General features: G+C 72.8%; 53 protein-coding genes and 1 pseudogene (2 of these 54 cut by a window edge). 33 read left to right on the forward strand and 21 right to left on the reverse strand.

Going from position 1 to position 55,606, the window contains the following annotated elements; all coding sequences use genetic code 11:
* Positions 1-699: the beginning of an ABC transporter substrate-binding protein gene (locus tag ACIBKY_RS30705; RefSeq protein ID WP_397101921.1), read on the reverse strand. It extends 861 nt beyond the left edge of the window; 699 of the gene's 1,560 nt are visible here — the first part of the coding sequence; its start codon is at positions 697-699; the stop codon falls past the left edge of the window.
* Between the two features lie 158 nt (positions 700-857).
* Between ACIBKY_RS30705 and ACIBKY_RS30710 the strand changes: the two genes are divergently transcribed.
* The 3 genes from ACIBKY_RS30710 to ACIBKY_RS30720 are packed head-to-tail and all read left to right on the forward strand — an operon-like array spanning position 858 to position 3,956.
* A complete protein-coding gene (locus tag ACIBKY_RS30710) occupies positions 858-1,382 on the forward strand; it encodes a hypothetical protein (RefSeq protein ID WP_397101923.1) in 525 nt (174 codons plus the stop codon).
* Positions 1,383-1,428: 46 nt separating this feature from the next.
* Positions 1,429-2,223: a cyclase family protein gene (locus ACIBKY_RS30715; protein WP_397101925.1), complete on the forward strand. Its 795-nt coding sequence runs from the start codon at positions 1,429-1,431 to the stop codon at positions 2,221-2,223.
* A complete protein-coding gene (locus tag ACIBKY_RS30720; protein WP_397101927.1) occupies positions 2,220-3,956 on the forward strand; it encodes a thiamine pyrophosphate-binding protein in 1,737 nt (578 codons plus the stop codon). Before ACIBKY_RS30715 ends, ACIBKY_RS30720 begins: the two co-directional genes overlap by 4 nt.
* Here ACIBKY_RS30720 and ACIBKY_RS30725 read toward each other — a convergent pair.
* Genes ACIBKY_RS30725 through dhaK form a run of 3 tightly spaced genes read right to left on the reverse strand, consistent with a single transcriptional unit; the run spans position 3,953 to position 5,921 of the window.
* Positions 3,953-4,315: a PTS-dependent dihydroxyacetone kinase phosphotransferase subunit DhaM gene (locus tag ACIBKY_RS30725; RefSeq protein WP_397101929.1), complete on the reverse strand. Its 363-nt coding sequence runs from the start codon at positions 4,313-4,315 to the stop codon at positions 3,953-3,955. The genes ACIBKY_RS30720 and ACIBKY_RS30725 overlap by 4 nt on opposite strands.
* A gap of 11 nt (positions 4,316-4,326) precedes the next feature.
* The gene (gene dhaL, locus ACIBKY_RS30730) at positions 4,327-4,941 is read right to left on the reverse strand and encodes a dihydroxyacetone kinase subunit DhaL (RefSeq protein ID WP_397101931.1); all 615 of its coding nucleotides are present in this window, start codon (positions 4,939-4,941) and stop codon (positions 4,327-4,329) included.
* Entirely contained in the window at positions 4,941-5,921 is a 981-nt protein-coding gene (gene dhaK / locus ACIBKY_RS30735; RefSeq protein WP_397101933.1) for a dihydroxyacetone kinase subunit DhaK, read from the reverse strand. Before dhaK ends, dhaL begins: the two co-directional genes overlap by 1 nt.
* Before the next feature lie 55 nt (positions 5,922-5,976).
* Here dhaK and ACIBKY_RS30740 point away from each other — a divergent pair, with 55 nt between their 5' ends.
* Together ACIBKY_RS30740 and ACIBKY_RS30745 are read left to right on the forward strand one after the other, a co-directional pair.
* Positions 5,977-7,161, forward strand: a complete 1,185-nt coding sequence (locus ACIBKY_RS30740) for a cytochrome P450 (protein WP_397101935.1) — start codon at positions 5,977-5,979, stop codon at positions 7,159-7,161.
* Positions 7,154-7,900, forward strand: coding sequence for a lysophospholipid acyltransferase family protein (locus ACIBKY_RS30745; protein ID WP_379612867.1), 747 nt, complete (start codon positions 7,154-7,156; stop codon positions 7,898-7,900). Before ACIBKY_RS30740 ends, ACIBKY_RS30745 begins: the two co-directional genes overlap by 8 nt.
* On the opposite strand, the gene ACIBKY_RS30750 is transcribed toward ACIBKY_RS30745, so the two are convergent.
* Positions 7,901-8,245, reverse strand: a complete 345-nt coding sequence (locus ACIBKY_RS30750) for a VOC family protein (RefSeq protein WP_397101938.1) — start codon at positions 8,243-8,245, stop codon at positions 7,901-7,903.
* A 52-nt stretch (positions 8,246-8,297) separates the two neighbouring features.
* A complete protein-coding gene (locus tag ACIBKY_RS30755) occupies positions 8,298-8,996 on the reverse strand; it encodes an RraA family protein (protein ID WP_397101940.1) in 699 nt (232 codons plus the stop codon).
* A 78-nt stretch (positions 8,997-9,074) separates the two neighbouring features.
* Between ACIBKY_RS30755 and ACIBKY_RS30760 the strand changes: the two genes are divergently transcribed.
* Positions 9,075-10,313, forward strand: a complete 1,239-nt coding sequence (locus ACIBKY_RS30760) for a bifunctional transcriptional activator/DNA repair enzyme AdaA (RefSeq protein ID WP_397101942.1) — start codon at positions 9,075-9,077, stop codon at positions 10,311-10,313.
* Between the two features lie 9 nt (positions 10,314-10,322).
* Here ACIBKY_RS30760 and ACIBKY_RS30765 read toward each other — a convergent pair whose 3' ends face one another.
* Together ACIBKY_RS30765 and ACIBKY_RS30770 are read right to left on the reverse strand one after the other, a co-directional pair.
* Positions 10,323-11,129, reverse strand: coding sequence for a serine/threonine-protein kinase (locus tag ACIBKY_RS30765; protein WP_379612862.1), 807 nt, complete (start codon positions 11,127-11,129; stop codon positions 10,323-10,325).
* A 318-nt stretch (positions 11,130-11,447) separates the two neighbouring features.
* On the reverse strand, positions 11,448-13,046 hold the full coding sequence (locus tag ACIBKY_RS30770) for an MFS transporter (protein WP_397101944.1): 1,599 nt from the start codon (positions 13,044-13,046) through the stop codon (positions 11,448-11,450).
* Between the two features lie 112 nt (positions 13,047-13,158).
* Here ACIBKY_RS30770 and ACIBKY_RS30775 point away from each other — a divergent pair, with 112 nt between their 5' ends.
* Together ACIBKY_RS30775 and ACIBKY_RS30780 are read left to right on the forward strand one after the other, a co-directional pair.
* Positions 13,159-13,698, forward strand: a complete 540-nt coding sequence (locus ACIBKY_RS30775; RefSeq protein ID WP_397101946.1) for a winged helix-turn-helix domain-containing protein — start codon at positions 13,159-13,161, stop codon at positions 13,696-13,698.
* Between the two features lie 37 nt (positions 13,699-13,735).
* Positions 13,736-14,338, forward strand: a complete 603-nt coding sequence (locus ACIBKY_RS30780; protein ID WP_397101948.1) for an AAA family ATPase — start codon at positions 13,736-13,738, stop codon at positions 14,336-14,338.
* Positions 14,339-14,415: 77 nt separating this feature from the next.
* Here ACIBKY_RS30780 and ACIBKY_RS30785 read toward each other — a convergent pair whose 3' ends face one another.
* Positions 14,416-14,982, reverse strand: a complete 567-nt coding sequence (locus ACIBKY_RS30785; RefSeq protein WP_397101950.1) for a hypothetical protein — start codon at positions 14,980-14,982, stop codon at positions 14,416-14,418.
* A gap of 155 nt (positions 14,983-15,137) precedes the next feature.
* Between ACIBKY_RS30785 and ACIBKY_RS30790 the strand changes: the two genes are divergently transcribed.
* From ACIBKY_RS30790 to ACIBKY_RS30800, 3 genes are read left to right on the forward strand one after another with little or no spacing between them, the layout of a single operon-like run.
* The gene (locus ACIBKY_RS30790; RefSeq protein ID WP_397101952.1) at positions 15,138-17,159 is read left to right on the forward strand and encodes a sensor histidine kinase; all 2,022 of its coding nucleotides are present in this window, start codon (positions 15,138-15,140) and stop codon (positions 17,157-17,159) included.
* Complete coding sequence (locus tag ACIBKY_RS30795) at positions 17,156-17,815, forward strand: response regulator (protein WP_397101954.1); 660 nt, start codon at positions 17,156-17,158, stop codon at positions 17,813-17,815. Before ACIBKY_RS30790 ends, ACIBKY_RS30795 begins: the two co-directional genes overlap by 4 nt.
* A gap of 17 nt (positions 17,816-17,832) precedes the next feature.
* On the forward strand, positions 17,833-18,879 hold the full coding sequence (locus ACIBKY_RS30800; protein ID WP_397101956.1) for a LysR family transcriptional regulator: 1,047 nt from the start codon (positions 17,833-17,835) through the stop codon (positions 18,877-18,879).
* Here ACIBKY_RS30800 and ACIBKY_RS30805 read toward each other — a convergent pair.
* Positions 18,868-20,490 (reverse strand): tetratricopeptide repeat protein, encoded by a 1,623-nt coding sequence (locus ACIBKY_RS30805; protein WP_397101958.1) that lies wholly within the window; start codon positions 20,488-20,490, stop codon positions 18,868-18,870. The two genes, ACIBKY_RS30800 and ACIBKY_RS30805, sit on opposite strands and share 12 nt — an antisense overlap.
* 146 nt (positions 20,491-20,636) lie before the next feature.
* Between ACIBKY_RS30805 and ACIBKY_RS30810 the strand changes: the two genes are divergently transcribed.
* Genes ACIBKY_RS30810 through ACIBKY_RS30825 form a run of 4 tightly spaced genes read left to right on the forward strand, consistent with a single transcriptional unit; the run spans position 20,637 to position 24,315 of the window.
* Positions 20,637-21,581: an ABC transporter substrate-binding protein gene (locus tag ACIBKY_RS30810; RefSeq protein ID WP_397101960.1), complete on the forward strand. Its 945-nt coding sequence runs from the start codon at positions 20,637-20,639 to the stop codon at positions 21,579-21,581.
* The gene (locus tag ACIBKY_RS30815) at positions 21,578-22,321 is read left to right on the forward strand and encodes an ABC transporter permease (RefSeq protein ID WP_397101962.1); all 744 of its coding nucleotides are present in this window, start codon (positions 21,578-21,580) and stop codon (positions 22,319-22,321) included. The genes ACIBKY_RS30810 and ACIBKY_RS30815 overlap by 4 nt, the downstream gene beginning before the upstream one ends.
* A 20-nt stretch (positions 22,322-22,341) precedes the next feature.
* A complete protein-coding gene (locus tag ACIBKY_RS30820) occupies positions 22,342-23,082 on the forward strand; it encodes an ABC transporter permease (protein ID WP_397101964.1) in 741 nt (246 codons plus the stop codon).
* Positions 23,083-23,085: 3 nt separating this feature from the next.
* A complete protein-coding gene (locus ACIBKY_RS30825; RefSeq protein WP_397101966.1) occupies positions 23,086-24,315 on the forward strand; it encodes a flavin-dependent oxidoreductase in 1,230 nt (409 codons plus the stop codon).
* Positions 24,316-24,355: 40 nt separating this feature from the next.
* Here the strand turns inward: ACIBKY_RS30825 and ACIBKY_RS30830 are convergent, their stop codons facing one another.
* The 3 genes from ACIBKY_RS30830 to ACIBKY_RS30840 all read right to left on the reverse strand — a co-directional run bounded on the left by ACIBKY_RS30830 (position 24,356) and on the right by ACIBKY_RS30840 (position 27,963).
* Positions 24,356-24,958 carry a class I SAM-dependent methyltransferase gene (locus tag ACIBKY_RS30830; RefSeq protein ID WP_397101968.1) on the reverse strand — a complete coding sequence of 201 codons (603 nt, stop codon included), beginning with the start codon at positions 24,956-24,958 and terminating at the stop codon, positions 24,356-24,358.
* Between the two features lie 313 nt (positions 24,959-25,271).
* A complete protein-coding gene (locus ACIBKY_RS30835; protein WP_397101970.1) occupies positions 25,272-26,756 on the reverse strand; it encodes a M81 family metallopeptidase in 1,485 nt (494 codons plus the stop codon).
* Complete coding sequence (locus ACIBKY_RS30840; protein WP_397101972.1) at positions 26,737-27,963, reverse strand: alpha-L-fucosidase; 1,227 nt, start codon at positions 27,961-27,963, stop codon at positions 26,737-26,739. The genes ACIBKY_RS30835 and ACIBKY_RS30840 overlap by 20 nt, the downstream gene beginning before the upstream one ends.
* A gap of 131 nt (positions 27,964-28,094) precedes the next feature.
* Between ACIBKY_RS30840 and ACIBKY_RS30845 the strand changes: the two genes are divergently transcribed.
* Entirely contained in the window at positions 28,095-29,375 is a 1,281-nt protein-coding gene (locus tag ACIBKY_RS30845) for a UDP-glucose dehydrogenase family protein (RefSeq protein WP_397101974.1), read from the forward strand.
* Here ACIBKY_RS30845 and ACIBKY_RS30850 read toward each other — a convergent pair.
* Entirely contained in the window at positions 29,351-30,682 is a 1,332-nt protein-coding gene (locus ACIBKY_RS30850; protein ID WP_397101976.1) for an FAD-dependent oxidoreductase, read from the reverse strand. The two genes, ACIBKY_RS30845 and ACIBKY_RS30850, sit on opposite strands and share 25 nt — an antisense overlap.
* Before the next feature lie 11 nt (positions 30,683-30,693).
* Positions 30,694-31,518 (reverse strand): tryptophan 2,3-dioxygenase, encoded by an 825-nt coding sequence (locus ACIBKY_RS30855; protein ID WP_397101978.1) that lies wholly within the window; start codon positions 31,516-31,518, stop codon positions 30,694-30,696.
* Between the two features lie 123 nt (positions 31,519-31,641).
* Between ACIBKY_RS30855 and ACIBKY_RS30860 the strand changes: the two genes are divergently transcribed.
* From ACIBKY_RS30860 to ACIBKY_RS30880, 5 genes are all read left to right on the forward strand, one after another.
* On the forward strand, positions 31,642-32,070 hold the full coding sequence (locus ACIBKY_RS30860; protein ID WP_397102168.1) for an Lrp/AsnC family transcriptional regulator: 429 nt from the start codon (positions 31,642-31,644) through the stop codon (positions 32,068-32,070).
* A 61-nt stretch (positions 32,071-32,131) separates the two neighbouring features.
* Complete coding sequence (locus tag ACIBKY_RS30865; RefSeq protein WP_397101980.1) at positions 32,132-33,097, forward strand: siderophore-interacting protein; 966 nt, start codon at positions 32,132-32,134, stop codon at positions 33,095-33,097.
* On the forward strand, positions 33,094-34,119 hold the full coding sequence (locus tag ACIBKY_RS30870) for an iron-siderophore ABC transporter substrate-binding protein (RefSeq protein ID WP_397101982.1): 1,026 nt from the start codon (positions 33,094-33,096) through the stop codon (positions 34,117-34,119). Before ACIBKY_RS30865 ends, ACIBKY_RS30870 begins: the two co-directional genes overlap by 4 nt.
* On the forward strand, positions 34,116-35,189 hold the full coding sequence (locus ACIBKY_RS30875) for a FecCD family ABC transporter permease (protein ID WP_397101984.1): 1,074 nt from the start codon (positions 34,116-34,118) through the stop codon (positions 35,187-35,189). The genes ACIBKY_RS30870 and ACIBKY_RS30875 overlap by 4 nt, the downstream gene beginning before the upstream one ends.
* Positions 35,189-36,217 carry a FecCD family ABC transporter permease gene (locus ACIBKY_RS30880; protein WP_397101986.1) on the forward strand — a complete coding sequence of 343 codons (1,029 nt, stop codon included), beginning with the start codon at positions 35,189-35,191 and terminating at the stop codon, positions 36,215-36,217. The genes ACIBKY_RS30875 and ACIBKY_RS30880 overlap by 1 nt, the downstream gene beginning before the upstream one ends.
* A gap of 36 nt (positions 36,218-36,253) precedes the next feature.
* On the opposite strand, the gene ACIBKY_RS30885 is transcribed toward ACIBKY_RS30880, so the two are convergent.
* Both ACIBKY_RS30885 and ACIBKY_RS30890 read right to left on the reverse strand, forming a co-directional pair.
* Positions 36,254-36,703, reverse strand: coding sequence for a hypothetical protein (locus ACIBKY_RS30885; protein WP_397101988.1), 450 nt, complete (start codon positions 36,701-36,703; stop codon positions 36,254-36,256).
* Positions 36,704-36,714: 11 nt separating this feature from the next.
* Complete coding sequence (locus ACIBKY_RS30890; RefSeq protein WP_397101990.1) at positions 36,715-37,800, reverse strand: DUF6745 domain-containing protein; 1,086 nt, start codon at positions 37,798-37,800, stop codon at positions 36,715-36,717.
* A gap of 231 nt (positions 37,801-38,031) precedes the next feature.
* On the opposite strand from ACIBKY_RS30890, the gene ACIBKY_RS30895 reads away from it, so the two are divergent.
* Complete coding sequence (locus ACIBKY_RS30895; RefSeq protein WP_397101992.1) at positions 38,032-39,231, forward strand: acyltransferase family protein; 1,200 nt, start codon at positions 38,032-38,034, stop codon at positions 39,229-39,231.
* Between the two features lie 303 nt (positions 39,232-39,534).
* Here the strand turns inward: ACIBKY_RS30895 and ACIBKY_RS30900 are convergent, their stop codons facing one another.
* The 4 genes from ACIBKY_RS30900 to ACIBKY_RS30915 all read right to left on the reverse strand — a co-directional run bounded on the left by ACIBKY_RS30900 (position 39,535) and on the right by ACIBKY_RS30915 (position 42,881).
* Positions 39,535-40,230 carry a TetR/AcrR family transcriptional regulator gene (locus tag ACIBKY_RS30900; protein ID WP_397101994.1) on the reverse strand — a complete coding sequence of 232 codons (696 nt, stop codon included), beginning with the start codon at positions 40,228-40,230 and terminating at the stop codon, positions 39,535-39,537.
* A 63-nt stretch (positions 40,231-40,293) separates the two neighbouring features.
* On the reverse strand, positions 40,294-40,677 hold the full coding sequence (locus ACIBKY_RS30905) for a VOC family protein (RefSeq protein ID WP_397101996.1): 384 nt from the start codon (positions 40,675-40,677) through the stop codon (positions 40,294-40,296).
* A 102-nt stretch (positions 40,678-40,779) separates the two neighbouring features.
* Positions 40,780-42,126, reverse strand: coding sequence for a 6-phospho-beta-glucosidase (locus ACIBKY_RS30910; RefSeq protein ID WP_397101998.1), 1,347 nt, complete (start codon positions 42,124-42,126; stop codon positions 40,780-40,782).
* Positions 42,123-42,881, reverse strand: a complete 759-nt coding sequence (locus ACIBKY_RS30915) for a DeoR/GlpR family DNA-binding transcription regulator (protein WP_397102000.1) — start codon at positions 42,879-42,881, stop codon at positions 42,123-42,125. Before ACIBKY_RS30915 ends, ACIBKY_RS30910 begins: the two co-directional genes overlap by 4 nt.
* 122 nt (positions 42,882-43,003) lie before the next feature.
* Here ACIBKY_RS30915 and ACIBKY_RS30920 point away from each other — a divergent pair, with 122 nt between their 5' ends.
* The 11 genes and pseudogenes from ACIBKY_RS30920 to ACIBKY_RS30970 all read left to right on the forward strand — a co-directional run.
* Positions 43,004-44,140, forward strand: a complete 1,137-nt coding sequence (locus ACIBKY_RS30920) for a PfkB family carbohydrate kinase (RefSeq protein ID WP_397102002.1) — start codon at positions 43,004-43,006, stop codon at positions 44,138-44,140.
* A 3-nt stretch (positions 44,141-44,143) separates the two neighbouring features.
* Positions 44,144-45,496: an extracellular solute-binding protein gene (locus ACIBKY_RS30925; RefSeq protein WP_397102004.1), complete on the forward strand. Its 1,353-nt coding sequence runs from the start codon at positions 44,144-44,146 to the stop codon at positions 45,494-45,496.
* Entirely contained in the window at positions 45,493-46,371 is an 879-nt protein-coding gene (locus tag ACIBKY_RS30930) for a carbohydrate ABC transporter permease (protein WP_397102006.1), read from the forward strand. Before ACIBKY_RS30925 ends, ACIBKY_RS30930 begins: the two co-directional genes overlap by 4 nt.
* Entirely contained in the window at positions 46,368-47,147 is a 780-nt protein-coding gene (locus ACIBKY_RS30935) for a carbohydrate ABC transporter permease (protein WP_397102008.1), read from the forward strand. Before ACIBKY_RS30930 ends, ACIBKY_RS30935 begins: the two co-directional genes overlap by 4 nt.
* A gap of 16 nt (positions 47,148-47,163) precedes the next feature.
* Positions 47,164-49,806 (forward strand): sugar-binding protein, encoded by a 2,643-nt coding sequence (locus ACIBKY_RS30940; RefSeq protein WP_397102010.1) that lies wholly within the window; start codon positions 47,164-47,166, stop codon positions 49,804-49,806.
* 541 nt (positions 49,807-50,347) lie between these two features.
* Complete coding sequence (locus tag ACIBKY_RS30945; RefSeq protein WP_397102012.1) at positions 50,348-51,922, forward strand: PQQ-dependent sugar dehydrogenase; 1,575 nt, start codon at positions 50,348-50,350, stop codon at positions 51,920-51,922.
* 123 nt (positions 51,923-52,045) lie between these two features.
* Complete coding sequence (locus ACIBKY_RS30950; RefSeq protein ID WP_397102014.1) at positions 52,046-53,245, forward strand: S8 family serine peptidase; 1,200 nt, start codon at positions 52,046-52,048, stop codon at positions 53,243-53,245.
* 4 nt (positions 53,246-53,249) lie between these two features.
* Positions 53,250-53,816, forward strand: coding sequence for an RNA polymerase sigma factor (locus ACIBKY_RS30955; RefSeq protein ID WP_397102015.1), 567 nt, complete (start codon positions 53,250-53,252; stop codon positions 53,814-53,816).
* On the forward strand, positions 53,800-54,207 hold the full coding sequence (locus tag ACIBKY_RS30960) for a hypothetical protein (RefSeq protein WP_397102017.1): 408 nt from the start codon (positions 53,800-53,802) through the stop codon (positions 54,205-54,207). The genes ACIBKY_RS30955 and ACIBKY_RS30960 overlap by 17 nt, the downstream gene beginning before the upstream one ends.
* Before the next feature lie 75 nt (positions 54,208-54,282).
* Positions 54,283-54,519, forward strand: a pseudogene (locus tag ACIBKY_RS30965) (peptidoglycan-binding domain-containing protein); the annotation flags it as partial.
* 9 nt (positions 54,520-54,528) lie between these two features.
* Positions 54,529-55,606, forward strand: the 5' portion of a protein-coding gene (locus tag ACIBKY_RS30970) for a matrixin family metalloprotease (protein WP_397102170.1). The gene runs 449 nt beyond the window's last position; only the first 1,078 of its 1,527 coding nucleotides appear in the window; it begins with the start codon at positions 54,529-54,531; its stop codon lies beyond the right edge, outside the window.

The raw sequence follows: 55,606 nt of genomic DNA on the forward strand, positions 1-55,606 counted from the left end.
GAACTCACCGGCCGCCAGGCGCGTGGAGCGCACGTTGTCGTCGGGGGCGAAGGCGACCACGACCTTCTTGATGGCCGGCGCGCCGCCCCAGTACTTCTCGTTGGCGGCCAGCGAGATCTTGTCGCCGGGGGTCCACTGGGTGAAGGTGTACGGGCCGGTGCCCACGGGCTTGGCCGGGTCGATGCCGCCGTCGGGCACGATGCCGAGCGTGGTGCGCTGGGTGAGCGGCGCGTAGGGGTACTTGAGCGTGAACTCGACCGTCGTGGCGTCCGGCGCGGCGACCTTGTCGATGGCCGCGTAGTCGCCGGAGATCGGGGAGCTCGCCTTGGGGTCCAGGACGGTGGTGTAGGTGTAGACGACGTCCTTGCTGGTGAGCGGGCGGCCGTCGTGGAAGGTGACGCCGTCGCGCAGCTTGAAGGTGACCTTCTTGCCGTCGGGCGAGGTGACCGGGGGCTGGGCGGCCAGCGCCGGCTTCAGCGAGAGGTCGGGGGACCTGGACATGAGGCCGTCGAACATCAGCGAGCCGCCGTCGGCCGCGTAGCCGAGGATCGGGCTGAGGTTTTCGAACTCGGAGCTGATGCCGATGACGAAGGTGTCGTCGCCCTTGTTCTGGGCGCCTGGCTGTGCCGGGCCGGACGGCGCGGAACAGGCGGTGAGCGCGGCGATGGACAGCACGGCGGCGGGCCGGGCCAGCCTCATGGGGAACCTCCGGGGAAGGGTAGGACTCCGGCGAGCATAATCTGCACCTGCGAACTTGTCGCAATAAGGGGGGTTGTTACGGGATAGGTGAGGCGTGGGAGTCTTGTCCGGTGACGTACGGGCCTCCCGAACCACCCCGCGCGACGAGCAGTCCGTCGGTGATCCTGCTCGTCGCGGGACTGACGGCCGCGCTGGGGTTCCTGATCGGGTACTTCGCCGGATTGGGCGAAGGGGAGCCGATCACCTCGCCGGGGCCGACGGTGACGGTCACGATGGACGAGCCGTTACCGGACGAGAGCGCCCAGCCCTCTTCTCAGCCTTCTGCTCAGTTCTCCGCCCAGCCTTCTGCTCAGCCGTCGGGTCTGCCCTCGTCCCTGCCGTCCGGCCTGCCGTCCGGTCTGCCGTCGGGTCTGCCCTCGGGGCTGCCTTCCGGGTTGACGTCCGGGCTCGCGGGCGCGACCAAGACGCTGGCCGTCCCGCAGGAGATCCAGCCCGGCACCTACCGCACCACCGGCCCCGCGCCCGGCCAGGGCACCTGCTACTGGGCCCGCCTCAAGGGCGTCAGCGGGATCGGCGACGTGATCGCCGCCGACATGGTCACCGGCCCCGCCACCGTCACCATCCAGCCGGCCGACAAGGCGTTCCAGACCGGCGGCTGCGCCGACTGGATCAGGGCATCCTGAACCCCCGGCGGGGGAATCTACAACCAAACGTCCCGAGGAGGATGCCATGTCCGTACTGCGCAGCCTGGTGGAGTCCGTCCGCAGCGGCGCGATCGAGGTCGTCGACCTGACCGCGCCGCTGTCGTCCGAGACCCCGATCCTGCGGCTGCCCGAGCCGTTCGGGAACACCATCCCCTTCCGGCTGGAGGAGATCAGCCGCTACGACGACCGCGGCCCCGCCTGGTACTGGAACGACATCCACACCGGAGAGCACACCGGAACCCATTTCGACGCCCCCGTCCACTGGGTGAGCGGGCGCGACGGGCACGACGTCGCCCAGGTGCCGACCGGTCACCTGCTCGCGCCCGCCGTCGTACTCGACGTGGCCGCCGAGGCGGAGAAGGACCCCGACTTCCTGCTGCGGGTCGAGCACGTCCAGGAGTGGGAGCGGGCCAACGGCGCGCTGCCCGAGGGCGGCTGGCTGCTGTACCGCACCGGCTGGGACGCCCGCTCCCACGACCAGGCCGCCTTCCTCAACGCCGACGAGACCGGCCCGCACAGCCCCGGCATCTCCGTCGAGTGCGCCCGCTGGCTGGCCGAGCAGACGCCCATCCTCGGCGTCGGCGTCGAGACCGTCGGCACCGACGCCGGCGCCGCCCACTCCTTCGACCCCCCGTTCCCCTGCCACTCCTTCCTGCTCGGCGCCGGCAAGTACGGCCTCACCCAGCTCCGCAACCTCGACCGCCTGCCCGTCACCGGCGCCGTCGTCCTGGCCCCGCCGCTGCCGATCGTGGGCGGCTCCGGCAGTCCCGTGCGCGTCCTGGCGCTGGTCGAGCACGGCGTTCCCGAGGCCGCGCGGTGATCGTCGCGGAGGCCGTCGGGCGGCTGCTGGCCGCCGCGGGGGTGGACACCGCGTTCGGGGTGGTCGGCAGCGGCAACTTCCACCTCACCAATGCCCTGGTACGGCACGGCGCCCGCTTCGTCGCCGCCCGGCACGAGGGCGGCGCCGCCACCATGGCCGACGCCTACTCCCGCATGAGCGGCCGGGTCGCCGTGCTCTCGGTCCACCAGGGCCCCGGCCTCACGAACGCGATGACCGGCATCGCCGAGGCCGCCAAGAGCCGCACACCCCTCCTCGTCCTGGCCGCCGACGTCACCGAGCCGCACTCCAACTTCCACCTCGACCAGGCGGCGCTGGCCAGGGCGGTCGGTGCGGTGCCGATGCGGCTGACCTGCGCGCGGGACGCGCTGGAGGCCTTGCGGGTGGCCCGCGAGGACCGGCGCACGGTCGTCCTGAGCCTCCCCCTGGACGTCCAGTCCGCCCCGGCCCCGGACTGGCCCTCACCCCAGCCGGACACGCTCTCGCTGGAGGCGGAGACCGGAGCGGCGGAGACCGGAGCGGCGGAGACCGGAGCGGCGGGGACGGGCGCGGCGGGGGCCGGAGGGGCGGAGGCCGGAGGGGCGGGGGCTGGCGCGGCCGGGCCCGGGGTGACGGAGCTGGCGCGGTTGCTGGGGGAGGCCCGGCGGCCGGTGTTCGTGGCCGGGCGGGGTGCCCGGCACGCGCGACGGGAACTGGAGGATCTGGCCGACCTGACCGGCGCGCTGCTCGCCACCTCCGCCGTGGCCAAGGGCCTGTTCCGCGGCAGCCCGTGGGACCTGGACGTCAGCGGCGGCTTCAGCACCCCGCTGACCGCCGAGCTCATCGGCGGCGCCGACCTCGTGGTCGCCTGGGGCTGCGCGCTCAACATGTGGACCACCCGGCACGGCTCCCTGATCTCCCCGGGCACCCGCGTCGCCCAGGTCGACCTCGAACACCCGGTCGCCGCCCGCCACGTCCCGGTGGATCTGCCGGTGACCGGCGAGGTCGCCCAGGTGGCCACCGCCGTGCGGGAGCTCCTGCCGCCGCCCGAACCTCTGGCCACGCCGCCGGACGGCCCGCCCGCCGGGTACCGCTCGCCCGAGCTGGCCAGGCGGATCGTGGCCGAAGGGCGGTGGCGGGCGGTGCCGTACGAGGACGAGACGGGGGAAGGGCGCATCGATCCGCGGACCCTCACCGCCGCCCTGGACGACATCCTCCCGGCCGAGCGCGTCATCGCCCCCGATTCCGGAAATTTCATGGGATATCCGTCCATGTGGATGGATGTCCCGGATGAGCGGGGCTTCTGCTTCACCCAGGCGTTCCAGTCGATCGGGCTCGGGCTGGCCACGGCGATCGGCGCCGCGCTGGCCCTGCCCGACCGGCTGCCCGTCGCCGCCCTCGGGGACGGCGGCGCGCTCATGGGCATCTCCGAGCTCGAAACCGTCGCCCGCCTCGGCCTGCCCATGGTGATCGTGGTCTACGACGACGAGGCGTACGGCGCCGAGGTCCACCACTTCACGGGCCAGCCGCACGACACCGTGACCTTCCCGCCCACCGACCTCGCGGCCGTCGCGCGGGCCCTCGGCATGGCCGCCGTCACGGTCACCGGGCCCGCCGACCTGCGAGCCGTCTCCGACTGGCTGGACGGTCCCAGGGATCACGCGATCCTCGTCCACGCCAAGATCACGAGAGAGCGCCCGTCCTGGTGGCTGGAGGAGGCGTTCAAAGGCCACTAACCCTTGCGGAACGTGCGCGCCTCCTCGGCCGCGGCCACCACCTGGGCCAGCGGCGCCCCCGCGCCCGAGGTGACGGCGGCGGCCACCGCGCCCTCCACGAACGGCACGTCGGCCAGCACCACCCGCCCCGGATCGACGAGCAGCCGGGCGGTCAGCACCGAGCTGCCGAGATCCGGGATGAGCACGACCCCGTCGCCCTGCTCGACCGCGCCGACGGCGGCCTCGATCAGGTCGAAGCTGGTACCGAGCCCGCCGCCGTCCGTCCCGCCCGCCGCGGCCATCGGCACCTGCTCGCCCGCGATGCCGCGCGCCAGCGCCACCGCCTCGGCCGCCAGCCCGGCGCTGTGCGAGACCAGCACGATCCCCACCATCACGCCCGCCCGTCCGCCGTGACCAGCGCGCCCACGATCAGCGCGGACGAGGCCGCTCCCGGGTCCTCGTGTCCCGCGCTGCGCTCGCCCAGATAGCTCGCCCGTCCCTTGCGCGCGACCAGCGGCACCGTCGCCCGCGCGCCCTCTCGCGCCGCCTCCGCCGCCCGCTCGAACGCCGCGTGAGGCTCCGCCCCATCCCGTACGGCTCCCGCCAGCGCCCCGGCCGCGGGCCCGAGCGCGTCCAGCATCGTCTTGTCCCCTTCCACGGCCTTGCCGAGCCGAGCCACCTCGTCCACCCCCGCCTGGAAGGCCGCCGCGAACTCGGCCAGGGTGAACGACTCGCCGAGCGCCTTGCCCATGGCCCGCAGCAGCGAGCCGTAGAGCGGCCCCGAGGCCCCGCCGACCTTCCTGATCAGCGTCATCCCGGCCACGGCCAGCGGTTGGCCGGGCCCGCCCGCCGCCAGGGCCTGCCGTACCTCGGAGAAGCCGCGGTCGAGGTTGGCTCCGTGGTCGGCGTCGCCGATCGCGGCGTCCAGGTCGGTCAGCCGTTCGCGCCCGGCCGCGACCGCCGCCGCGGCGGCCTCCAGCCACGCGGCGCAGAAGGCGGCGTCCATCAGCGGCCCCATCGCAGACCCGGCGTCTCCACCGGCGCGTCCCACAGCCGGGCCAGCTCCTCGTCCAGCCGGCACACGGTGACCGAGAAGCCCTGCATGTCCAGGCTCGTCACGTAGTTGCCGACCAGCGAGCGCGCCACCCGCGCGCCCTTCGCCCGGACGTACGCCTCCACCTCGGCGAAGACCACGTACAGCTCGATCAGCGGAGTCCCGCCCATGCCGTTGACCATGACGAGCAGGTCGCCGTAGAGGGGCAGGTCGCCGTGGACGGCGTCCATGGCGACCTCGGCCAGTTCCCGCGCGGCGGCGTGCGGCGCCCGGCGGCGTCCCGGCTCGCCGTGGATGCCGATGCCCAGCTCCACCTGGTCGTCGGGCAGGTCGAACGTCGGCTTGCCGGCCGCGGGCGTCGTGCACGAGGTCAGCGCGATGCCGAACGAGCGGCTGCGCCCGTCCACCTCGGCCGCCACCCTGGCCACCTGCGCCAGCGGCGCGCCCTGCTCGGCCAGCGCTCCGGCCATCTTCTCCACGAACAACGTGGCGCCGGTGCCGCGCCGGCCGGCGGTGTACAGCGAGTCCTGGACCGCGACGTCGTCGTCGACCAGCACGCCGGCCACCTCGACGCCCTCGGTCAGGTCGGCGGCCAGCTCGAAGTTGAGCGTGTCGCCGGTGTAGTTCTTGACGATGTGGAGCACGCCCGCGCCGCCGTCGACGGCCCGCGTGGCGGCGATGATCTGGTCGGGCACCGGTGAGGTGAAGACCTCTCCGGGACAGGCGGCGTCGAGCATGCCGTACCCGACGAAACCGGCGTGCAGGGGCTCGTGCCCCGAGCCGCCGCCGGAGACCAGCCCGACCTTGCCCGCGCGCGGCCCCGCCGCGCGGTAGACGACCCGGTCGGCCACCCGCAGCGACGGATGCGCCGCCGCCATGCCCTTCAGCGCGTCGCCGACCACGTCGCCAGGCGAATTGATGAGCTTCTTCATGGTCACTAACCAATGCCCGTTCTCACCGGAGAGCAAGCGGAATAGCGTGGTCCGGGTGGAGCTTGTCTACAGTCCTTTCGATCCCGCGGTCATCGAGGACCCGTTCCCCGTCTACGCCAGGATGCGCAGCGAAGCGCCCCTCTACCGCAACGAGGCACTCGGCTTCTGGGCGCTGTCCCGGCACGCCGACGTCGCCGCCGCGCTGCCCGACAGCGACCTGTACTCCAGCGACCACGGGCCCATGATCGACCCCGGCGCGTGGGGGCCGAAGGCGCGTTCCTACCTGTCGTTCGTCGCCATGGACCCGCCCGACCACACCCGGATGCGGGCGATCGTCGCCCGCGGCTTCACCCAGCGCCGCGTCGCCGCCCTCGAACCCATGGTCAGGCGGATGGCCCGTGCCTACGTGGCCGCCGCGGTGGAGAAGGGGAGCTTCGACTTCGCCACGGAGTTGTCGGCCCGCCTCCCGCTCGACGTCATCTCCGAGCTCATCGGCGTGCCGAGCTCCGACCGGGCCGAGATCCGCGGACGCTCCGACGCCCTGCTCCGCTACGACCCGAACGGCGAGATGGGCGAGGACGGGCTCACAAGCATCATCGGGCTCGGCGACTACTACGCCTCCGTCGTCGCCGAGCGCCGGGAGTCGCCACGCGACGACCTCGTCTCCGTCCTCGTCGCCGACGACGGGCTGGACGACGGGGAGATCGTCGCCTTCCTCATGCTCCTGGTCGGCGCGGGCGCGGAGACCACCACCCACCTGCTCAACGCCGCCTGGTACCACGCCTGGCGCCACCCCGCCCAGCGCGCCGCCGCGTTCGCGGGCGCGATCGGGGAATGGGCCGCGGAGACGCTGCGCTACGACACTCCCGCGCATGGCATCGCCCGCCGCCTCACCAGGGAGATCGAGCTGTACGGCGAGCGTCTCCCGCCCGGCGCCAAGATCTGGCTCCTCATCGGCTCCGCCAACCGCGACGAGAGCGCCTTCCCCGAGGCCGGCGCCTACGACCTGACCCGCGACACCTCCCGGGCGATCAGCTTCGGCGCCGGCCGCCACCACTGTCTCGGCGCCGCCCTGGCCAGGCTCGAAGCCCGCGTCACGCTGGAAGAACTCGTCCGGGCCGTGGAGCCGGACTACGACGTGGACCCGTCCGGAATCCGGCGCGCCAGCCACGGCAACGTCCGGGGAATGGTCACCCTCCCGACCACCGTCCAACCTAGGCTACGGTTCGGGCATGGCTGAGATCGTGTACCCGCCGGTGATCGCGCTGGCGCGGACCCTCTTCAAGGTGATGGACTACCGCTTCCACATGGAGGGGACCGAGCACGTGCCGAGGACCGGCGGCGCGGTGCTGGTCAGCAACCACATCAGCTATCTCGACTTCATCTTCGCCGGCTTCGGGGCGCTGCCGTCCAAGCGGCTGGTGCGGTTCATGGCCAAGCAGGACGTCTTCGACCACAAGATCTCCGGACCGTTGATGCGCGGCATGAAGCACATTCCCGTCGATCGGGGCGCCGGCGCGGGCAGCTACGCCACCGCGTTGCGCATGCTGAAGGCGGGCGAGGTCGTCGGTGTCTTCGCCGAGGCCACGATCAGCCGGTCGTTCACCGTCAAGGAGATCAAGAGCGGCGCCATCCGGATGGCCCAGGCCACCAACGTGCCCCTGATCCCGGTCGCCCTCTGGGGCAGCCAGCGGCTGTGGACCAAGGGCCGCTCCAAGCAGCTGACCCAGCGGCACGTGCCCATCAGCATCCTGGTGGGGGAGCCGATGCACCCCAAGCGCGGCGAGAACGTCAACGAGCACACCGCCACCCTGCAGACCCGCCTGACCGAGCTGGTCGACCGGGCGCAGCGCACGTACCCGGAGATCCCGCAGGGCGTCTGGTGGCAGCCCGCGCACCTCGGCGGCACCGCGCCGACGCCCGAGGAGGCGGCGGCCATGGACGCCGAGGAGGCCGAGCTGCGCGCCAAGAAGGACTGATCACGGGCTGACGAGGCAGAACTCGTTGCCTTCCGGGTCGGCCATCGTCTGGAAGGCGCCCACCGCGTCCACCTGGAGTTCGCCGACGGCGCGTCCGCCGAGCGCGAGCACCGCCCGCGCGGCCTCCGCGGGGGAGGCGACGGCCAGGTCCAGGTGGAGGCGGTTCTTGACCGTCTTTCCCTCGGGCACACGCTGGAAGGCCAGGCGCAGCCCGTCCGGCGGCCGGACCGACGACCAGCCGGCGTCGCGGTGCACGGGCTCCGCGCCGAGGACGGCGGCCCAGAACGCGGCCAGGCGGGCCGGGTCGGCGCAGTCGAGGACGAGCTGGCTCTGACGGGCGATCACGGCGCACACCCTACCTTCCCCCCCGAAGGGGGAGCTGCCCGGCGGGTGAGGGTCATTCCTCGATGGCGCCGCCCACCGCGCGCAGGTACTCGCGGAAGGTGAGGTCGGGGGCGGCCTGCCGTTCGGCCAGATAGTCGCCGAACCGCAGTTGCTCGCGCAGGGAGCGGCCGCCGCGGATGCGGTCCGCCTGCGCGCGCTCGGCGTCTCTGATCCCCTCCGCCAGACCGAGCACCTCCGCGGCCCGCCCGGCCGGCACGAACAGCACACCGTCCTCGTCGCCGGCCACGAGGTCGCCGCGCCCCACCGTCCATTCGCCCACGCGGGCGCTGCCGAGCGCGTCGGCGGGCCGCGCGTCCAGCCGCAGCGGGCCGGTCGGCAGCGCGCCCATGCTGAACACCGGCAGCCCGATCGCCCTGATGTCCGCGGTGTCCCGGTGCAGGCCCCAGATGACGACCCCGGCCACTCCGGCCGCCCGCGCCTCCAGCACGGCCAGGTCGCCGACGCAGGCCTCGTCGGTGCGGCCGTCGTTGTCGACCACGAGGACGTCGCCCGGTTCGGCCGACTCGTACGCTTCCAGGAACACGTCGACGCTTCCGGCGTGCCGGGCGGGCAGGACGCGCCCGATCACGCGGGAGCCGGGGACCACGGCTCGCACCGCCGAGGGCGCGCAGCGGACCTGGACTCCGGCGCGGATGCACCCGTCGGCCAGGTGCGCGGTGGTCAGGGTCGCGAACCGCTCAAGATCCCGCATGCTCTGACCTTACTTGGCCTTCTTCCGTGCGTCCGGATATGTCCGGTCTTGGGGCTCGGCGTGGCGTAGACATGGGGTATGACGGTGTATTCGGCGGTGGTGACGACGGGTATCTACTGTCGTCCTGGGTGTGGTTCGCGGCCGTTGGCGGAGAATATCCGGCTTTATGGTCATGCGGGGGCGGCGGAGGCGGACGGGTTCCGCGCGTGCCTGCGGTGCCGGCCGTACCGGGTGGCGGGGCCGGTGTCGGCGGATGTGCCCCGGCTGGTGTGCGCCGCCTGGCAGCTGATCATCTCCGGTGTCCTGGACGGCGGCACCGAGGCGGCGCTGGCCGAGCGGGTGGGCGTGTCGTCGCGGCATCTGCGGCGGCTGTTCCTGAAGCACCTGGGGGCCAGCCCTGACCAGCTCGCGCGGTCGCGGCGGGCCCACTTCGCCCGCCGCCTGCTGGATGACACCGATCTGACCGTGCTGGACATCGCCTTCGCGTCGGGGTTCGGGAGCCTGCGGCAGTTCAACCGGACCATGCGGGAGATCTTCCACGCCGCGCCCGGCGAACTGCGTGAGCGCCGGCACCGGGCCGATCGGCTGGTCGCGGATGGCGGGCTGGCGCTGCGGCTGCCCGTTCTGCCGGGGTATGACTGGCCGGCCGTCCGGTCCTACCTGGGGGCTCGCGCGATCCCGGGGGTGGAGGAGGTGCGCGACGGGGCGTACCGGCGGACCGTGAGCCTGGACGGCGCGCCCGGCGTGCTCGAAGTGCGGGGCGGGAGCGATCCCGGCCACCTTGTGCTGACCGCGCACCTGCCCTACTGGGAGGGGCTCATCCACGTGGTGGACCAGGTCGGCCGGCTGCTGGGCCTCGACACCGATCCGGCGTCCGGGGCCGCCGCGCTGGGGGCGGATCCCGTACTGGGGCCTCTGGTGGCGTCGCGTCCGGGGCTGACGGTTCCCGGCGCGTGGAGTCCGCTGGAGATCGTGGTGGCGGGCGCGGCGGGCGACGGGCTCGCGACCCTCGTGCGCGGTCTCGGTACGGCCGTGCCCGGGTTGCCCGGCGGGCTGACCCATGTCTTCCCCGATGCCGCGGCGTTCACGGAGGCCGATCTGGAGGCGCTGGGGCTGCCGGCCGAACTCGCCAAGACAGCCGCCCTCACCGCTCAGACCGATTCCGGCCTGGCCTTCCGGACCGGTGATTCCGAGGCGTGGCCCGCGTCCGACCCCTCACTACGAGCCGCCGTGGCCGAGTTGTTCCCCGCAGGCGTTGACCCGGAGCGGTGGCGGCCCTGGCAGGCGCTGGCCGCCATGCACTTGATCACCCGCTGAACCGGGCCGTCAGATGGCGGCCTGGAAGCTGCTCGCCCGCACGCCCGCCAGCAGACCGGCCGTGTGCTCGTTGGTGAAGCGGCGGGCCGGGTCGTGGTGCAGCAAGCCCTCCAGCAGCGGGCGGAGGATTCCGGCGCGGCGGGGGGTCGGGAAGCTGCCGGTACGGGCCATGGCGAGGACGGTCGCGGCGTCCTGGCCCGGGTAGGGCGGCTGGCCCTCCAGGGCGCTGTACAGGGTCGCGCCGAAGGACCACATGTCGGCCTCTTTGGTGGCGGCGCCGCCGTACAGGCGCTCGGGAGCCATGAACGCGGGGGTGCCACGCAGGCGGCGGGACGTCGTCGTGCGGATGTCGCCTTCGGCGGTCGCGATGCCGAAGTCCGTGAGCACCACGCGGTCGCCCGTGAGCATCACGTTCGCGGGTTTGATGTCGCGATGCAGAACGCCCGCCTGGTGCGCGGTACGCAGGGCGGCGAGCAGGTGCTGCCCGATCGCGGCGACGCTCTGGGCGGGCAGAGTGCCCACCTGGGAGAGAAGCTGGTGCAGGGAGAGGCCGTCAAGGTACTCCATGACGATCCAGAGCTTGCCGCTCTTCTCGATCAGGTCGTGGACCGTGACGATGTTGGGGTGCGTCAGTCCGGCGGCCATGCGGGCTTCCCGCAGCACTCGCCTGCGCACCACCTCGGCCTCACCGGCCAGCGTCAGCTCCTTGAGGGCAACCTCTCGGTGGAGGAGCTGATCGAAGGCCCGCCAGACGACTCCCATACCCCCACGACCGGCCTCCTCGCTGAGGAGGTACCGTCCGCCGATCTCCCGCATGCCATCCCCTCGTTGCTCCGGGGCAATCATGTCATCTCAGCGCAAGCCATAGGGTACCTAACGTGATCTGGTTATGTCGGGAATAGTCAAGGTCCAGCTCAACGCCCCGGAAATTAGATCCCCGCCCTCCGCGCGCCCGGCCCACGGAGCCTCGCAACTCGACATCCCACCCCCCAAACCCCTATCCCCACGCACTTAACGCCCACCGCGGATTCCTCACGAGCCCGCCACACCCGGGCCCACCTGTGCGTTGTGGCGTTACTTCCAGGGTTGCCGGCCGCTGGGCTCGATGGTGTGCTGCCGCGCTGGAGGAGTGAGTCAGAGGCGGGGGGTTGAGGGGGTGAAGGCGGGGATCGCGCGGGCGATCAGGGCCACGGCGGCCAGGCAGATGACCACCGAGGCGATGAAGACCGACAGCAGGCCCCACGTCTCGCCCATCAGTCCGGCCACCCCGGCGCCGATCGGCATGCCGCCCATACCTATCAGCCGGTAGGCGGAGTTGACGCGGCCGAGCAGGCCCTCGGGGATGATCCGCTGGCGGGTCGAGATGACGATCACGTTGGACCAGGTGTTGGTGGCGCCCCACAGGACCGCCACGGGGAACAGTACGGCCGGGTGCGGCGCCAGGATGGGGGCCGCCAGGAGCAGGCTGCTGACCAGCCACGAACCCACCAGCATCCGTCCCTCGCCGCCCCACCGGATCACGTGGTCGCTCACGAACGAACCTGCCACCGCGCCGACGGCGAAGGCGGTCATCATCAGGCCGTACGCGGCGGGTGAGAGCTCCATGCGCGATCCGGGGCCGACCACCCACAGCACGAACACGGCGAAGAAGGCGGCGTTGCCGAGGTTCAGCATCCCGCTGCTGACCGCCAGCAGCCTCAGGAACCGGTGCGCCCACAGGTACCGCAGGCCCTCGCCGATGTCACCCACCAGACTCCGCCCGTACGGCCCCGCCCCACCGCCCGCCCCGGACGCCACCCCCGATCCGGCCACCCCCGATCCGGCCACCCCCGATCCGGCCGCCCCGGAAGCCACCTCGGATCCGGCCGCCTCGGATCCGGTCGCCCCGGAACCTTCGGCTGCCCTGGACCCTTCGGCCGCGCCGGATTCTCCGGTCGCCCTGGATCCTCCGGCTGTCCTGGAATCCGAGGAAGTGGCGCTCTCCGGGTCGGGCGCGGTGTGGGTGGGCGGTCCGGAGACGGCCGGGTCCGGAGTGGTGCGTGCGGGCACGTCGGACAGGGCGGCGGCGCGTGCGCGCGAGCCAGGCCCGGAGGCGGACACCGCGTCGTGAGTGGCGGGGGCGGGCGAGGCGGAGGCCGGTGCGGTGGTCTCCGTGGACGTGGTGGCGAGGGTAGGGCGGTAGGTGCCTCGCATGCCCAGCAGCAAGAGGCCGGCGGCGCCGTACAGGATGCCGGGGGTGCCGAGGATGGCCGGTGGGAGGACGGCGACCAGGACGCCGGCCAGCGGAGAGCCGATGAAGTCGTTGCCGACCGTCTGGGCGCCTACGATGCGGCCGTTCGCCCAGGCCAGGCGGTCGGATGGGACGGTCATCGGCAGGACCGACTGGGCGGAGGTGTCGGCGAAGACCTCGGCCATCCCGGACAGGAGCACGGCGGCCAGCAGGATCCAGAGCGACAACGTGCCGGACCAGGCGAAGGCGGCGACGGCCACCAGCAGGGCGGCCCGGAAGGCGTTGGCGAAGACCATGATGCGGCGCCGGTCCTGGCGGTCGGCCACGGCGCCGGCCGGCAGGGCGAGCAGGAGCCAGGGCAGCGTGGTGGCGACGCCGGCGAGCGCGACCTCGGCCGGGGAGCGGGTCAGGGTGACGGCCAGCAAGGGGGTGCCCACCTTGAGTACGCCGTCGGCGAGGTTCGACAGCGCCGACGACGACCACAGAAATCCGAACGAACGCATACCGGCTCCGCTAGTGTGTAAAGAAAACTGTGCATGTGTTTCTTTGCAAAGATAGGTTTGCACACTGATGGCTGGCAAGCGCTTTTCGAAGAGGACCCTCGACGTGAACGCCATGAAGTCGTTCGCTCACCCCCTGCGACTGCGGCTGTTCGAACTCCTGGAGGAGCTCGGCCCCTCCACCGCCACCCAGCTGTCCGGCCGCGTCGGCGAGAACACCGGTTCCACCAGCTACCACCTGCGTGAACTGGCCAGACACGGGATGATCGAGGTGGCGGAGGGGTTGGGCAAGGGCAAGGAGAAGTACTGGCGCGTGACTCCCGGCGGCTTCGGCTACGGCTCGCCGGAGGACGCCGCCGACAGCGAGACGCTCGGCGTCATCCGCGTCCTCCTCCAGGACCTGGTACGGCAGCGCGGCGCCGAACTGGAGCGCTGGCTCGCCGAGGAACCCGCCACCCCCAGGGAGTGGGTGGAGGCCAGCGGCCTGTCGCGCCGTTCACTGAGGCTGACGGCCGAGGAGAGCATCGCCATGCGCGACGCCGTCATGGAGGTGCTCGAGCCCTACCGCGTGGTGTCGGACGAACGCGGGCCCGGCCATCCGGACACCGCCCGGGTCATCGTCCACTTCGACGTCTTTCCCACGGGGGCCGGGTAGAGTGTGCGCCGACATTCATGCCATAACGGGAGGCCGCGTGGTATCCGAGGAGGCTCTCCGTTATCCGCCCGGCTCGCTCGTGATTTTCACCGGGCTGCCGGGCGCCGGCAAGAGCACCCTGCTGACCCGCCTGTACGGCCTGACCGGCGACGAGCACGAGCCGGTGGCCGTCGGCCCGGTCCGGGTGATCGACTCGCGCCAGTCGCGTAACCGGTGGGGGCGCAGGCTCTCGTGGGCGCCCAAGCCGGTGCGTACGTTCGTGGTCTACGTCGGGCACGTGTCGCGGATCGGGCGCGAACTGGCCGCCGGGCACTCCGTGGTCGCGCACAACCGGGGCGCCTGGCCGCATGTCCTGTACGGGTTCGCGTGGCTGGCCAGGCGGCGCGGCCGGCCGTTCCATCTGATCCTTCTGGACGTGGACCCGCGCACGGCGCTGGAGGGGCAGCACGCGCGCGGCCGGGTGGTGCCCGCCGCGACGTTCGACCGGCACAGCCGCCGCTGGCGGCGGCTGCTCGCCCAGGTGCGCGCCGGTTCGCCGCGGCCGGCGGCGAGCGCGACGGTGCTGGACCGCGCGGCGGCGGACGCCCTGCGCGCCCTGGTGTTCGAGGACGTTCCGACGGTGGTGGACACCGGCTCGTAGGGTGTTCAGCCGTGCCGGGGTACGTCGACGGCCCCGGCCCGTGGGCCCGGCCTCTGGCGAACCCGCGCGCCGTGCGCTCAGCGCCTGGCCATCAGCAGGCCGATGACGCCGTAGGTGCCGATCAGCCAGGCGGCGCTGACGTACGTGGACACCGCGGGGCCGCCGAGGATCTGGGCCGCCATCGTCACCGGGAACCACAGCCCTGCCAGCAGGGGCAGCCACCGCAGCGGCCCCTCGACCCGCCCGGCGGCGGCGATCGTGATCCCCAGCGCCAGCATCCCCAGCATGCTGAGCGGCCACGCGGCGTCCAGGATCTGCAACCAGAGCGGGAACTCGTCGTGGGTGGCGTAGCCGAAGGACAGGACGTTGAGCAGGAACGCGGCGGGCAACAGCACGAGCAGGCCGAAGGGGACGACCCGGCCGAGACGCTCCCCGGTGGCCCGCGCCGTCCAGACCCGCCACACGAACGCCCAGACGCCCGCCACGAACATCATCCCCGTGACGGTGTCGAGCGTCTGGACGCCCTCCTGGATCTTCTCGCCCACCACGAGCGTGCCGGCGGCCCACGCGGCCGCGCCGATGGAGAGCAGCGCCCCCGCGAGCCGGCCGCCCTCCGTCCCGGCCGAAGTGCTGTGGGTGATCATTGGTGCCTCCTGAAGGTCGATGAGGCACCCACGCTCTCCCGCCGCCGTCCCGGGCCGCCAGGGCACGCGGTCCCGGTCTGACCGGGGCAGATGTCCCGGTCCTGCAGGGACGCCGGCCCCCTGTGGCGGGCGGCCGGCTGTGCCACGCTGGAACGGTGTTCTGGTATCCCCCGCCCAGGGCCGCCGCCACCGCCGTGGCCGGGCTCTCCGCCGCCGGCGTCCTCGCCGCCCTCTGGCTGGACCTTCTCTCCGGTACGGCCCCGCGCCCCGAGCCCCTCGACTGGTCGATCTGGTCGTCCACGATCCCGGCTCTGGCCCTGGCCGGCGCCGGACTGGTGCTGTCCAGCCGCCTGCCCCGGCACACGATGACCTGGCTGCTGCTCGGCAGCGCGCTCGTGGCGAGCCTGAACGGGCTCGGCGCCGCGTACGCCGTGTTGTCCCTCCACGTGTACGGCGGGCGGCTCCCGCTGACCGCCGCCGCCCTGTTCACCGGCGCCCGCCTGGGCCCGCTGCTGAACCTGGTGGCCCCGCTGGTCCTGCTGTACTTCCCTGACGGGCGCCTGCCCACCCGCCGCTGGCGGCCCGCGGCCTGGGTGACGCTGACCTCGGCGGGGCTGGCGGTGGCGGTCTTCGTCACGGTCCCCTGGCGCCTGGTCGCGGACCCCGCGCGGGCGGGCGCCCCGTGGCCGGGGGTGGATCTGCCGGTTCCGTCCCTGCCGGACCAGGTGTGGCTGGGGGTGCTGCCGGCGGTACCGGCGCTGCTGGCGCTGAGCACGGCGGTGCCCGTGGTGGCGTTCGTGCGCCGCTTCCGCGGCTCGGAAGGCGTGCTGCGGGCCCAGCTACGCTGGATGGCGCTGGCCGCGGTGCTGAACGGCGTGCTGATCGTGCTGCCCCTCGCGGTGGACGGCATCCCGCAGGACCTGACGTTCGTCGCGTCGCTGCTGGCCGTCGCGGGCGCCGTGCTGGTGGCCGTCGGCCGCTACCGGCTCTACGACATCGACCCGCTGCTCGGCTGGACCATCCTGTACGGCGGGCTGGCCGTGGCGGTGGTGGCCGTCGACGTCCCCATCTTCGTGGGCCTGGGCGCGCTGATCGACGAGCCGGTGGCCGCCGTGCTGGCCGCCACGGTGGTCGCCGTCGCCTACGCCCCGGTCCGCGACCGGGCACGCCGCTGGGTGAACCGGATGCTCACCGGCAGGGCGGAGCCGTACGAGGTGGTGTCGGCGCTGGCCGAGCGGCTGGAGGAGGCGAGCGGGCCGGGCGGGCCGCTGCCGGAGGCCGCGCGGGCGGTGTCGCGGGCGTTCGGCTCACCGTACGTCAGGGTGGAGCTCGACGGGCAGGACGGTGGCACGCTCACGGCCGAGTACGGCGAGCCGCGCGCGGACGCGCTCGTGCTGCCGATCACCTACCGCGGCGAGCGGATCGGCCGCCTGGCGCTGGTGCCGCGCGGGCGGCTGGCCGAGGCGGACCAGCGGCTGCTGGCCGACGTGGTACGCCAGACGGCCGCGGCGGTGCGGGCGGTGGCGCTCACCGAGGAGCTGCGGCTCAGCCGCGGGCAGTTGGTCACCGGAGTGGCGGAGGAACGCCGCAGGCTGCGCCGGGACCTGCACGACGGCCTCGGCCCGGCCATGGCCGCCGCGGCGCTGAAGGTGGAGGCCGCGCGCAACCTGCTGGCCCGCGATCCGCGGGCGGCGGGGGAGGTGCTCGGTCAGGTGCGGGGCGATCTGGGCACGGTCATCGAGGACGTCAGGCGGCTCGTGCACAACCTGCTGCCGCCCGCCCTGGACCGCTGGGGCCTGGCCGAGGCGCTGAAGCGGGAGGCCGAGCGCTTCCGCGGCGGCGGCCTGGACGTGCGCGTACGGGTGGACGCGGACCTGGGCGAACTGCCCGCCGCGACGGAGGTCGCCGCCTACCGCATCGTGTGCGAGGCTCTGGTGAACGTCGCCAGGCACGCGGCGGCCCGTACCTGCGAGATCCGCCTGAGCACGGCGGAGGGCGAGCTGGAGGTCGAGGTGGTCGACGACGGCCGGGGCGTGGGCCCCGAGATCGCGCCGGGCGTGGGGCTGGCCGCCATGCGGGAGCGGGCGCGCGAGCTGGGCGGCCGGTGCGTGGTCACGCCCGGCGCGGGCGGCGGCACGCGGGTCCACGCGGTCCTGCCGTCGGGCTGGGCCGGATGAGCGTGCCGAGGGTCGTGCTGGCCGACGACCATCCCGTCTACCGGGACGGGCTGCGCATGATGCTCGACTCGACCGGGCAGGCCGAGGTGGTCGGCACCGCGGCCGACGGGCAGGGGGCCGTCGAGCTGGCCCTGCGGCTGCGGCCGGACGTGGTCGTGCTCGACCTGCAGATGCCCGGCATGGACGGCATCCGCGCCACCGAGCGGATCGTGGCCGGGGCGCCGGAGGCCGGCGTGCTGGTGCTGAGCATGCACGAGGACGACGACACCGTGCTGGCGGCGATGGTCGCCGGTGCCCGCGGCTACCTGCTCAAGGGCGCCGACCAGGGCGAGATCCTGCGGGCCATCACGGCGGTCGCGGGCGGCGAGGTGATCTTCGGGCAGGCGCTGGCGGCCCGGGTGAGCGGGTTCTTCGCCCGGCTGGCGCGGGGAGAGGTACCGGGGGCGACGCCGTTCCCGCACCTGACCGCGCGTGAGCGTGAGGTGCTGGAGCTGATCGCGGCCGGCCGCTCGAACGGCGAGATCGCCGGGCGCCTCCACCTGGCGCCGAAGACCGTGCGCAACAACGTCTCCAACGTCTTCGCCAAGCTCCAGGTGGCCGATCGGGCGCAGGCGATCGTCCGGGCGCGCGAGGCGGGGCTGGGGCGCGGCGGCTGAGGCAGTAGGTTCGTGGCATGCCCGCGCCCTTACCCGAGCTGGTGCCGCCCGACGAGCCGCTGGCCCTGCTGCTGAGCTGCCCGCCCGCGCTGCTCGACACCAGCCTCGACCAGCTCAGGACGCTGGCCGTGGTCCGGCGGACGGGCTCGGCGCTGCAGGCGGCACGGCTGCTCGGCAGGGAGCAGTCCAGCGTGCAGAAGCAGCTCGACAGCCTCAACCGCACCTACCAGGCGCTCTGCGGCGAGGTACTGGTCAGCAAGCGCGGCAGGGGCAAGGACTTCGCCTTCACCCCGACCGGCGAGAGCCTGGTCGAGCGGGCGCACGAGGTGCTGGCCGGGCTGATGGACGACGTGCACGCCGGCCGGCGGCGCATCGGCACGACGCTGACCGTCGGCACGACCGAGTTCACGCTGTGGATCCTGTCGCGGGCGTGGGAGCGGGTGGCGGCGGAGTTCACGCGGCGTGGCGTGGAGTTCCGGCTCGTGCACGTGCGCACCAAGGACTTCTGGCCACGCCTGGACGAGGGCCGGGTGGACCTGCTGTGCGGCAGCATCGTCACCCCCGCCGGCGCGCCCGCCGCCCACGACGCCTACGACGTGCTCGAATGGCGCCGCGGCAGCCCCGTCCTGCTGACCAACCTGCCGCACGAGGACCTGCCCGGCCCCTCGGCGCCGGTCAGCACGCTCGCGAAGCTGCCGCTGGTCGTGCCGGGGAGCGGGCTGATCGCCGACTTCCTGACCCGCTGGTTCGGGCCGGCCTTCCGCGAGCGCCTCACGATCGCGGCGGAGATCGAGGACGTCCAGTACGGCCTGGCCCTGCTGCGCTCCCGCCTGGCCAGAGGCTGCATGATCGTCACCCGCACCCTGGCCAGACGCGTCGCGGAAGGCGGATCGCTGCGCGTCGTGGACCTGGTGCACGACGTCGAGCCCAAGGTCGAGATGGTCTCCGCGGTGTTCACCAGGAAGGGCGAACGCGAACGTTACGCCCCGGACCACCCGCTGAACCTCCTGTGGGAGGCCCTGCGCGAGGAGAGCGCCGAGACCGGGCATCCGTCAGTTCGCTAGCGCGGCCAGCCTGCGGCTCGTCTCGTACGCCTGCCGGCCCCCGGCCTCGTCGCCGTGGCGGGCGCGCACGTGCCCGATCTGCCCGGCCGCCTCCACCACGTCGCGCGCGAGGTCGCCCGCCACCTCCAGCACCCATCCGAACGCCCCCTCCGCCTGCGCCGGGTCCCGGTGCAGCACCCACAGCAGGCAGGCGGCGGCGGGGAAGGCGTCGCGGGCCGTACGGGGGACGGTGCGCCAGGCCGCCTCGGCCGCGTCGAGGTCGCCGTGCCGTACGGCCAGCACGCCGAACAGCACCCACGCCCTCGGCTCCAGCTCGGCCTGACCCACCTCGCGCAGCCGGCCGATGCCCGCCTCGGCGCCCTGCCTGCCCGACTCGATCGAGAGCAGGAACCCGGCATGGGCGGCGCCCCACGGCGCGTGCAGCGGATGGCCGCTGTCCATGGCCAGCTCGAACTCGCGCAGCGCCGCCTCGGGCTCGCCCTCCGCCAGCAGGTTCGCGCCCCTGGACAGGCTGCCGGCCGGGTCGAGGAGGCTGAGCCGTTCCAGCATGTCGTGGGCCTTGGCCTGGTCCTCGGGTCCGCCGACCCCTATGGCCAGGCGCCAGGCGGTCTCGGCACTCCGGAGGTCGCCCTCCCTGGTCTCCAGGATGCCGAGGTTGACCGCGGCCTTCCCGCTGAACATCGGCTGCCGCAGGGCCACGGCGTCCTGGTAGGCGCGTCGCGCGCCGGCGGCGTCGCCGTTCTCCTCCAGAAGGGTGGCGAGGTTGAACAGGCCGCCCGCGGCCGCCATCGGGTCGGGACCGGCGGCGACGCGGCGCAGCTCGGCGAGACCGGCGTCGAGGTCGCCCAGTTCGCGCGCGAGGATCACCCCGATGTTGACCGCCGCCATGGAGGCCGCCCAGCCCTCGCCCCGCTGTGCCTGCCTGAGCACCGCGATCGCCCGGTCGTGCTGCCCCCGGCCGCTGAGGATGGACGACAGGTCGACCGCCGCCATGGGCCCGTAACGAGGGTGCCCGGTGGCGATCGCGCGCTCCAGCACCGGCACTGCCCGGTCCGGCTCGTCGGCCAGGGTGAGCGCCGAGCCCAGGTAGGCGAAGCCCTCCGCGGCCAGGTCGGGGATCGGCGACTCCGTGGCCTGGCCGAACGCGTGGGCCGCCGCCCGCAGGTCGCCCTCCGCGACCCACATCCGGCCGCGCGCCAGCGCCGCGCGGCCGATCACCTCCTCGGCCGTGGCGGGGCTGGTGCGCGGCTCGACGTCGTGGCGGGCGAGCACCTCGAAGTTCTCGCGCGCGGTCTTCGCGACCTGCTCGGCGCCGTGGTCGGCGGCGTGGCGCCAGGCGGCCTGGGCGGTGTCCATGTCCGCGTCGATGAGCACGTCGCCGATGCGCAGCGCGGCGTGCGGGGACAGTTCGGGCTCGCCGCCCTCCACGATGAGCGAGAACCAGTCGAGCGCGTCGGCGTCGTCGCCCTCGGCGAACAGCGTCTCCGCGCACTCGGCCAGCATCTCGGCGCTCTGCCGGTCGCCGGACATGGAGGCCGCCATGGTCAGAATCACGATGTTGAGACCGCTGTCCGGCGGCAGCTGGGGGACCCTGCCGATTCTTCGCGTCAATGCCTTGCCTTTCCCGCGACTCCGATCAAGAACAGAGTGCTTTCTACCAAGAGGTATGGACGAAATGGCCGAATTTCGCGGTAATGATCGGAGGATCATTCGGAGTAATCCGCCAGACATTTCGCCTAGCCAGAGGAGAATCCACGGTGAAAGCCCGTCTGACCGCCGTCGTCGCCTGCTTGGCGCTGACGGCCTGCGCCGGTCCGGATACCGTCCGGCATTCGCCGGGACAGCAAAAAGCCGACCTGGTGATCGGGGTACTGCCCATCATCGACGTGGCGCCCGTGTATATCGCGGACGAACGTGGCCTTTTTCGGAAGGAAGGGCTCAATGTCAAGATCGAGGTCCTGGGCGGCGGCGCCGACGCGCTCCCGCGGCTCATCGGAAAGAGCATGGACATCTCCTTCGGCAATTACCTAACGTGGTTCAACGCCCAGGCCGGCGGGCTGGCCGACCTCAAGGTCGTGGCCGACGGCTACCACACCGGCAAGGGCACGCACCGGATCGTCGCCGCCAAGGACTCACCCATCCGCTCCCTCGCCGACCTGTCCGGCAGGAAGATCGCCGTCAACGCCCTCAACTCCGTCCCGAGCCTGCTGGTCCGCCGGGCCGCGGAGGGGGCGGGCGTCAAGCTCGACGACAAGCGCGACTTCGTGGCGGTGCCGTTCCCCGAGATGATCCCGGCGCTGGAGAACAAGCGGGTCGACGCCGCCTTCCTGGGCGAGCCGTTCGCCGGCGTGGCGGCGGGCAAGGGCATGACGACCGTGGGGGAGATCCCCGCCGGATTCCCCGTCGCCGGGTACGCCGCCACCGCCGCGTTCGTGAAGGACAACCCCGGCACCGTCGCCGCCTTCCAGCGCGCCATGGCCGCCGGGGCCCGCCTCGCCGCCGACCGCGTGGCCCTCGGCGAGATCCTGCCCACGTACGTCAAGGGCCTCGGCCCCGCTGCCGGGGACCTCGCGATCGGCACCTACCCGCAGGCCGCCGACGCCGCGACCCTCCAGGGCGTCTCCGACGCGATGGCCAGGCTCGGCTACTTCGGCGGCAGGCAGCCGGTCAAGGCGGCCGATCTGATCACGCCCGCGCGGTGAGGCGCGTGCTGCTCGGCGCGGCCGGCTTCCTGCTGCTCGGCCTCGCCCTCCAGGCGGCCGCCGCGGCGGGCGTGCCGGGCGCGTCCGACGTGCTGCGCGCGGGGATGGACCTCGGGTCCGATCCGGGTTTCCTGACCCACCTCGCCGGTACGGCGGGCACCGCGCTCCTCGGCGTCCTGATCGCCCTGGCGCTGGCCGTACCGGCGGGGCTCGCGCTCGGCTGCCTGCCCGCGCTGGAGCGGCACGCCCGCGTGGTGATCGAGTTCGCCCGGCCGGTGCCGTCCCTGGCGCTCATCCCACCGGCCATCCTCATCCTCGGCCCCGGCCTGCCGCTCAGAGCCGGGCTCGCCGCCTACGCCTGCGCCTGGCCCATCCTGTTCAACGCGCTCTACGGGGCGCGCTCCGCCGATCCGGTCGCCGTCGACACGTTGCGGGCCTTCGGGTTCGCCTTTCCCTCGATCGTGGCCAGGCTGCATCTGCCGAGCGCGGTGCCGTACGTGGTGACGGGGGTGCGGCACGCGGTCGCGGTCGCCCTGATCGTCACCGTGGGGACCGAACTGCTGGCGGGCGGGTCGGCGGGGGTCGGGACGTTCCTGCGGGATCTGGCCGGTGGGCCGGGCAACCGGGCGGCGATGCTCGCGGCCGCCGTCTGGACCGGGGCGCTCGGGCTGGCGCTGAGCCGCCTGCTGGTCCTGGCCGAGCGTACGGCGCTGCGGCGGTTCGGGCCGGCGGCCCGGTGAGGCGGTGGTGGGCGGCGATCGTGGCGGCCGCGCTTTGGGAGGCCGCTGCCAGGGTGGCGGGGCAGGCGTACTATCCGCCGCCGTCGGAGATCGTCGGGGCGGCGTGGGAGCTGTGGTTCTCCGGGCCGCCCGCCCGGCTGTTCCTGACCGACGAGGCGCTGGAGGACTTCGTGCCCAGCCTCGGGCACCTGCTGAGCGGCTGGGCGATCGCGGGGCTGGCCGGGGTCGCCGCGGGGACGCTGGTGGGCCGCTCGCGTACCGCCGCCGCCGTGGCCGAGCCGGTGGTGCACCTGCTGCGCTCGATCCCGCCGCCCGCTCTGGTGCCCCTGTTCGTGGCGCTGTTCCAGTTCGGCGCGCCGATGCAGATCGCCACGATCGCCTGCGGGGTCGTCTGGCCGGTGCTGATCAGCACGATGGACGGCGTCAGGGCGGCCGACCCGGCGCACCTCCAGGTGGCCGCGGTCTACCGGCTCAGCCGGGGGCAGCGGCTGCGGTTCGTGGTCGTGCCGTCGGCGGCGCCGTACATCGCGGCGGGGTTGCGGATCAGCCTGCCCGCCGCGCTGGTCCTCATGGTCCTGGCCGAGCTGGTCGGGACGACCGGCGGGATCGGCCACCGCCTGATCTTCGCCCAGCAGTCGCTCGACCCGCCCCGGATGTGGGCGGCCGTCGCCGTTCTCGGCGCCGTGGGATACACGCTGAACGCGGTGTTCCTCGCGGCCGAGCGACGGCTGCTCGCCTGGCACCACCACACGGGAGGATGACCCATGCACGTGCTGATCGCCGGAGCCGGAATCGGCGGCCTGACGACCGCGCTGAGCCTGCACGCCGCGGGCCTGGACGCCGTGCTCGTCGAGCAGGTCGCCGACCTGCGGCCGATCGGGGCCGGCATCAACCTGCAGCCGCACGCCGTCAAGGAACTGTCCGAGCTGGGCCTGGCCGGCGACCTGGAGGCACGCTCGGTGGCCACCGCCCACATGAGCTACGTCGACCGCCACGGCAACATGATCATGGACGTGCCGCGGGGGCGGGCGGCCGGGTACCGCTGGCCGCAGTACTCCATCCACCGCGGGCATCTGCAGATGCTCCTGCTCGACGCCGTACGTGCCAGGCTCGGCCCCTCCGCGCTGCTCACCGGCAGGGCAGAGCGCTTCGAACAGGACCGCGACCGGGTCCGGCTCCACCTGGACGACGGCCGGGTGCTCGACGGCGACGTGCTGGTCGGGTGCGACGGGCTGCACTCGGCGGTCCGGGCGCGGCTGCATCCGGGGGAGGGGGCGCCGCTCTGGAACGGGGTGCGCATGTGGCGGGGGACGGCTGAGGCGGAGCCGTACCTGGACGGGCGGACCATGATCGTGTCGGGGGCGAACGAGGTCGGGAAGTTCGTCTGCTATCCGATCGGCGACGGGCTGGTCAACTGGGTCGCCGAGCTCAGGACCGGCACGCCGGGACCGGCGGCCCGAGCCGGCTGGAACGTCACCGGCCGCCACGAGGACGTCCTGGAGCACTTCGGCGAGCGCCGCTTCCCGTGGCTCGACGTGGCGGGACTCATCGCCCGCTCGCCGCGGGTGTGGGAGTTCCCCATGGTGGACCGCGACCCGCTGCCCTGGTGGACGCGCGGCCGGGTCACCCTGCTGGGCGACGCGGCGCACCCGATGTACCCGATCGGCTCGAACGGTGGCTCGCAGACCGTCATCGACGCCCGTGTCCTCGCCTACCACCTGGCCACCACCGCGAGCCTCGCCGCCTACGAGAGCGAGCGCCGCGCCAAGGTCAACCGCCTGGTCGAGAACCACCGCAGGATGGCGGTCGAGGAGATCCTTGACGAGATCGCCCGGCGCGCTCCCGGCGGCTTCGGGCACATCGACGAGGTTCTGAGCGCGGAGGAGCGGGCGCGGCTGCACGGCTTCCACACCCGCGTCACCGACATGGAGGTCGCGGAACTCAACGCCGCCAGGTCATGGACGGTCGCACCGGCACGCACACCCCGGCCGTGACCCATCGGAAGCCGGCCACGGACGCCGGGAGGCACGGGAGTCAGGACGGCGGGCTGACGGCGTCGCCGAGGACGTGGCTGACGTGCTGGAAGGTGAAGCGGTCGAGGTGTTCGAGCACGAAGCCCGCCGCCTGGATCGCGGCGACCGGGTCGCGGCCGGGACGGCAGCCGCCGCTGGCGCGTGACCAGAGCGGGCCGACCAGCGCCTCGGTGAGGGCCAGGACGGGGTTGGCCGAGCGGACATGCTCGTAGAAGCGCAGCCGGCCACCGGGGCGCAGGATCCGGCGGGCCTCGGCGAGCGTACGTTCGGGGCGGGCGTGGCAGCACAGGGTGAGCGAGCAGACCACGGCGTCGCAGGAGCCGCTGTCGAGCGGCACCCGGGCGGGGCCGCCGCCGACGATGCTGACCAGGGCGGGCACCTCCTCCGCCACCCGCTCCGCCGCGGCCCGCAGGAACGGATCGGGCTCAACGAGGACGATCTCCCGGACCTCCGGGGGATAGCAGGTGAGCTTGACCCCGTCACCGGCGCCGAACTCGACCACCCGCCCGGTGAGCCCGGACACCAGTCGTTCACGCTGGGGCGTCGGCCGGAACGCGGTGCCGCGACCGGTGCAGACGGGGCGAGGGTGGTGAAACTGCTCCATGCCGCGACCGATGGCGGTTCTGCTGTCGGGAGGCCGATCAGAGGTGATAGCCGTCATGCCCCCACTATCGGCCCACACCTCTCAACCAGGGCGCGCCCGCCATGAAATCCCCATGCGCAACCCCCCAATCCTGACGCCCCCTTGACGCCCCCACCCGCAGCGGGCCACGCCCTCACGGGTGAGCCACCTCTCGACGCCCCCACCCACAAAGGGGTCACGCCCTCACGGGTGTGCGAGGGGCCTTGGGGTTCCTCGCCGCATTCAGGCGCCCGGTGTCCCGCGGGCCGGGCCCTCGCGGGTGAGCGGAGGGGTGTCAGCGGGGGCGTCTCAGCAGGACGGGGGTGAGGCTGGGGGCGGGCATGGCGGGGTCCAGGGGGTGGATGGGGCGGGTGAGGCGGGTGTAGGGGAGAGCCGGCAGGTCCTGGCTGACGCCGCCCGGCGTGAGGGCGAGGATCGAGGCGGCGGCGGCGCGGTGCAGGTCGGGCTCCAGGTAGCCGATCTTGATGGCGGTCAGGTCGTGCCGCCCCGGGTCGAGGTCCAGGTCGGTGAGGTCCTTCACGAGGTGGTACGGCTTGCGCCGCGTCGTCAGCACCGCGTGTACGCCTCCGGCCCGGACCACGGCCAGGTCGCCGCCCACGGGGTCGGCGGGCCGTACGGCGTGGACGGTGCCCTTCAGGAGCACCGGTGGGTCGCCGGAGTAGACGCCGCCCACCCGTACGGACACCTCGCCGCCGACGCCCGCCGCCACGCACGCGGCCACCGCGTCGGGGTCCACGCAGGACGCCCAGATCGCGCTCTTCCCGCCGCCGGTCAGCGCGGGGGTGGACAGGAGGTCGGACAGGAAGAACGCCGCGTCGCCCGAGCCCCCGGCCGTCGGGTTGTCGCCGGAGTCGCTGATGAAGTACGGGCGTAGCGGTGAGGACAACGCCTGTTCGATGGCGGCGCGGGGCGGCAGGGCGGGCATGGCGAAGGCGAAGTCGTCGCGGGACCGCCACAGGGCGCCGGCCAGTTCGGTGGCGGCGGCGGTGACCGCCTCGGCGGAGGTGCCGGTGGTCAGGATGTTGACGCTGGAGCGCGGGGCGTCGGCCCAGGCGTAGCCGATCCAGATCGAGGCGTCCAGGACGCCGGGGCGTCGCCCGATCTCCGGCAGGCGGGCGTAGATCGCGGCGGCCGGGTCCAGGCGGGTGCTGGTGCGTTCGCCGGGCAGCAGCAGCGGCAGCCGTACCCAGGCGCGGACCACGTCCAGGTCCTCGGCCAGCGCGCGGACGAGCAGGCGGCAGGCGCGCTCGCGCGTCTCCTCGACGTCCACGTGCGGGGCGGTGCGGTAGGCGGTGGGCAGGTCGACGAGTTCGGCGAAGCGGCGCGACACCTGGCCGTGCAGGTCCATGGAGGCGGCGATCGGCGCGGCGGGGCCGACGACGTCCCTGACCGCCGCGGCGAGCGCGGCCTCGGCGTCGTCGCGGCCCTCGACGTGCATCGCCCCGTGCAGGTCCAGATAGACGCCGTCGAACGGCCCCGCCGCCCGCAACCCGGCGAGCAGCTCGGACTCCAGCCGTTCGTAGGCCTCCCGGGTGACCTGACCGCCCGGCAGCGCACGGGCCACCAGGATCGGGACGAACTCCACCCGGACCCCCGCCACCTCCTCAGGCCACCACCCAGAGTCCTGACAAAGAAACGGATAACACGAAAAATCGTGCCAAAGGGTGAAGTCACGGTAGCCCGTGCGGTGCGCGCTGAACGTGCTCGACTCCGTCCCGATGCCGCAGATCGCCACGCGCCTAGTCACGGGTGTGGTCACGGTAGACCTCCAGTTCCCCGTCCAGCCGGACCTCCAGCACCGTGCACAGCGGATCGAGGTCGGAGTCGGCCAGGTAGACGTACTCCCATCCGGGCACCTCGTGCAGCCCGCCGAACCGCTCGTGCCGCAGTTCCCCGGCGCCGCCCAGCACGCGTACCGAGGTGACCTTGTTGCGCACCCCGCGCAGCACCACGAACTCGTTGGGCCGGTCGAACACGAACAGGTACAGCGTCCGCCGGTCGGCCGAGACCGTGCTGGCCCCGTTGAAGTGGCCGGGCGGCAGCCCGCGTCCGGTCGGGTAGACCGCCTCGGCCCTCGGCCGGATCCAGGCGCCCAGCTCCCGCAGCCGCGAGGCCTGCTCGGGGGTGATCGTCCCGTCCGCGCGCGGTCCCACGTCGAGCAGCAGGTTGCCGCCGCCGCCGATGGTCTCGGCGAAGATCCGCACGAGCTGGCGCACCGACTTGTGGTTGGTGTCGTGCCCCTGGTAGCCCCAGGAGTCGTTGATCGTCAGGCACAGCTCCCATGGACCGGCCGGCGGCTCGATCGGCACGCCCTGCTCGGGCGTGGCGTAGTCGCCCTCGCCCTGCATCCGCCCGTTGATCACGACCTCCGGCTGCCGGCCGAGCAGTTCCTCGCGCAGCTCGCTCATCCGCCAGGTCGCGGCGTCGCGCTCCCAGTCGCCGTCGAACCACAGCAGGTCGGGCGCGTAGCGTTCCTGAAGCTCCCGCAACTGCCCCCGGTGGAAGGCCAGGAACCGCTCCCACGCGGCCGGATCCTCCTTCCCCGGCTCCGGGTGGGAGAAGCGGTTGCCGCCGCTGCCCACACTGGCGTAGTCGGGGTGCGACCAGTCCAGGTGCGAGAAGTACAGCCCGGCGCGCAGCCCGCGCTCGCGCATCGCGCTCACGTACTCACCGGCGAAATCGCGTTCGGTACGCAGCTCCGACCACGCCGTCGGCCAGAGCGCGAAACCGTCATGGTGCTTGGCGGTCAGCACCGCGTAGCGGGCACCCGCCTCGGCGAACAGATCCGACCACTGCGCGGCGTCGAAGCGGTCTGCGGTGAACCCGTCCACCTGCTTCATGTAGTCGTCGTAACCGACCCGCCCGTCGAAGAACGACCACGATTCGGCCACGCCGTCGACGGCGTAGATGCCCCAGTGGACGAAGATCCCCAGCTTGGCCTGGGGGAACCACGACTGTATCGCCATGACCGGAAATATCGCTTTCTTTGGATGCTTTCATCGGATGTCTGTGGGGCCACTATAGAAGCACCCCTCACCCCGATTTCCTGAGCCTGGTCCTGTTCGGGCACTCTTGCGGGTGAAGAGGTGAGGAAGAGATGCGAAAGATCGCAGTTTTCGGGGCCGGTTACATCGGCCTGGTGACCGCCGCGTGCCTGGCCGAGCTCGGCCACACCGTCGCGGTCCGCGACATCCAGGACGAGCGCATCCGCCTCCTGAACGCCGGGCGGGTGCCGATCCACGAGCCCGGCCTCGGCGAGCTGATCGCGGGCAACGCCGGACGCCTCACCTTCACGCTGAGCGCCGAGGAAGCCCTCGCCGGCACCGAGATCGTGTACGTCTGCGTGGACACCCCGCCGACCGCGGCCGGCGACGCCGACCTGTCGCGCGTCTGGTCGGTGGTCGAGACGCTGAAGGGCGCAGAGCACCTGAAGGCCGTCGTGGTGAAGAGCACGGTCCCGGTCGGCACCGGTGCCAGGGTACGGGCGGTGCTCGACGAGAGCGGCCTGGCCCACGTCGGCTACGCCTCCAACCCCGAGTTCACCGCGGAAGGCCAGGCGGTGGCCGACTTCATGCGCCCGGACCGGGTCGTCGTCGGAGCCGCCGACGAGAACGTGATCCGGCTCGTCACCGAACTGCACGAAGGCGTGGACGGGCCGGTCGAGGTGATGGACGTGGCCTCGGCCGAGATGGTCAAGCTGGCCAGCAACGCGATGCTCATGACCAGGATCAGCTTCATGAACGAGATCGCGGTGCTGTGCGAGCTGACCGGCGCGGACGTGGAGCAGGTCTCCAAGGCGGTCGGGCTGGACCACCGGATCGGCCCGCACTTCCTGCGCGCCGGCATCGGCTGGGGCGGCAGCTGCTTCCCCAAGGACTCCGAGGCGCTGAAGCAACTGGCCAGCAACACCGGCCACCACACCCAGCTGCTGAACGCCGCCATCGAGGTGAACAACCTGCAGAAGCGGCGGGCCATCCAGAAGCTGAAGGACGCGCTCGGCGGCCTCGGCGGCACCAGGATCGCGGTGCTCGGCATGACGTTCAAGCCGGGCACCGACGACATGCGCGAGGCGCCGAGCACCGTGCTGGCCGCGCGGCTGCTGGCCGAGGGCGCCAAGGTGACGTGCTGGGATCCGCTGGCCCCCGACGGGCAGCCCGAGCCCTGGGCGTCAGCCGTACGGCATGGCAGCCCGCAGGAGGCGCTGGCCGGCGCGGACGCCGCGATCCTCGCCACCGCCTGGCCCGAGCTGCGCGACGTGCCCTGGGCCGACGTCCGCGACACCATGCGCAGGCCGGTGCTGTTCGACGGCCGCAACCACCTCGACCCGGCCACCATGCGCGCCCTCGGCTTCACCTACATGAGCGTCGGCCGCCCCTGAGAACCCCTGGAGCGGCGCGCCGCCCCGAACGCCAGCGCGGCCGCGCCCAGCGCGCCCAGGGCGGCGAGTGTGCCGAGCACCTGCTGCTGGCGGCGGACCCGGCGGCGCACCCGCGCGTACGGGACGGTGGAGAAGGAGATCAGCTCGTAGCGCGAGACGTAGCGTCCGGGCAGCGCCTCCTGCAGGGCGTGCTCGGCCCGCCTGGCCAGCCGGTAGACGGGAGAGGCGACCTTGTCGCGCATCTCGACGAAGTTCGCCAGCGCCATCTCGGCGATCGCCTCGGTGTCGGCCCGCCGCCGCCGCTCGAACCTCGGCAGCGCGCGGCTCCAGTCGTCACCGGTCTCGTCCAGGCAGCGGTCGAGCACCACGACGTCCTCGAACGCGCAGTTCGCGCCCTGACCGTAGAAGGGCACGATCGCGTGCGCCGCGTCGCCGATGAGCCCCACGCGCCCGCCCGCCTGCCACGGTACGGCCCGCACCGTGCCCAGCCGCCCGACGGGGTTGGCCGCGAAGTCGTCCACCAGATCGGGAATGAGCGGGACCGCGTCCGGATACACCTCGCCGAAGTGCCGCGCGACCGCCTCCGGTGAGGAGAGCGCGTCGAAGTCCTCGTTCGGCCAGAACAGCGTGCACGTGAACGAGTGGTCCGGGTTCGGCAGCGCGATCATCATGGCGGTGCCGCGCGGCCAGATATGCAGCGCGCCCGGGTCCATGGCGAACTCGCCGTCGCGCGCCGGGATCGTCAGCTCCTTGTAGCCGTGGCCAAGGAAGTCGGTGTGCTCGCGCAGCCCCGCGTGAGCGGCCAGCCGCGCCCGTACGGCGGAGCCGGCTCCGTCCGCGCCGAGCACCACGGCCGCCTTCTCCTCCCGCCCGCCTTCGAAGCGCATGGTCCCGGTGGCCGGGTCCAGCTCGGTGAGCCGGTGCTCGAAGCGGACCTCGGCATGCCGTTCGGCGGCGTCCAGCAGGGCCGCGTTGAGCCGCGCCCGGCTGATCGAGTTGATCGAGCGCAGCCCGTCGGAGCTGTAGAGCTGAAGGTCCAGCTCGCCCCGCACCGGGTGGATCAGCCGGCCGCGCATGGGCAGCGCCTCGGCCATGACCTCCTCTTCCAGGCCGATGCCGCGCAGCGCAGAAAGCCCGCGCTCCGACAGCGCGAGGTTGATCGAGCGGCCGCGCTCCGCGCCCTCCGCGCGCGGGTCGGGCCGCCGCTCGTACAGCGTGACCCGGTGCCCGCGCCTGGCCAGGTAACAGGCGAGCAGGCAGCCGGCAAGACCGGCGCCGACGATCGCGACCTCTGGGGAACCTGCCACGGGAAAACTCCTCACATGAAGGTGCGGGCGGTCCACAGCTCGGGGAAGACGGTCCGCGCCATGCTGCGCTCCAGCCAGACGAGCCCGGCCGAGCCGCCGCTGCCGGCCTTGGCGCCCATGGCCCGCTTCACCGACTGCAGGTGGTGGTAGCGCCAGTCGCCGAAGCGCTGGGCGACCTCGGTGAGCGCCTCGCCGAGCAGGCGCAGGTGGTTGCCGGGGCCGGTGTCGGCGTAGATGGTCACCCACGCCTGCACGACCTGCTCGGGCTCGTCGGCCAGGCCGCGGCGGCGCAGCAGTTCCAGCGTCTCGTCCCACAGCGAGGGCGCCTCGAAGCTCTCGCGCAGCTCGGCGTGGACCTTGGGCTGGCCGCGGAAGGGGCGCATGAGCTGCTCGGACTTCAGGCCGAGCGTGAACTCCAGGTGCCGGTACATGGCCGACTGGAAGCCGGAGCCCTCGCCGAGCAGGTCGCGGAAGCGGTTGAACTCGGCCGGCGTCATCCAGCGCAGCCCCTGCCAGGAGGCGTTGAGCGCCTCCAGGTGCAGCGCGGACCGGCGCAGTGGCGCCAGCGACGCCCAGACGTCGTCACCGGCCAGGAGGTCCCGGGCGTGGCGCAGCTCGTAGCGGATCAGGCCGAAGTACAGCTCCATGACCTGGCTGACCATGAGGAAGGACATCTCGCCGGGGTCATCGCTGAGCGGGGTCTGCAGGGCGTGCAGCGTGCTCGCGCGGACGTAGCGGTCGTAGGGCGCCTGCCGGTCGAACTCGAGCGTGGGCGTGCCGCCGTTGGCCTGGGCTCGCTCCTGCCGTTGGAGTGCGCTGATCGGGGTGACATCCATGGGGCTCATGATGCCCGCGCGGGCCCCGCGCGAGGAATGACGATTCAACGGCCTTTAGGGTGTTCCACCAGACGGATGGTGCCTGATTTTGGCTTCTGGGTTTCGGTGGTGAAAGTGGACGAGATGGACTGGCTGCTGCTGCGTGAGCTGCAGGCCGACGCGCGGCTGTCCTTCAGCGAGCTGTCGCGGCGGGTGCACCTGTCGCCGCCCGCGGTGGCCGAGCGGGTGCGGAAGCTGGAGGAGGCCGGGGTGATCGGCGGCTACCGGGCGCACGTGGACCCCCGGGCGGCGGGACGCGGCGTGGTGGCGCTGGTCACGATGTCCTGTTATGGGCCGGGATGCGTGTTGCGGCACCCGGACGCGCTGGACTCTCCCGACATCTTCGAAGTGCATCGGGTCACGGGCGGGGCCTGCTGCGTGCTGCGGGTCGCGGTCGCGACGATGACCGACTTCGAGGAGCTGATCGACCGCCTGGCCGGGTACGGCACGCCGAGCAGCTCGATGGTCCTGTCCACCCCGGTCCCCTGGCGGGCCACCCTGCCACCGAGCTAGCGGCGAGGGGTGCGGTAGGTTAGCCTAACCTAAATCCCCCGTGTGATCAGTGGAGTTTGTCGTGGTTGAACCCTTTCGCTTGTTCGATGTGCAGGTGCGGGGGCTGGAGTTGCTCAGCCCGTCGTTCCTGCGCGTGACCTTCACGGGGGAGGACCTCGACCTCTTCGCCGACAACGGGTACGACCAGCGGATCAAGCTCATCTTCCCCCTGCCCGGCCACGGCCTGACGCAATTCCCGACCGGCCCCGACTGGTTCCAGCGCTGGCGGGCCCTGCCCCAGGACCGCTGCAACCCGATGCGCACCTACACCGTCCGCAACGTGCGCCCGGACCTGCGCGAGGTGGACGTGGACGTGGTGCTGCACGGCGACGGCGGCCCCGCCGCCCGCTGGGCCGGCGCCGTCCGGCCCGGTGACGAAATCGGTCTGTTCGGCCCCGACGCCCGCTACGGCGAGCCGCACGGCGGCCTGGAGTTCCACCCGCCGGAGGGCACCGGCGCCATCCTGATGGCCGGCGACGAGACCGCCGCCCCGGCGATCTGCGCCACCCTGGAACGCCTTCCGGCCGGCACCCGCGGCGAGGCGCTCATCGAGGTGCCGCACGCCGGCGACTTCCTGCCGATCGACTCCCCGAGCGAGGTCACCGTCACGTGGCTGGCCCGCGAGGGCGGCGACCACGGCGAGAAGCTCATCCCGGCCGTGGAGGCCGCCGCCGGGCGCCTGCTTCCCGGCCACAAGCCCGCCGGCTCCTTCGAGGACAGCGACGTCGAGGACAGCGACGTCGAGGACAGCGACGTCGAGGACAGCGACGTCGAGGACAGCGACTTCGTCGACATCGATGTCGATGTCGACGAGCTCTGGGAGGTGCCGGACGAGCAGGCGGAGGGTCCTGTCTACGCCTGGCTGGCCGGAGAGGCGGCGATGATCAGGGCCCTGCGGCGCCACCTGGTCGCCGAGCGCGGCATGGACAAGCGCGCCGTGGCCTTCATGGGCTACTGGCGCATGGGCAGGGCGGAGAACAACGCGTGAAGCGCATCATCCTGGCGGTCGCCGTCCTCCTGGGCACGGTCGCCTGCGCCCCGGACAACCTGACCGCCGCCCCGGCCGCGAGCGCCCCCGCCGCGAAGGGGTTCACCCCGGTCACCATCGAGCACAAGTTCGGCAGCACCACCGTCAAGGCCCCGCCCCGGCGGGTGGTCACCGTCGGCCTCGTCGAGCAGGACGCCCTGCTCGCCCTGGGTGTGGTCCCCGTGGGCACCACCGAGTGGTTCGGCGAGCACCCCGGCGCCGTCGGCCCCTGGGCCAAGGACAAGCTGGGCGGCGCGGCCGTACCCCAGGTGCTGAAGGAGACCGGCACCGGACCGCAGGCCGAGAAGATCGCGGCGCTGCGCCCCGACCTGATCATCGGCCTGTACTCCGGGCTGACCAAGGAGCAGTACGCGACGCTGTCGCAGATCGCCCCGACCGTCGCCCAGCCGAAGCAGTACATCGACTACGGCATCCCGTGGCAGGAGCTCACCAGGACGATCGGTTCGATCGTCGGCAAGCCCGCCGAGGCCGAAACGATGGTCAAGGGCGTCGAGGCGCGCTTCGAGCAGGTCAAGAAGGACAACCCGGCCTTCGTCGGCGCCGGCGCGCTGATGGTCAGCATGTACGAGGGGTACTTCGTCTTCGGCAGCCAGGACCCGCGCAGCCGGCTGCTGGCCTCGCTCGGCTTCCGGCTCCCGCCGGACCTGGACAAGGTGATCGGCGACAAGTTCGGCGCCAACATCAGCCGCGAGCGCCTCGACCTGCTCGACCGGGACGTGCTGATCTGGAGCGTCACCAACGCCGGCAAGGACGTGGCCACGCTGCGCGGCGACGTCGTCTACAACAACCTCAAGGTGGCCAAGCAGGCCCGCGAGGTGTTCGTCGTGGACGGCACCGACTTCGCCGACTCCGCCTCCTTCATCACGGTGCTCAGCCTGCCGTTCCTGCTGGACCGGCTGGTTCCCATGCTGTCGGCGGCCGTCGACGGCAAGCCGGAGACCAAGCCAGAACCCTCCTCGTGAGATCGGCCGCGCTGAAGCCCGGCGCGCGCGAACGCGCGGGGCTTCAGCCCGCGGCGCGCCTGGGCCGCGGCGCCATCCTGCTCGGGGTGCCGATCGCCGGGCTCGTGGTGCTGTGCGCGCTGTCGCTGTCGGTCGGCGCGCGGGCGATCCCGCTCGACCAGGTCGCCCAGGCGCTGACCGGCGGCGAGGTCACCAAGGCGGTCCACGACGTCATCTGGTCGGTACGCGTGCCGCGCACCCTGCTCGGCCTCATGGCGGGGGCGGCGCTCGGCTTGTCCGGCGCGCTCATGCAGGCGCTGACCCGCAACCCGCTCGCCGACCCCGGCATCCTCGGCGTCAGCGCGGGAGCCGCGTTCGCGGTCGTCGTGGCCATCGCCGCGTTCGGCATCGGCTCGCTCTACGGCTACGTCTGGTTCGCCTTCGCCGGCGCGCTCGCGGTCAGCGTCGCCGTCTACGTGCTGGGCGGCCTCGGCCGCGACGGCCTCACCCCGGTGAAGCTGGCTCTGGCCGGAGTCGCCGTCACCGTCATGCTGAGCTCGCTGACCAGCGCCATCGTGCTGGCCGACCCGGAGTCGCTGAACCGCTACCGATTCTGGTCGGCCGGATCGCTGGCCGGGCAGGGCGCGCAGCTCATGCCGCAGCTGCTGCCGTTCGTCGCGGTGGGCATGGTGCTGGCGCTGGCCTCGGCACCCGCGCTCAACAGCCTCGCGCTCGGCGACGACGTCGCCGTGGCGCTGGGCCGCCGGGTGGGCCTGGTCAGGCTCCAGGGCGCCGCCGCCGTGACGCTGCTGACCGGCGCCGCGGTCGCGGCCATCGGCCCCGTCGTCTTCGTCGGCCTGGTCATCCCGCACCTGGCCAGGCTCGTCGCCCGCTGGGCCGGTGGCGAGAGCGACCACCGGCTGCTGCTGCCGCTGTCGGCGGCGCTCGGCCCCTGCCTGCTGCTGGCCGCCGACGTCACCGGACGGATGATCGTCCCGCCGATCGAGGTGCAGGCCGGCATCATCGTCGCGTTCATCGGCGGCCCGATCTTCGTGATCCTGGCCCGCCGCGCCCGTCTCGCGGAGCTCTGATGACCAACCTCACCGTCCGCCTGCCCGCCCCGCCCGTCTCCTGGCAGGTGCGGATCCGGCTCGTCGCCGTCTGCCTCGGCCTGGCCGTGCTCGCGTTCCTGGCGTTCTGCCTCGGGGTCGGGCTCGGCGACATCCCGCTCGGGCTCGGCGAGGTGGTCGGCGCGCTGTTCGGGCAGGGCGAGCAGGGCCAGTTGTTCGTGGTCTGGCAACTGCGCCTGCCCAGGGCGCTGGTCGGGCTGATGGCCGGGGCCGCGTTCGGGCTGTCCGGAGCGCTGTTCCAGACCATGACCCGCAACCCGCTGGCCAGCCCCGACATGATCGGCGTCACCCAGGGCGCGGGTGTCGCCGTCGTGGCCGGGATGGTGTTCGGCCTGGACGCCGGTCCCGGCGTCCAGGTGCTCGCCTTCGCCGGCGCCGTGGCCGCCGCGCTGCTCACCTACCTGCTCGCGTGGCGGCGCGGCGTCACCGGCTACCGGGTCGTGCTGGTCGGCATCGGGCTGTCGTGGATGTTCACCAGCGCCACCGAGTACCTCATGGTGATCACCGAGGTTCTGCAGTCGCAGGCCGCGCTCGGCTGGCTGTTCGGCAACCTCAACGGCCGCACGTGGGATCAGGTGACGCCGCTCGCCCTGGCCCTCGCCGTGCTCGCGCCGCTCACCTTCCTGCTCGGCCGCTCGTCGCGGGCGCTGCAACTGGGCGAGGACGTCGCGGTCGTGCTGGGCACGCCCGTGCAGCGGGCCCGGCTCGCGCTGCTGGCGACGGGCGTGGGGCTGGTCGCCTTCGGCACCGCCGCCGCCGGTCCCGTCGCGTTCGTCGCGCTCGCCGCCCCGCAGATCGCCCGCCGCCTCGCCGGTACGGCCTGGCCGCCCCCGCTGGCCTCCGCGCTCACCGGGGCCTTCCTGGTGCTCGCGGCCGACCTGGTGGCCAGGCGCGTCATTCCGGACCTGGAACTGCCGGTGGGCGTGGTCACCGGCGTCCTGGGCGCTCCGCTGCTCCTGTGGCTCCTGGCCAGGGCCCGCCGCGCCTGAGGTAAGGGCCCGCCACGCCTGAGCGGGCCCCCGCCGTCAGTCGGCGACCAGGCGGCCGCGGCCGCCGCGCCGCCAGCCGCGGTGGTCGAGCTCGCGCTGGCGGCGCACCACGTACGTGCCCGGGGCGAAGCCGCTCGCCCCGTGCTCGGGATGCAGGAGGTAGACCGGCCGGACGCAGCGGAAGACGCCCAGCGCCAGGTCCATGGTGTCGCGGACGTCCCAGGTCCACACGCAGGCGCCGTCATCGGCCACGAGCGTGTGCGGATTGCCGCCCGCGGCTCCGCGCAGGACCTCCAGGCCCCTTCCGAACACCTTCGACCAGCGAGCCGGCGGCGGGAACGTGATGGCCACGGCCACCATGGGCATCGGAACGATCAGCAGGTCGCCCTGGGCCTGAAGGCCGTCGAGCACCGGGATGGCGACCTGCCGCTCCAGATGGTCCAGGACGGTCAGGCCGGTACGGCGGGACAGGGTGTCGAGGTTCACGGGTTCTCCCTTCATGTGCGCCGGGCCAGCTGGGTGTAGTGATGAGCGGAAAGGCCGTAGGTCCAGGCGGCCGCCGCCACGGGGTCGTCGATGAACTGCGGGACGCCGAGGCCGTAGCGGCGCCGACGCCCGTCGCGTTCCTCCGAGCCGTTGACGGCCAGCAGGACCCTCGGGCGGCGGCCGAGCGCCGTCGGCGGCAGGTCGTACAGCTCCAGGTCGAAGCCGGGATTGCCGGGGTCGGGGGCCGAGGCGACCAGGCGCAGCCCGGCCTCCTCGATGTAGCGGCCCCACCCGAGGCGTTCGATGGCCAGCCGCCGGACCTCCACGTTCGGCTCGGCGGCGATCTTGCCGGGCGTGGGTCCCGCGATGACCCACTCGGGGACGACGAAGCCGTTGAGCGCGTACACGGACCAGCCGTCGGGGAAGGTGACGGCCGGGCCGTCGTCTCCGTGCAGGCGGCCCTCGCGCAGACGGACCGACAGCGGGCGCTCGGCGATCACGCACCGGTCCTCGAGCGGCCACCACCAGCCGCAGGAACGGGCCAGCTCCGCCCACGGTTCGAGCTGGGCGGTCAGGGCGCCGTAGCGGAGGCCGCCCACGCGCCGCCAGGCGTCGTAGTGGGCGATCCAGCAGGCGTCGTGCTGGCCGTACCAGGTGAGGCGGTCGGCGAGGGGGAGCGCGAGGCGGATGGGCGTGCACACGCCGTCGCGGACGGTCTCGCGCAGGGGGTCGCGCACGACGGCGTCGAGCGGGTCGGGGCCGCGCGACGGCCAGCCGGGGTCCCAGACGTGGCCGACGTGCTGGTCAAGGCCGTGGCGCAGGGTGGAGACGAGGGTCGCGAGGCGTTGCGCGACGGACAGTTCGGCGGCCGTGTTCAGCCGGCCGAAGGCCTGGACGGGGATGCCGCGTGGCACGTGGTTCAGCGCGGCGGCGGGGGAGCCGGCCCAGACGAACGCGGGCGCGGGACGGCCGAGCCGTTCGTACAGGGAGGCGATGGCCGCCTGCGCGGCGGGCCGGTCGGCGGGCTGCGTGGACAGCGCCCAGCCCAGCCATTCATCGTGGATGTCGGCGGCCACCGGCCGCCGCTGCTCACTCACGGAGCGAGGGCGCGCACGCCCTTTCTGACGACGATCATGTGAGCCAGGATGGCAGGCAGGGCGTGCCCTCCGCAAGTGCCGGTCAGTGCGGGATCACCATCGGCGTGGCCCAGCGCGGGCCGGCCACGATGGTCCGGGCCTCCTGGTGCGGCTCGCGGCTGAGCTTCAGCGGCAAGAACCTTGATCGAGGACTGAAGGTGATTTTCCCGGCACTTCGGTACGTTGGGATATATGCCTGCCGCCCGTCCCGACGACGTCGCCGCCGCCCCGCCCGTACCCGCCGTCGCCGCCGGGACGCCCGCGCGGCTGGCCTGGCTCGACGCCCTGCGCGGCCTCGGCGCGCTCGCCGTCGTGGGCGAGCACCTGCTGACCTGGGCGATGCCGTGGCTGCGCCCCACCTCCTTCAACCTCGGCATGTACGGCGTGCTCGTCTTCTTCCTGGTCAGCGGCTACATCATCCCGGTGTCCCTGGAACGCAGGGGCGACGTGCGCGCGTTCTGGATCAGCCGCTTCTTCCGCCTCTACCCGCTCTACCTCCTCGTGATCGCGGTGGTGCTGGCACTGTCGTTCTGGCTGCCGGTGCGCAAGGAGGTGCCCCGCGACGCCTCGGCGCTGGCCTCGCACGCCACCATGCTCCTCGACGTGGTCGGCGCCGGGGGCATGGTCAACACCATGTGGACCCTCTCCTACGAGATGGTCTTCTACCTGCTGGTCGCCGCGCTGTTCGTGGCGGGCGTGCGGGTGGGCCGCGGCGCGCTGTCGGTCGCCTTCGCCGCCGCGGCGATGGCCGCCGGGCTCGCGCTGAGCAACGCGCCCCTGACCGGCGCGTGGCTGTCCTGGGCGTCACTGGCCGTTTTCGGGCTGGGCCTGACCTGCGTCATCACCGGATATTTCCGTACGGCTGCCGCCGTCGCCCTCGGCGTCATGGCCCTCACCCTGCTGCTGACCGCCAGCCCCACGCCGTGGTTCGGGGCGGCGATCCTGTCGGTGATGTTCGCCGGGACCGCCATCCATCGATGGGAACGCGGGGCCGGGCGGCTGTGGCCGGTGGCCGTGACCGCGGTCCTCGTGGCGCTGACCCCGGTGTGGGCGCTGGACGCCGGGTGGTGGTGGGTGCGGCCACCGGTGTGGATCACCACGATCGTGCTGGCCGCGGCCACGTTCGCCGGTGGCATGCTCCTGCGTACCCGCCGGGTGCCGGCACTGCTGGTGTGGCTCGGGGTGATCAGCTACTCGCTTTACCTTCTGCACCTGCCGATCCTGACGGGGGTGATCGCGATAACCGGCGACCTGCGCTGGGCGCCGGCCCCCCTGCAGATCGGGATCAGCGTGTTGTGCCTGTCGCTGATTCTGCCCGCCAGCTGGCTGACCTACCGCTACCTCGAACGCCCCATGCAGTCCTACGCCCGCCGCCTCACCACCCCACCCTGACCACCCCCGGCCCGGCAGCGCCGGGCTGGTCACACGGCACCTGAAGCCCTGGGTAAGGAGCACCCCCGCTCGGAGACCGGGCTTCGCGGCAGCGGCGGAGAGGCCAGGGCACTCCGGCGGCGCGCGAAACAGGCGGCCTCCTTGAGGTCGAAGGGTTCCCGCGGTTCGGGGGAGGTTGTCGGCGTCGGTGTGGGTGTGGGTGTGGGTGTGGGTGTGGGTGTGGGTGTGGGTGTGGGTGTGGGTGTGGGGGTCAGGGGCGGGAGGCGGGGGTTCGGCGTCAGGGTGGGAGGCGGAGATGGGGCGTCAGCGGGCGGTGGTGATGCGGGCGGCGAGGCCGTCCAGGACGCAGGTCAGGCCGAAGGAACGGCCCGAGTCGCGCGGTGCTTCGCCCACGTCGGCCAGCGCCTCGACCAGGGCGGGGAAGCGGCTGGCGTGCCGCTCCAGTATCTGGGCCAGGGCGGGACTGGCCTGGCGGTCCTCGGCCCACGGCTGGGTGCCCGCCGTCGCGAGCGACTGCGTGTTGCGCAGGTGGCCGAAGATCAGCAGCGCGGCGTCCAGGCGCTCGCCGCCGGTGAGTCCGGTTCCGTCCAGGGCGCCGACGGCCGCCTCGGTCCAGCCGATCTCACGCGGTCCCATCATCCGGTCGCCCAGCGTGGCCCACGGCAGCCACGGGTGACGGGCCCACACCGCCGCCACGAGCCGGGCCAGTTCCTCCAGCTTGGGCCGCCAGCCTCCCTCGATCCCCGACAGATCGGGCGGATCGCCCACCGCCCGCTCGATCATCACGGCGACGAGGTCGGCCTTGCTGGAGACGTACCGGTAGAGCGACATCTTGGTGAACCCGAGGTCGCCCGCCACCCGCTGCATCGAGACCGCCTCGATGCCGTCGGCGTCGGCGATCGCGATGGCCGCCTGGGCGATGGTGGGCAGGCTGAGTGAGGGACGCGCGGGCGCGGGCCGTTCCCACAGGAGTTCTTCGATCTTGCTTCCTGCCGCCATGCGCTCCTCCTCGGGTCCACCACGTGGTGTGTCTTGAGGATACCTCTGTTTACACAAGACACGTCAGGCCATGACGAGAACACTCCAGAGGTGACCGTCCAGGTCCCGGAAGCTGCGGCTGTACATGTACTCGTTGTCCTCGGGCTCGCCCGCCTCGCTCGCCCCGTTGGCCAGCGCGGTCGTGAGCATCTCGTCCACCTTGGCGCGCCCGCCCTCCACCTGCAGCGCCAGCGCCACCTCGGTGCTCGCGCCGGTGTCCGGGATCGCCTTGCCGGTGATGGAGGTGAAGAACGGCTCCGTGACCAGGAGGAGGGAGACGCCCTCGCCCAGGTGCAGGCAGCCGGCGTCGTCGTTGGTCAGCTGCTCGTCGACGCTGTAGCCGAGCTTCTCGAAGAATCCGAGGCTGGCGGCGAGGTCCTTGACGTGCAGGTTGACGAAGAGCGACATGAGTGTCCCCTATCTCGATAAATCGTCCCACGGAGACTTTGTGTCCGCCGGATACTGAGTTTTACAGTAGACACCGAGCGGTCATCGGCGCAAGAGGCTCTTTCAGCGGGGAAGGACGGCGGCCAGCTCCGGGATACGCGCCCGGTACGCGTCGAGCAGCCGCCGGGCCACGTCCACCGAGTCGACCAGCGGGTGCAGCGCCAGCGCCTCGACCGCCAGCGCGGAAGAACCGGTGAGCGCCGCCTCGATGGCCGCCTGCTCCACCGCCTTGACCTGCTGCATCAGGCCCAGGAACCGGCCGGGCAGCGGCCGCGTGGCCAGCGGCTGTACACCCGCGCCGCTCACCGCGCACGGGATCTCGACCACGGCCTCCGCCGGCAGCCCGGGTACGGCGCTGCCGTTGCGCACGTTGAGGATCATCGTGGACGGCTCGCCCCGCGCGATCGCCGCCATGAGCGCCAGCGCGATCCCCTCGTACCCGCCCGCCTGGAGGTCGGCGTCCTCACGCGCACCGGCGCCGGTGAGGTCGCGGGTGTCGGCCATGTAGCTGGCGTCGCGCTCCTGGCGGGTCCTGGTCCACTCCGTCAGCGCGTCACCGGGGCGCTCGCGCACGGCGGTGTAGAAGCGCTCCTGCTGCAGGACCAGCGACTCGCCCCGCGTGTGCCCGGCGGCCTGGGCCGCGGCCACGGACTCGCGGTTGAAGTAGTAGTAGTACAGGTACTCGTTGGGCAGCGCGCCGAGCGTGCGCACCCAGTCGCCGCCGAAGATCCGCGCCTCCTCCACCTGCCGCAGCGCCGCGTCGTCGGCGAGCAGGCCGGGCAGCAGGTCGCGGCCCTCGTGGACCAGCCCGCGCAGCCAGCCGAGGTGGTTGAGTCCCACGTAGTCGGGGCAGACGCGCGCGGAGTCCACGCCGAGCGCCGCCGCGGTCCGCCTGATCAGCCCGATCGGCGAGTCGCAGATGCCGACGACCCGGTCGCCGAGCACGCCGCGCATGGCCTCGGTGATCATCCCGGCCGGGTTCGTGAAGTTGATGACCCAGGCGCGCGGCGCCACCGCCGCCACCCGCTCGGCCACGCGCACCGCCACCGGGATCGTGCGCAGCCCGAACGAGACGCCGCCCGGCCCGGTGGTCTCCTGCCCGAGCAGGCCGAACTCGAGCGCCACCCGCTCGTCGGCGGTGCGCCCCGCCAGCCCGCCCACGCGGATGGCGGAGAAGACGAAGTCGGCGCCGGCCAGCGCGGTGTCCAGGTCGGTGGTGGTGCGCACCCGAGGCGGGTGCTCGTGCCCGGCGGCGAGCTGGCCGAGCACGTTCTCGATGGCCGCCAGCCGCCGCTCGGAGACGTCGTGGAGCACCACCTCCTCCACGCGCGGCTTCGCCCGGTCACGCAACAGCGCGCCGTACACGAGAGGGACCCTGAAGCCCCCGCCGCCGAGAACGGCCAGTTTCATGCGAGCACCACCTCCGCGCCGGCCGCCGCGCAGGCGCGCAGCGTGCTGTCGTCCGCGCCGTCGTTCGTGACGACGACGTCGAGATCCTCTGGCCCGCACACCCGCAACGCGCCGGTACCGGGAAACTTGTGCCGGTCGGCCAGCAGCACCACCTGCCCCGCCGCCGCGATCATGGCGCGCTTCAGCGGGACCTCGGCGAGCGTCGTGTCGACGATCTGCCCGTCGCGGCGCACGCCGCTCGCGCTGAGGAAGACCCGGTCGGCCACCACCTGCCGCAGCGCCTCCTCCGTGAGCACCCCCACCAGCGAGTGGTACGGCCGGCGCACCATCCCCCCGAGCACCAGCAGCTCCACCTCGGGATCGGCGCGCAGCACGTCGAGCACGGCCAGGCTGGAGGTGACCACGGTGACCCGGCGCCCGCGCAATTGCCTGGCCAGGCGCATCGTGGTGGTGCCGATGTCGAGCAGGACCACGTCGCCCTCGCGCACGAGCCGCCCCGCGCACACCGCGACCGCCTCCTTGTCGCCCTCGTGGATGGCGGCGACCTGCGCGAACGGCATGTCGGTGTCGGCGTCGACACTGGGCAGCGCGCCGCCGCGCACCCGCTTGAGCGTGCCGTCGCGGTCGAGGACCTCCAGGTCGCGCCGGATGGTGGAAGGACTCACACCGAGCTGCCTGGCCAGGTCGTGCACGCTCGTGGCGCCGGACAACCGGACGCGGCGCATGATCTCCTCATGCCGGAGGCGCTGAAGCACGTACGGATCGTATCAGTCATTTTCGCGCATCAGTGAGCACGATTTACCAATGGCCCTTGCTATGAGCGAGCAAACGTGCAAGATTGCGCACATCTTCGATCTGTCGAGGAGGACCGGCTATCGTGTACGACCCTCTCGCCCAGCGGCGAAGCTCCGAGGGCCCCCAGTTCGACGTCTTCCTGGCAGGCATGGTCTTCCTGGACATCGTCTTCACCGGCCTGCCCGCCATGCCCACCGCCGGCAGCGAGGTGTGGGCCGAGGGAATGGGCTCCTGCCCCGGCGGCATCGCCAACCTCGCCATCGCCACCAGCCGCCTTGGGCTGCGCACCTCGCTGGCCGCCGCGTTCGGCGACGACGACTATGGCGACTTCTGCTGGCGGACCTTGGAGGAGCAGGAGAGCGTCGACCTGTCGAGGTCGCGCCGCTTCGAGCACTGGCACTCGCCCGTCACCGTCTCCATGGCCGTCGACCGCGACCGCAGCATGGTCACCCACGGCCATCCCTCGCCCATGGCGGCCTCGGAGATGATCGGCAAGCCGCCGCGCACCCGCGCCGTCATCGTCACGCTCTCCCCGGACGAGCCGCTCGGCGGTTCCGAGGGCGACTGCAACTGGGCCGACCTCGCCTACCGCGACGGCGCGCTGGTCTTCGCCGACGTCGGCTGGGACCCCTCGGGCGCCTGGTCGCAGGAAGTGCTCGACCAGCTCGCCGTCTGCCACGCCTTCATGCCCAACGCCGTCGAGGCCATGGCCTACACCGGCATGGACACCCCACGCGACGCGCTCTACTCCATCGCCGACCGGGTGCCCGTCGCCGTGGTCACCGACGGCGCCAACGGCGCGATGGCCATCGACTCCACCACCGGGGAGGAGGCGTTCGTGCCCTCGCCGAGGGTGAACGCGCTCGACCCCACCGGCGCCGGCGACGTCTTCGGCGCCGCGTTCGTGCTCGGCACGCTGTGCGAGTGGCCGCTGAGCGACCGGCTGTCGTTCGCCGGGCTCTGCGCGGCGCTGGCGGTCCAGCAGTTCGGCGGGTCGCTGGCCGCGCCGGGCTGGGGCGACATCGCCGACTGGTGGCACGAGGTGCGGGCCTCCGCCGGGCACACCGGCGCCTACGGCGAGTCGCTGGCGCGGCGCTACGCCTTCCTCGACACCCTGGTCCCCGCGGTACCGGTGGGCGCCGTCCGCAGGGCGGCCGCGACCATCGCCCGCTACGCCGATTTGGGGATGGCTCCCCAGCCGCCTGCCCAGAAGGAGTAACCCATGAACGCCTCCACGCGCGCCGCGCTGGCCGCCGGTGCCGTGGCGCTCGCCGCGGCCGCCTGCGCCCCCGGGTCCTCGGCGCCGCCGGCGGCATCGTCGCCGGCCCCGTCGAGCCCGGCCGCGGTCCGCACCGACGCCGCCGCGCTCGGCAAGGTGACCCTGACCGTCTGGGACCAGGAGGTACGCGGCGCGCAGAACGCCCAGATGACCGCGCTCAACACCGCGTTCCAGGCCAAGTACCCCAACATCACGATCAAGCGGGTCTCGCGCTCCTTCGACGACCTCAACACCACGCTGCGCCTGGCCCTGAGCGGCAACGAGCCGCCGGACGTGGTCCAGGCCAACAACGGCCGCCCGCAGATGGGCGCCTTCGTCAAGGCCGGCCAGCTCCGCCCGCTCGACGCCTACGCCGACGCGTACGGCTGGAAGAAGCGCTACCCCCAGTCCGTCCTGCAGTACGTCAGCTACACCCCCGACGGCAAGGACTTCGGACAGGGCAGCGTGTACGGCATGCCCCAGGCCGGCGAGGTCGTCGGCCTCCTCTACAACCGCACCAAGCTGACCAAGCTCGGCATCCAGCCGCCCACGACCTGGGCGGACTTCCAGGTCGCGCTGGAGAAGGCCAAGCAGGCCGGCGAGCAGCCGCTGATGCTCGGCAACCTCGACAAGTGGCCCGCCGTGCACGTCTTCGGCACCGTCCAGGGCCAGTTCGTGCCCAAGGAGCAGATCGCCACGCTCGGCTTCGGCCGCAAGGGCGCCACCTGGTCCACGCCGGAGAACACCCAGGCCGCCCGGCAACTCGTCGACTGGATGGACAAGGGCTACCTCAACAAGGACGTCAACGGCCTCGGCTACGACGCCTCCTGGCAGGCGTTCGGCAAAGGCAAGGGCGTCTTCTACATCGGCGGCAGCTGGCTGATCGGCGAGCTCGGCAAGACCATGGGCAAGGACCTGGGCTTCTCCCTGCCGCCCGGCACGCCCGCGGCCACCGGTGGCACCGGCCTGCCGTTCGCCGTCACCGCCAAGAGCCCCAACCCCGACGCCGCGGCGGCCTACCTCGACTTCATCACCAACGCCGACGCGATGAAGGTGCTCACGCGCAACGGCCTGCTCCCGGTCGCCGACACCGACCAGCAGACGGTGGAGGAGGGCCCGAACAAGGACATGTTCACCGCCTTCGCCGCCATCACCAAGCAGGACGGGCTGCTGCCGTACCTCGACTACGCCACCCCGACCTTCGCCGACACGCTCGGCGCGGCGCTGCAGGACCTGATGGCCAAGAAGGCGACGCCGGAGGAGTTCCTGGCCACGCTGGAGAAGGACTACAAGAAGTTCGTGGACAGCAACGGATGACCCGCCCGCCAGGCGAGCCCCGGCGCGTCGCCTACCTGTTCCTGCTGCCGGCCTTCGCCGTCTACGCGGCCTTCCTGCTCTACCCGATCGGCCGGGCGGTGCAGCTGTCGCTCTACGACTGGGACGGGCTGACGCTCGGCACGTGGGCGGGGCTGGACAACTACGCGGCGATCATCGCCGACGGGGAACTGCGCGACGCCTTCGGGCACGCCCTGGTGCTCATGTTCTTCTACGCCGTGCTGCCGCTGGCGATCGGGCTGATGCTGGCGGCGATACTCAACCACGCCAAGGTGCGCGGGCTGGGGTTCTTCCGGACGGTGGTGTTCCTGCCCCAGGTCGTGGCCATGGTCGTGGTGGCCGTCGCCTGGCGGCAGGTCTACTCCTCCGACGGCTCGCTCAACGCCCTGCTCGAAGCGATCGGCCTCGGCGGCCTGGCGCGCGGCTGGCTGGGCGACTACGCCTTCGCGCTGCCGGCCGTCGGCGTGGTCGGCACCTGGTTCGAGACCGGGCTGGTGACCGTGCTGATGCTGGCCGGGATGAGCAAGATCCCGCTGGAGCTGTACGAGGCCGCGCGGCTGGACGGCGCGGGCGCGGTGCGCGAGTTCTTCGCGGTCACGCTGCCCTCGGTGCGCGGCGAGATCGCGGTCGCGCTCACGCTGACCGTGATCGCCGCGCTGCGCACGTTCGACCTGGTCTACATCACCACCGGGGGCGGGCCGGGCAACTCCACCTCGGTGCCGTCCTACGAGGTCTACCACCGCGCCTTCGAACTCGGCCAGGTCGGCTCGGCGGCGGCGATCGGGGTCACGCTGACCCTCGTCATCTTCGCGATCTCCTTCGCGATCAACCGCTTCGCCGACAGGAGCCTCTCGTGATCTCCCGCGCCGAGCGACTGGGCAACTACGCGATCCTGTCGGTGTTCGCGGTGTTCGCGCTCTTCCCCATCCTCACCATCCTGCAGGCGGCGGCCGGCGGTGGCGTCGAGGGGTTCGCGCAGGCCTGGGAGACCGGGCACTTCCACACCTACCTGCGCACCAGCCTCGGGGTGTCGGCGTTCGTCGTGGTCGTCAGCGTCACCCTGTCGATCATGAGCGGGTACGCCTTCGGCACCATGCGCTTCCGCGGGCAGAACGTCCTGTTCTACCTGTTCCTGCTCGGGATCATGATGCCGAGCGAGGCCATCGCCGTACCCCTCTACTTCGACCTGCGCACGCTCGGGCTGACCGACACGTTCTGGTCGGTGGCACTGCCGCAGGTGGCGCTGTCGGTCGCGTTCGGCACCTTCTGGATGCGGGCCTACTTCCGCTCCTCCAGCCGCGCCATCGTCGAGGCCGCCCGCATCGACGGGGCCTCGGTCTGGCGGACGCTCTGGCAGGTGCTCGTGCCCCCGGCCAGGCCCGCGATCGTCACCCTGATCCTGCTGGTCTTCATGTGGACGTGGAACGAGTTCCTCATCCCGCTGATCATGGTGACCAGCGAGGGGCTGCGCACCGCCCCGCTCGGGCTGGCCTTCTTCCAGGGTCAGTACACCTCCGACTTCGCCCTGCTCGCCGCCGGATCCGTGATCGTCGCGACGCCGGTCGTGATCTTCTACCTGTTCCTCCAGCGCCACTTCATCCGCGGGCTGCTCCAGGGGGCGGTCCGCGAATAGCCCCTCCGGAGGTTCCATGCTGCGCCTGCTGACACCCTTAATCGCCACCCTGCTCGTGCTGACGCCGGCCGTACCCGCTCAGGCGGACTCGGCGGCGGGTGCGGCCGACCTCGACGCGTTGTTCGTCGGCGCCCATCCCGACGACGAGGCCTTCAGCCTGTCCACGCTCGGTCAGTGGAAGGAAGACCACGGCGTGCGCACCGGCGTCGTGACCGTCACCCGCGGCGAGGGCGGCGGCAACGCCGTCGGACCCGAGGAAGGGCCCGCGCTCGGCCTGCTGCGCGAGGGGGAGGAGCGCCGGGCGGTCGCCAAGGCGGGCGTCACCGACGTGTTCAACCTCGACGACGTCGACTTCTACTACACCGTCAGCGCCCCGCTCACCGACCGGATCTGGGGCGGCGACACGCTGGCCAAGGTCGTGCGGATCGTCCGGCAGACCCGGCCGGAAGTGCTGCTCACCATGGACCCCGCCCCGTCGCCCGGCAACCACGGCAACCACCAGCAGGCCGCCAGGCTGGCCGTCGAGGCGTTCTACGCGGCCGCCGATCCCAAGGCCTTCCCCGAGCAACTGCGCGAGGAGGGCCTGCGGCCGTTCGCGCCCGCCCGCCTGCTGCTCGGCGGCGCCCGCGGCATCACGGCGCCGGCCGGACCCGGCTGCTCGGCCGTCACCGACCCGGTGCGCAACGTCTACGGCGTGTGGAGCGGGCGCGCCTCCGCCCAGGGACGCACGTGGGCCGCGATCGAGCGCGACGCCCAGCGCGTCTACGCCTCGCAGGGCTGGGCCGGGTTCCCCGACGTGCCCACGGATCCGGCCAAGCTCGGCTGCGACCTGTTCACGCAGGTCGACGCCCGGGTGCCGTTCCCGGCCCCGGGTGGCCAGGCCGCCGCGGCGCCGACAGCGATCCTCGACGGCGCGCTGGTCAGGGCGCCGGGGACGGTGCCGCTCGGCACCGAGTTCACGCTCACCCCGAGCGCCTTCGACGTGCGGCCGGGCAAGGCGTTCACCGTGCGCGCCGCCGTACGGGGCCGTGCGGCGCTCGGCCGCTCGTCGGTGACGCTGCGCGTGCCCGCCGGATGGCAGGTCAGCGGCTCGGGTGAGCTCGGCAGGGTGGCCGCGGGGCGCGGGGGTTCCGCCGTCTTCACGGTGACGCCGCCGCAGGACGCCGCCACCGGCCGGCGGGTACGGCTGGCCGCCACCCTGGCCACCGAGCGGGGGAGCGGGTACACCGATCGGCAGGTCGAGGTCGGCGCGGCCGTACGCGCGACGCAGCAGTTGCTCCCCCAGGTCGGCCAGTACGAGACGTGGGCAGGCGAGCTCGCCCCGCAACTGCGCGGCCTGGTCACCCCCGTGCTCACGCTGGGCTCCGGCGGCTCCCGGCAGGTCGGCGTCGTCGTCACGAACGTCTCCGGCACCGCGCAGTCGGGCAGCGTGAAGGTGGAGCTGCCGAACGGGTTCACCGCCGACCGCGTGGAGGCCCCCTACAGCGGGCTGGCGCCGGGCGCCTCGGTCACCGTGCCGTTCACCGTCACCAACTCCGACCCCTCGCTGAAGACCTCCAACGAGGGTGGCGACTACGCCTACACGATCACCGCCACCAGCGGGGAAGGCTCCAGCGTGAGCAGGCCCGCGCTGGAGCTCGTCCCGGCGACCGTGATCCCTGCCGCCGCGCCCACCGTGGACGGGGCCGAGGCGGACGGCGAGTACCCCGGGCCCGCCCTCGACATCTCCCGGCTCTGGGAGGGCAGCGCCTGCGCCTCCCCCGCCGACTGCTCGGGCACGGCCAAGCTCGCCTGGCGCGAGGACACCCTCTACGTGCTGGCCCGGATCAAGGACGACGTCGTGGGCACCAAGCTGCCGGCCGCCGACTGCAAGCGGCACTGGCGTACCGACGCGCTGGAGGTGACGCTCGACCCGCGCGGCGTTTCGGAGAACACCTCCACGACGTTCAAGGCGGCGGTGCTGCCGGTGACCGCGGAAGGGCCGCCGTGCGTGCTGCGCGACGCCGACAACCGGCAGGGGCCGGTGGACCTGCCGGTGGCCGCCAAGGCCGGGGACGGCGGCTACACCGTGGAACTGGCCATTCCGCTGGAGCAGGTGCCCGGCGCCGTCGACCCCGCCCGGCTCGGGGTGAACATCCTCTTCTACGACTCCGACACCCAGGACAAGACCGGTCAGACCCGGATCGGCTGGTCCACGTGGGGCGGCGTCCAGGGGGACCCGTACCGGTGGGGCCTGGCCACCATGCCCGGCTACCAGCCGCCGGCCGGCCGTCCCACCACGCCGCCCGACCCGGTGATCCCGGACACCGGACTGTCCAGCCTGGACTCGCCGGAGTCGCTGGAGCAGGCCGTACGGCTGGGCCTGCCGCTCGCGGGCGGGCCGCCCGTCGCGCGCGCGGCCTTCGGACGGGTCGTCTCGGCAGTGGCCCGCGGGGACTCGGTCAAGGTCACGCTGGTCACGGGCGCCGCGGGCAAGGCACACCTGTTCGTGCGCGACGCCAAGGGTACGGCGGGCGCCCACGTGGTCACCGTGTCCAGGAAGGGGAGCACGACGGTCAGCGTGCCCCTCGGCCGGGCGTTGTCCGGCCGGGCCGTGGTGGTCGCGGGCTGGCAGGCCGGGCCCGGAACGCAGGCCTCCCTGGCCCGCCTCACGGGCTGACGCCCTTCCCGGGGAGCTCGCCACCCCCGAGGTAGGCGTTGACGGCGGCATTCGTGACGGTGGCGGTCGGTAGGGCGAGCGCGGGCAGCAGCGCCCCGCGAGCCCGGCGGCCGCCCCGAGCCTGGCCGCCCCACCGAGTCCGCCCACCGGCGCCCGGCCGGCGGGCCGGGGGCATGCGGGAAGAGGTGTGGGTCATCGGGCATGCGCGGCGGCCGCCGATTTCCCGGCGTATCGGCCGGATGACGGAGATCATCTGGCCGGCCCGGAGGGAGCCGGGGCACCTCTGCCGCGGTGGACGGTTGTGGATCGGGAGCGGTGGTGCGGCATGGCGTTTGGTGTGGGGTGGTGGTGAGGTGGGAATCTTGGGCGGTGGAAGGTGGTGTGGTCGGGTCTGGTGGGGCAGTGGCTAACACTGAAACCCTGAAAAACCCGGAACGACCAGAAATATCACCTGATGGTCGGATATATGGTTGGTTGTTCGGCTGACAGCCGGGGGTTTCGGGCCTTGACAGTGTTTATTGGCTTTTGTCATGTCGGCGTTATGGTGCTTATTCGCACGCTGATCGCGACCACCCTCATCGCGACAGCTTTCCACGCCCCGGCCCACGCACAGCCGGCCGACATCGACTTCACCCGTCCGGAAGTAGTGGCGAGCAACCTGCAGATTCCCTGGGGCCTCGCCTTCCTGCCGGACGGGAGCGCGCTGGTCTCAGAACGCAACAGCGCCAGAATCGTCCAGGTACGCCCCGGCGCCGCCCCCGTCGAGGTGGCCCGCGTCCCCGGCGTCTCGGCCTCCGGCGAAGGCGGGTTGCTCGGCATCGCCGTATCCCCGACCTACGCCCAGGACCGCTACGTCTACGCCTACCACACCGCCGCCTCCGACAACCGGATCGTCCGCTTCACCCTGGCCGCCCCCGGTACGCCCACCCTGATCCGCGGCGGCATCCCCAAGTCCGGCATTCACAACGGCGGCCGCATCCACTTCGGCCCCGACGGCATGCTCTACGCCAGCACCGGCGACGCCAACCAGACCGGCAACAGCCAGAACCTCCAGAGCCTCGGCGGCAAGATCCTGCGGATGCGCCCCGACGGCACCGTCCCCCCGGACAACCCGTACGCGGGCTCACTCGTCTACACCCTCGGCCACCGCAACGTGCAGGGCTTCGCCTGGACGGCGGCCGGCCAGATGTACGCCACCGAGTTCGGCCAGAACACCTGGGACGAGGTCAACCAGATCGTCGCCGGCGGCAACTACGGCTGGCCCGTCGTCGAGGGCAACGGCGGCGCGCCCCGCTACCGCGACCCCCTCGTCACCTGGACCACGGCGGAGGCCTCCCCGAGCGGCGCCGCCATCATCGGCGACACCCTGTTCGCCGCCGCGCTGCGCGGCACCCGCCTCTGGCGCGTCCCTCTGCCGGGCGGCACACCCGACAACGTCCTGCGGGGCACGTACGGCAGGCTCCGTCACGCCGCGGTGGCACCCGACGGCCACCTCTGGATCCTGACCGGCAACCGCGACGGCCGCGGCACCCCCGCACCCCAGGACGACCGCGTCGTCCGCTTCCCGCCCGGAGACGGCGGCGGTGGCGAGGCGGTCTACGAGGACGACTTCGAGACGGACAAGGGCTGGACCACCCCGGGCCCGTCCGACACGGCGACCTCCGGACGGTGGGAGCGCGGCGACCCCGAGCCCACCACCTACTCCGGCGCCACCATCCAGCCCGGCAACGCGGCCGGAGGCGCCAACGCCCTGGTCACCGGCCGCACCGCCGGCAGCCAGGCGGGCGCCAACGACGTCGACGGCGGCCTGACCACCATGCGCTCCCCGCAGATCACACTGCCCGCCGCCACCCGGCTGACCCTCACCTTCTCCGCCTACCTGTCCCACCTCAACAACTCCTCCTCCGCCGACTACCTGCGCGTACGCGTGGGCGGCACCACGGTCTACGAGCGCCTGGGCGCGGCATCCCAGGTGGCGGGCGCGTGGCAGCAGGCCAGTGCCGACCTGACCGCCTTCGCCGGCCAGACCGTCCAGCTGGAGGTCCAGGCCGGCGACGCCGCCACCGCCAGCCTCCTGGAGGCCGGCCTGGACAGCGTCCGCATCACCAAGTCCTGACCCCGGGGGGTGCCGCGCCCACCCCACACGGCACCCCACCCCGGTCCGGGAGCCCGGATGTATCACCGGGCCCTCCGGCGCCCTCCGTACAGGTGGCACGTCACTCGCACCCCGGAGGGTCACATGAGCGGCCGGATCACCGACACCGGCGTGGAGCAGTACTACGACGACGAGCTCGTCGTCGACCTGGTGCACCTCGAAGCGGTCACGCACCTGATCGACGCATGGGCGGACATCGAAGGCCCCGCGTGGGTGCGGCGGGACGACGAGGCGGGCAGCGCCCTGCTCGGGCTGGCGTGGATCGAGGTCGTCGCTCTCGCGGCGGTGGCACGGACGTTACGCGGGCGCCGGGACCTGGTGGCGCGGGCGAGGCCGCGGGGCGCGAAGACACCGGTGGAGGATCTGGATCTGCTGCTGTGCGCGCTGCGGGAGGAACGCCCGGAGTTCGTGGTCGGCAAGCACCGGCTGGTGGAGAACGTCGAAGGACTCGCGCCCGCGGGCACCCCGCGCGACGTCGCCGGCGGCGTACGGCTGGCGCCCAGGAGCCCGACCGATCACCCGAGGCTGCGCGTCGGCATCCTGGACACCCCGATCTGGCCGCACGACCAGCTCGCGGGCCGGTTCATGGCGGACTCGACGGCCCTGCTGCCACGGGTGCGCGAGGCGCCCACACCGATGCTGGCGGGGCACGCCACGTTCGTCGCCGGGATCATCGCCGCCCACGCCCCCGACGCGGAGCTGGTCGTGCGGGCCGGACTGGACGAGGACGCCGTCTGCGCCGACTCCTGGGACGTCGCCACCCGCATGGTGAGCTTCGTCGCCGAGGAGGTGGACCTGCTGCAGCTGTCCTTCGCCTGCTTCACCGCCGACGACGAGCCCCCGCTGGTCATCGGGCGCGCGGTGGCCCGCCTCAGGGAGCAGGCCGTGCTGGTCGCCGCGGCGGGCAACCACGGGGCCGAGCCGGGCGGGCGGCGGCACGCGAAGGCGTTCCCCGCCGCCTGCGCGGGCGTGGTGGCGGTGGGGGCGGAGGCGGAGTTCAGCCCGAAGGCGTCGTGGGTGGCCCTGCACGCCCCGGGAGCCGGGGTCACCTCGACCTACCTGGAGGGCAGGGTGGGCCTGCCCAAGGGCGAGGAGGCCTTCTACTCCGGCGCCGCCACCTGGAGCGGAACCTCGTTCGCCGCGGCGGCGGTGAGCGGCGCCATCGCGGGCCTGGCCCACCGGCGCGGATCCAGCGCCAGGGAGGCCAAGGAGTACCTGCTTCACCGCCCGGCGGTACACGACATCCATCCACCAGGCCAGATCCATCCACCAGGCCAGACCTGAGCCGATGAGGGACGACCCGGAGGTCGTGGCCCTGGTCACGCGGGCGAGAAAGGGCGACCAGGCGGCCTGGGACGAGATCGTCGAGCGCTACTCCCCGCTGGTGTGGTCGATGTGCCGCCGCTTTCGCCTGGTGCGGCCCGACTCCGACGACGCGGCGCAGACGGTGTGGCTGCGCCTGATCGAGAACCTGGACGCCCTGCGCGAACCGGCCGCCCTTCCCGGCTGGCTGGCCATGACCGCCCACCGGGAGTGCCTGCGCCGGGCGCGGGAGGTCCAGCGGCGCGGCGGCGTGGAGCGGCCGCTGGACTTCGAGCCGGAGACCGGGCCGGACCTGATCGCCGAGGAACTGGAGAAGGCCGAGCGCGACCTGCTCCTGCGCCGTGCCTTCGCCCAGCTCCCGCCGCGCTGCCGCGACCTGCTCGCGCTGTGCCTCGGCCCGGAGGCGCCGCCGTACACCCTGATCGGTGAGCGGCTCGGCATGCCGGTGGGCGGGATCGGCCCGACTCGCAGCCGGTGCCTGGCCAGGCTCCGCCGCATCCTGGAGGGGAGCGGGCATGCCGCGGAGTTATGACCGCTGGAGCGACGAGCGGCTGCTGGGGGAGCTGGCGCGGGCGCTGCGCGCGGGGGAGCGGGTGCCGCCCGAGACGGTGGCGGCGGGCAGGGCGGTCTTCGCCTGGCGCGCGGCCGACGCCGAGCTCGCCGGAGGTGACCCGGACGGGAGGATCCACCACGTCGCCGGGCTGACGATCGAGCTGGAGATCGCGGCGGACACACTCGTCGTCCGCCTCACGCCCGCCCAGCCCGCCGAGGTGGAGGCGCGCGGCCCGCGCCTGGCGTCCCACCCGGCCACGCCGGTCGAGAAGGGCCGCTTCACGATCCGGCCGCTGCCGCGCTTCCCGTTCTATCTGCTCTGCCGTACGGCGGGCGGCAGGAAGGTCGTCACCGGCTGGATTCTCGGCTGAGCGGGATGTATCACGAGGGGTTCGCCAGCCTCCGTAGGGGTGAACGGAACGTTCCCACGCAGGAAGGCGATCTTCATGATCCCTCTCAAGCACGGCGACTCCGGTCCCGACGTGCGGCAGCTCTACCTGTTCCTCAAGCGCTTCGGCTACTTCCCCAACCCGGGCCTGCGCACCGGCAACGCCTTGTTCCGTCCGGCGGTCGTCTTCGCCCCGGAGGACCTGACGCTGTTCGACGACCGGATGGAACTGGCGCTCTCGGAGTACCAGCGCCAGCACGGCATCGAGCCGACCGGCGCGCTGAACGAGGAAACGCTGACGATGATGCGCACCCCGCGCTGCGGCTTCCCCGACCAGCCGTCGGCGGGCCAGTTCGTCGCACAGGGCAACCGGTGGCCGGCGAACGAGGTCACCTACAGCTTCACCCCGCCCTTCAGCCCGGACGTGTCGGAAGCCGACCAGCGCGCGGCGCTGCGGGCGGCCTTCGACCGGTGGGCGGCGGTCACGAACCTCACCTTCACCGAGGTCGGGAACAACGGCCAGATCCGGATCGCCTGGGCGGCCGGCGACCACGGCGACGGCTTCCCCTTCGACGGCCAGGGCAACGTGCTCGCGCACTGCTTCTACCCGCCGCCCAACGGCGGCGACATCGCCGGGGACTGCCACTTCGACGAGGCCGAGACCTGGTCGGTCAACGTACCGCCGAGCGGGTTCGACCTGTACACGGTGGCGCTGCACGAAATCGGCCACGGGCTGGGCCTGGCCCACTCGGCCGACAGCAACGCGGTCATGTTCCCGTCCTACCAGGGCGTACGCCGCGAGCTCAGCGACGATGACATCCAGGGCATCCGCTCCATCTACGGCGCCCGCCCGCAGTGGTCGTCGCTGCAGGGCGTCGTCTTCGCCACGGCCGCGGGCACGAACGCCGACGGCCGCCTGGAGGTCTTCGTGCGCGGCACCGACAACGCCGTGCACCACAACTGGCAGACGAGTCCCGGCGGCGGATGGAGCGGCTGGTCGAGCCTGGGCGGGGTCCTGCAGGGGCGGATCGCGGTCGGGCGCAACCACGACGGGCGGCTGGAGATCTTCGGCCGGGGTACCGACGGCGGGCTGTACCACAACTGGCAGACGGCCCCGAACAGCGGCTGGTCCGGCTGGCACGGGCTCGGCGGCTGGATCGAGGACCCGGCCGTGGGCAGCAACGCCGACGGCAGGCTGGAGGTCTTCGTGCGCGGCACCGACGGCGCCGTCTACCACAACTGGCAGGTCACCCCCGGCGGCGGCTGGTCCGGCTGGTCCGGGCTCGGTGGCGTCATCCAGGGGCGGATCGCGGTCGGGCGCAACCACGACGGGCGGCTGGAGATCTTCGGCCGGGGTACCGACGGCGGGCTGTACCACAACT

This window comes from Nonomuraea sp. NPDC050394 (assembly GCF_044459065.1).
GTDB lineage: Bacteria > Actinomycetota > Actinomycetes > Streptosporangiales > Streptosporangiaceae > Nonomuraea.

Excerpts from the sequence above, each read along its gene's own strand:
- ACIBKY_RS30715 (WP_397101925.1), top strand. The coding sequence starts at position 1,429 with ATGTCCGTACTGCGCAGCCTGGTGGAGTCCGTCCGCAGCGGCGCGATC.
- dhaL (WP_397101931.1), bottom strand. The coding sequence starts at position 4,941 with ATGGACGCCGCCTTCTGCGCCGCGTGGCTGGAGGCCGCCGCGGCGGCG.
- dhaK (WP_397101933.1), bottom strand. The coding sequence starts at position 5,921 with ATGAAGAAGCTCATCAATTCGCCTGGCGACGTGGTCGGCGACGCGCTG.
- ACIBKY_RS30745 (WP_379612867.1), top strand. The coding sequence starts at position 7,154 with ATGGCTGAGATCGTGTACCCGCCGGTGATCGCGCTGGCGCGGACCCTC.
- ACIBKY_RS30755 (WP_397101940.1), bottom strand. The coding sequence starts at position 8,996 with ATGCGGGATCTTGAGCGGTTCGCGACCCTGACCACCGCGCACCTGGCC.
- ACIBKY_RS30760 (WP_397101942.1), top strand. The coding sequence starts at position 9,075 with ATGACGGTGTATTCGGCGGTGGTGACGACGGGTATCTACTGTCGTCCT.
- ACIBKY_RS30765 (WP_379612862.1), bottom strand. The coding sequence starts at position 11,129 with ATGCGGGAGATCGGCGGACGGTACCTCCTCAGCGAGGAGGCCGGTCGT.
- ACIBKY_RS30770 (WP_397101944.1), bottom strand. The coding sequence starts at position 13,046 with ATGCGTTCGTTCGGATTTCTGTGGTCGTCGTCGGCGCTGTCGAACCTC.
- ACIBKY_RS30775 (WP_397101946.1), top strand. The coding sequence starts at position 13,159 with ATGAAGTCGTTCGCTCACCCCCTGCGACTGCGGCTGTTCGAACTCCTG.
- ACIBKY_RS30785 (WP_397101950.1), bottom strand. The coding sequence starts at position 14,982 with ATGATCACCCACAGCACTTCGGCCGGGACGGAGGGCGGCCGGCTCGCG.
- ACIBKY_RS30795 (WP_397101954.1), top strand. The coding sequence starts at position 17,156 with ATGAGCGTGCCGAGGGTCGTGCTGGCCGACGACCATCCCGTCTACCGG.
- ACIBKY_RS30800 (WP_397101956.1), top strand. The coding sequence starts at position 17,833 with ATGCCCGCGCCCTTACCCGAGCTGGTGCCGCCCGACGAGCCGCTGGCC.
- ACIBKY_RS30825 (WP_397101966.1), top strand. The coding sequence starts at position 23,086 with ATGCACGTGCTGATCGCCGGAGCCGGAATCGGCGGCCTGACGACCGCG.
- ACIBKY_RS30830 (WP_397101968.1), bottom strand. The coding sequence starts at position 24,958 with ATGGAGCAGTTTCACCACCCTCGCCCCGTCTGCACCGGTCGCGGCACC.
- ACIBKY_RS30840 (WP_397101972.1), bottom strand. The coding sequence starts at position 27,963 with ATGGCGATACAGTCGTGGTTCCCCCAGGCCAAGCTGGGGATCTTCGTC.
- ACIBKY_RS30845 (WP_397101974.1), top strand. The coding sequence starts at position 28,095 with ATGCGAAAGATCGCAGTTTTCGGGGCCGGTTACATCGGCCTGGTGACC.
- ACIBKY_RS30855 (WP_397101978.1), bottom strand. The coding sequence starts at position 31,518 with ATGGATGTCACCCCGATCAGCGCACTCCAACGGCAGGAGCGAGCCCAG.
- ACIBKY_RS30860 (WP_397102168.1), top strand. The coding sequence starts at position 31,642 with ATGGACTGGCTGCTGCTGCGTGAGCTGCAGGCCGACGCGCGGCTGTCC.
- ACIBKY_RS30880 (WP_397101986.1), top strand. The coding sequence starts at position 35,189 with ATGACCAACCTCACCGTCCGCCTGCCCGCCCCGCCCGTCTCCTGGCAG.
- ACIBKY_RS30895 (WP_397101992.1), top strand. The coding sequence starts at position 38,032 with ATGCCTGCCGCCCGTCCCGACGACGTCGCCGCCGCCCCGCCCGTACCC.
- ACIBKY_RS30900 (WP_397101994.1), bottom strand. The coding sequence starts at position 40,230 with ATGGCGGCAGGAAGCAAGATCGAAGAACTCCTGTGGGAACGGCCCGCG.
- ACIBKY_RS30905 (WP_397101996.1), bottom strand. The coding sequence starts at position 40,677 with ATGTCGCTCTTCGTCAACCTGCACGTCAAGGACCTCGCCGCCAGCCTC.
- ACIBKY_RS30910 (WP_397101998.1), bottom strand. The coding sequence starts at position 42,126 with ATGAAACTGGCCGTTCTCGGCGGCGGGGGCTTCAGGGTCCCTCTCGTG.
- ACIBKY_RS30925 (WP_397102004.1), top strand. The coding sequence starts at position 44,144 with ATGAACGCCTCCACGCGCGCCGCGCTGGCCGCCGGTGCCGTGGCGCTC.
- ACIBKY_RS30930 (WP_397102006.1), top strand. The coding sequence starts at position 45,493 with ATGACCCGCCCGCCAGGCGAGCCCCGGCGCGTCGCCTACCTGTTCCTG.
- ACIBKY_RS30940 (WP_397102010.1), top strand. The coding sequence starts at position 47,164 with ATGCTGCGCCTGCTGACACCCTTAATCGCCACCCTGCTCGTGCTGACG.
- ACIBKY_RS30945 (WP_397102012.1), top strand. The coding sequence starts at position 50,348 with ATGGTGCTTATTCGCACGCTGATCGCGACCACCCTCATCGCGACAGCT.
- ACIBKY_RS30950 (WP_397102014.1), top strand. The coding sequence starts at position 52,046 with ATGAGCGGCCGGATCACCGACACCGGCGTGGAGCAGTACTACGACGAC.
- ACIBKY_RS30955 (WP_397102015.1), top strand. The coding sequence starts at position 53,250 with ATGAGGGACGACCCGGAGGTCGTGGCCCTGGTCACGCGGGCGAGAAAG.
- ACIBKY_RS30960 (WP_397102017.1), top strand. The coding sequence starts at position 53,800 with ATGCCGCGGAGTTATGACCGCTGGAGCGACGAGCGGCTGCTGGGGGAG.